Source organism: Trichocoleus sp. DQ-A2 (assembly GCF_039961915.1).
Lineage (GTDB): Bacteria > Cyanobacteriota > Cyanobacteriia > Cyanobacteriales > FACHB-T130 > FACHB-T130.
Genome location: NZ_JAMPKD010000009.1, coordinates 1 through 57044 on the forward strand (window position 1 = coordinate 1; position 57044 = coordinate 57044).

The 57044-nt window shown below is 46.9% G+C and carries 56 protein-coding genes, 1 other RNA gene and 4 pseudogenes (1 of these 61 running past the window's edge); 24 read left to right on the forward strand and 37 right to left on the reverse strand.

The genetic code is table 11. From position 1 onward, the window contains the following. Nucleotides 1–162 (forward strand): annotated as a pseudogene (locus NC997_RS10480) (photosystem II q(b) protein); the annotation flags it as partial. Nucleotides 163–302: 140 nt separating this feature from the next. Further along, complete coding sequence (gene recR / locus NC997_RS10485) at nt 303–914, forward strand: recombination mediator RecR (protein ID WP_190411240.1); 612 nt, start codon at nt 303–305, stop codon at nt 912–914. Between the two features lie 184 nt (nt 915–1098). Here the strand turns inward: recR and NC997_RS10490 are convergent, their stop codons facing one another. The 3 genes and pseudogenes from NC997_RS10490 to NC997_RS10500 form a co-directional block, all read right to left on the reverse strand. Continuing rightward, nucleotides 1099–1671: a response regulator gene (locus NC997_RS10490; RefSeq protein WP_347276040.1), complete on the reverse strand. Its 573-nt coding sequence runs from the start codon at nt 1669–1671 to the stop codon at nt 1099–1101. Between the two features lie 138 nt (nt 1672–1809). Then, nucleotides 1810–2148 (reverse strand): annotated as a pseudogene (locus NC997_RS10495) (response regulator); the annotation flags it as partial. A gap of 146 nt (nt 2149–2294) precedes the next feature. Next, complete coding sequence (locus tag NC997_RS10500) at nt 2295–2912, reverse strand: response regulator (RefSeq protein WP_190411228.1); 618 nt, start codon at nt 2910–2912, stop codon at nt 2295–2297. 789 nt (nt 2913–3701) lie between these two features. Here NC997_RS10500 and lipA point away from each other — a divergent pair. Then, entirely contained in the window at nt 3702–4634 is a 933-nt protein-coding gene (gene lipA / locus NC997_RS10505; RefSeq protein WP_190524466.1) for a lipoyl synthase, read from the forward strand. Nucleotides 4635–4817: 183 nt separating this feature from the next. Beyond that, a complete protein-coding gene (locus NC997_RS10510; protein WP_190411226.1) occupies nt 4818–4961 on the forward strand; it encodes a photosystem I protein PsaX in 144 nt (47 codons plus the stop codon). A 121-nt stretch (nt 4962–5082) separates the two neighbouring features. On the opposite strand, the gene NC997_RS10515 is transcribed toward NC997_RS10510, so the two are convergent. After that, nucleotides 5083–5949, reverse strand: a complete 867-nt coding sequence (locus NC997_RS10515; protein WP_190411225.1) for a branched-chain amino acid ABC transporter permease — start codon at nt 5947–5949, stop codon at nt 5083–5085. A 68-nt stretch (nt 5950–6017) separates the two neighbouring features. On the opposite strand from NC997_RS10515, the gene NC997_RS10520 reads away from it, so the two are divergent. Together NC997_RS10520 and NC997_RS10525 are read left to right on the forward strand one after the other, a co-directional pair. Beyond that, nucleotides 6018–6212 (forward strand): heavy-metal-associated domain-containing protein, encoded by a 195-nt coding sequence (locus NC997_RS10520; protein ID WP_190411224.1) that lies wholly within the window; start codon nt 6018–6020, stop codon nt 6210–6212. A 35-nt stretch (nt 6213–6247) separates the two neighbouring features. After that, nucleotides 6248–6697: a hypothetical protein gene (locus NC997_RS10525; RefSeq protein WP_190411223.1), complete on the forward strand. Its 450-nt coding sequence runs from the start codon at nt 6248–6250 to the stop codon at nt 6695–6697. A 98-nt stretch (nt 6698–6795) separates the two neighbouring features. Here the strand turns inward: NC997_RS10525 and NC997_RS10530 are convergent, their stop codons facing one another. After that, the gene (locus NC997_RS10530; protein ID WP_190524468.1) at nt 6796–7449 is read right to left on the reverse strand and encodes a hypothetical protein; all 654 of its coding nucleotides are present in this window, start codon (nt 7447–7449) and stop codon (nt 6796–6798) included. 173 nt (nt 7450–7622) lie between these two features. Between NC997_RS10530 and NC997_RS10535 the strand changes: the two genes are divergently transcribed. The 3 genes from NC997_RS10535 to NC997_RS10545 are packed head-to-tail and all read left to right on the forward strand — an operon-like array spanning nt 7623 to nt 11370. Continuing rightward, on the forward strand, nt 7623–9875 hold the full coding sequence (locus NC997_RS10535; protein ID WP_190524471.1) for a heavy metal translocating P-type ATPase: 2253 nt from the start codon (nt 7623–7625) through the stop codon (nt 9873–9875). A gap of 21 nt (nt 9876–9896) precedes the next feature. Then, nucleotides 9897–10433: a cupredoxin domain-containing protein gene (locus tag NC997_RS10540; RefSeq protein WP_190524473.1), complete on the forward strand. Its 537-nt coding sequence runs from the start codon at nt 9897–9899 to the stop codon at nt 10431–10433. A gap of 4 nt (nt 10434–10437) precedes the next feature. After that, nucleotides 10438–11370, forward strand: a complete 933-nt coding sequence (locus NC997_RS10545; protein WP_190524476.1) for a hypothetical protein — start codon at nt 10438–10440, stop codon at nt 11368–11370. Between the two features lie 227 nt (nt 11371–11597). On the opposite strand, the gene NC997_RS10550 is transcribed toward NC997_RS10545, so the two are convergent. Further along, a complete protein-coding gene (locus NC997_RS10550) occupies nt 11598–12488 on the reverse strand; it encodes a sugar ABC transporter permease (protein WP_190524479.1) in 891 nt (296 codons plus the stop codon). Between the two features lie 97 nt (nt 12489–12585). Here NC997_RS10550 and NC997_RS10555 point away from each other — a divergent pair, with 97 nt between their 5' ends. Beyond that, nucleotides 12586–13347: a type IV pilin-like G/H family protein gene (locus tag NC997_RS10555; RefSeq protein WP_190524482.1), complete on the forward strand. Its 762-nt coding sequence runs from the start codon at nt 12586–12588 to the stop codon at nt 13345–13347. 73 nt (nt 13348–13420) lie between these two features. Here NC997_RS10555 and NC997_RS10560 read toward each other — a convergent pair whose 3' ends face one another. Further along, complete coding sequence (locus NC997_RS10560) at nt 13421–13888, reverse strand: hypothetical protein (RefSeq protein ID WP_190524484.1); 468 nt, start codon at nt 13886–13888, stop codon at nt 13421–13423. Between NC997_RS10560 and purN the strand changes: the two genes are divergently transcribed. Next, nucleotides 13887–14555 carry a phosphoribosylglycinamide formyltransferase gene (purN, locus tag NC997_RS10565; protein WP_190411215.1) on the forward strand — a complete coding sequence of 223 codons (669 nt, stop codon included), beginning with the start codon at nt 13887–13889 and terminating at the stop codon, nt 14553–14555. The two genes, NC997_RS10560 and purN, sit on opposite strands and share 2 nt — an antisense overlap. A gap of 121 nt (nt 14556–14676) precedes the next feature. Here purN and NC997_RS10570 read toward each other — a convergent pair whose 3' ends face one another. The 18 genes from NC997_RS10570 to NC997_RS10655 form a co-directional block, all read right to left on the reverse strand. Then, a complete protein-coding gene (locus NC997_RS10570; RefSeq protein WP_190524488.1) occupies nt 14677–15264 on the reverse strand; it encodes a CPBP family glutamic-type intramembrane protease in 588 nt (195 codons plus the stop codon). A gap of 46 nt (nt 15265–15310) precedes the next feature. Then, on the reverse strand, nt 15311–16375 hold the full coding sequence (locus NC997_RS10575; RefSeq protein WP_190524491.1) for a DUF3326 domain-containing protein: 1065 nt from the start codon (nt 16373–16375) through the stop codon (nt 15311–15313). Beyond that, nucleotides 16372–16560: a hypothetical protein gene (locus NC997_RS10580; RefSeq protein WP_190439363.1), complete on the reverse strand. Its 189-nt coding sequence runs from the start codon at nt 16558–16560 to the stop codon at nt 16372–16374. Before NC997_RS10580 ends, NC997_RS10575 begins: the two co-directional genes overlap by 4 nt. Before the next feature lie 117 nt (nt 16561–16677). After that, a complete protein-coding gene (locus NC997_RS10585; protein ID WP_190439361.1) occupies nt 16678–17001 on the reverse strand; it encodes a 2Fe-2S iron-sulfur cluster-binding protein in 324 nt (107 codons plus the stop codon). A 164-nt stretch (nt 17002–17165) separates the two neighbouring features. Then, a complete protein-coding gene (locus NC997_RS10590) occupies nt 17166–17402 on the reverse strand; it encodes a hypothetical protein (protein ID WP_190411210.1) in 237 nt (78 codons plus the stop codon). Nucleotides 17403–17456: 54 nt separating this feature from the next. Further along, the gene (locus tag NC997_RS10595) at nt 17457–17627 is read right to left on the reverse strand and encodes a ssl1498 family light-harvesting-like protein (RefSeq protein WP_190411209.1); all 171 of its coding nucleotides are present in this window, start codon (nt 17625–17627) and stop codon (nt 17457–17459) included. 47 nt (nt 17628–17674) lie between these two features. Further along, entirely contained in the window at nt 17675–17845 is a 171-nt protein-coding gene (locus NC997_RS10600; RefSeq protein ID WP_190524494.1) for a ssl1498 family light-harvesting-like protein, read from the reverse strand. Between the two features lie 55 nt (nt 17846–17900). Next, a complete protein-coding gene (locus NC997_RS10605; protein WP_190439358.1) occupies nt 17901–18071 on the reverse strand; it encodes a ssl1498 family light-harvesting-like protein in 171 nt (56 codons plus the stop codon). A gap of 208 nt (nt 18072–18279) precedes the next feature. Further along, nucleotides 18280–19230 carry a F0F1 ATP synthase subunit gamma gene (locus NC997_RS10610; protein ID WP_190411207.1) on the reverse strand — a complete coding sequence of 317 codons (951 nt, stop codon included), beginning with the start codon at nt 19228–19230 and terminating at the stop codon, nt 18280–18282. Between the two features lie 112 nt (nt 19231–19342). Then, complete coding sequence (atpA, locus tag NC997_RS10615) at nt 19343–20860, reverse strand: F0F1 ATP synthase subunit alpha (RefSeq protein ID WP_190426132.1); 1518 nt, start codon at nt 20858–20860, stop codon at nt 19343–19345. A gap of 219 nt (nt 20861–21079) precedes the next feature. Then, nucleotides 21080–21637, reverse strand: coding sequence for an ATP synthase F1 subunit delta (atpH, locus tag NC997_RS10620; RefSeq protein ID WP_190524497.1), 558 nt, complete (start codon nt 21635–21637; stop codon nt 21080–21082). Then, nucleotides 21637–22206: a F0F1 ATP synthase subunit B gene (locus NC997_RS10625; RefSeq protein WP_190524499.1), complete on the reverse strand. Its 570-nt coding sequence runs from the start codon at nt 22204–22206 to the stop codon at nt 21637–21639. Before NC997_RS10625 ends, atpH begins: the two co-directional genes overlap by 1 nt. 97 nt (nt 22207–22303) lie before the next feature. Beyond that, nucleotides 22304–22738, reverse strand: coding sequence for a F0F1 ATP synthase subunit B' (locus tag NC997_RS10630; RefSeq protein WP_190524501.1), 435 nt, complete (start codon nt 22736–22738; stop codon nt 22304–22306). A 174-nt stretch (nt 22739–22912) separates the two neighbouring features. Next, on the reverse strand, nt 22913–23158 hold the full coding sequence (gene atpE / locus NC997_RS10635) for an ATP synthase F0 subunit C (protein WP_015112744.1): 246 nt from the start codon (nt 23156–23158) through the stop codon (nt 22913–22915). Between the two features lie 218 nt (nt 23159–23376). Next, nucleotides 23377–24138, reverse strand: coding sequence for a F0F1 ATP synthase subunit A (gene atpB / locus NC997_RS10640; protein ID WP_190411202.1), 762 nt, complete (start codon nt 24136–24138; stop codon nt 23377–23379). A 53-nt stretch (nt 24139–24191) separates the two neighbouring features. Next, a complete protein-coding gene (locus tag NC997_RS10645; protein WP_190411201.1) occupies nt 24192–24635 on the reverse strand; it encodes an ATP synthase subunit I in 444 nt (147 codons plus the stop codon). Between the two features lie 288 nt (nt 24636–24923). After that, entirely contained in the window at nt 24924–27494 is a 2571-nt protein-coding gene (locus tag NC997_RS10650) for a tetratricopeptide repeat protein (protein WP_190524503.1), read from the reverse strand. Between the two features lie 149 nt (nt 27495–27643). Beyond that, entirely contained in the window at nt 27644–30139 is a 2496-nt protein-coding gene (locus NC997_RS10655; protein WP_190524505.1) for a CHAT domain-containing tetratricopeptide repeat protein, read from the reverse strand. 353 nt (nt 30140–30492) lie between these two features. On the opposite strand from NC997_RS10655, the gene NC997_RS10660 reads away from it, so the two are divergent. Together NC997_RS10660 and NC997_RS10665 are read left to right on the forward strand one after the other, a co-directional pair. Beyond that, nucleotides 30493–30825 (forward strand): hypothetical protein, encoded by a 333-nt coding sequence (locus tag NC997_RS10660; protein WP_190435401.1) that lies wholly within the window; start codon nt 30493–30495, stop codon nt 30823–30825. 472 nt (nt 30826–31297) lie between these two features. Next, complete coding sequence (locus NC997_RS10665) at nt 31298–31849, forward strand: hypothetical protein (protein WP_190524507.1); 552 nt, start codon at nt 31298–31300, stop codon at nt 31847–31849. A 104-nt stretch (nt 31850–31953) separates the two neighbouring features. Here the strand turns inward: NC997_RS10665 and NC997_RS10670 are convergent, their stop codons facing one another. Further along, nucleotides 31954–33150 (reverse strand): class I SAM-dependent methyltransferase, encoded by a 1197-nt coding sequence (locus NC997_RS10670; protein WP_190524510.1) that lies wholly within the window; start codon nt 33148–33150, stop codon nt 31954–31956. 441 nt (nt 33151–33591) lie between these two features. On the opposite strand from NC997_RS10670, the gene NC997_RS10675 reads away from it, so the two are divergent. The 5 genes from NC997_RS10675 to NC997_RS10695 all read left to right on the forward strand — a co-directional run bounded on the left by NC997_RS10675 (nt 33592) and on the right by NC997_RS10695 (nt 39235). Continuing rightward, nucleotides 33592–36993 (forward strand): phycobilisome rod-core linker polypeptide, encoded by a 3402-nt coding sequence (locus tag NC997_RS10675; RefSeq protein WP_190524513.1) that lies wholly within the window; start codon nt 33592–33594, stop codon nt 36991–36993. A 341-nt stretch (nt 36994–37334) separates the two neighbouring features. Continuing rightward, nucleotides 37335–37532 carry a hypothetical protein gene (locus tag NC997_RS10680; RefSeq protein ID WP_190524515.1) on the forward strand — a complete coding sequence of 66 codons (198 nt, stop codon included), beginning with the start codon at nt 37335–37337 and terminating at the stop codon, nt 37530–37532. Nucleotides 37533–37763: 231 nt separating this feature from the next. Continuing rightward, nucleotides 37764–38249: an allophycocyanin subunit alpha gene (gene apcA / locus NC997_RS10685; RefSeq protein ID WP_190411195.1), complete on the forward strand. Its 486-nt coding sequence runs from the start codon at nt 37764–37766 to the stop codon at nt 38247–38249. A gap of 62 nt (nt 38250–38311) precedes the next feature. After that, the gene (gene apcB, locus NC997_RS10690) at nt 38312–38797 is read left to right on the forward strand and encodes an allophycocyanin subunit beta (RefSeq protein WP_190411194.1); all 486 of its coding nucleotides are present in this window, start codon (nt 38312–38314) and stop codon (nt 38795–38797) included. Between the two features lie 234 nt (nt 38798–39031). Further along, complete coding sequence (locus NC997_RS10695) at nt 39032–39235, forward strand: phycobilisome linker polypeptide (protein ID WP_190411193.1); 204 nt, start codon at nt 39032–39034, stop codon at nt 39233–39235. A 301-nt stretch (nt 39236–39536) separates the two neighbouring features. On the opposite strand, the gene NC997_RS10700 is transcribed toward NC997_RS10695, so the two are convergent. Then, a complete protein-coding gene (locus NC997_RS10700; protein WP_190411192.1) occupies nt 39537–39776 on the reverse strand; it encodes a hypothetical protein in 240 nt (79 codons plus the stop codon). A 478-nt stretch (nt 39777–40254) separates the two neighbouring features. Here NC997_RS10700 and NC997_RS10705 point away from each other — a divergent pair, with 478 nt between their 5' ends. Continuing rightward, nucleotides 40255–41466: an FtsW/RodA/SpoVE family cell cycle protein gene (locus NC997_RS10705; protein ID WP_190426709.1), complete on the forward strand. Its 1212-nt coding sequence runs from the start codon at nt 40255–40257 to the stop codon at nt 41464–41466. 128 nt (nt 41467–41594) lie between these two features. On the opposite strand, the gene NC997_RS10710 is transcribed toward NC997_RS10705, so the two are convergent. From NC997_RS10710 to NC997_RS10720, 3 genes and pseudogenes are all read right to left on the reverse strand, one after another. Continuing rightward, nucleotides 41595–43118: a response regulator gene (locus NC997_RS10710; protein WP_190524518.1), complete on the reverse strand. Its 1524-nt coding sequence runs from the start codon at nt 43116–43118 to the stop codon at nt 41595–41597. Then, nucleotides 43115–44587, reverse strand: a pseudogene (locus tag NC997_RS10715) (ATP-binding protein); the annotation flags it as partial. The pseudogene NC997_RS10715 and the gene NC997_RS10710, both read right to left, overlap by 4 nt. A 699-nt stretch (nt 44588–45286) precedes the next feature. Further along, nucleotides 45287–45757: pseudogene (locus NC997_RS10720) on the reverse strand (PAS domain-containing protein); the annotation flags it as partial. 658 nt (nt 45758–46415) lie between these two features. Here NC997_RS10720 and NC997_RS10725 point away from each other — a divergent pair. Both NC997_RS10725 and NC997_RS10730 read left to right on the forward strand, forming a co-directional pair. After that, nucleotides 46416–47150 (forward strand): cytochrome c biogenesis protein CcdA, encoded by a 735-nt coding sequence (locus tag NC997_RS10725; protein ID WP_190411189.1) that lies wholly within the window; start codon nt 46416–46418, stop codon nt 47148–47150. A gap of 52 nt (nt 47151–47202) precedes the next feature. Beyond that, entirely contained in the window at nt 47203–48627 is a 1425-nt protein-coding gene (locus NC997_RS10730; RefSeq protein WP_190524524.1) for a cytochrome c biogenesis protein, read from the forward strand. A gap of 68 nt (nt 48628–48695) precedes the next feature. Here the strand turns inward: NC997_RS10730 and NC997_RS10735 are convergent, their stop codons facing one another. From NC997_RS10735 to NC997_RS10745, 3 genes are all read right to left on the reverse strand, one after another. Continuing rightward, a complete protein-coding gene (locus NC997_RS10735) occupies nt 48696–50357 on the reverse strand; it encodes a glycosyltransferase family 39 protein (protein ID WP_190524526.1) in 1662 nt (553 codons plus the stop codon). Between the two features lie 227 nt (nt 50358–50584). Beyond that, nucleotides 50585–51016, reverse strand: a complete 432-nt coding sequence (queF, locus tag NC997_RS10740) for a preQ(1) synthase (protein ID WP_190435437.1) — start codon at nt 51014–51016, stop codon at nt 50585–50587. A 117-nt stretch (nt 51017–51133) separates the two neighbouring features. Further along, entirely contained in the window at nt 51134–51547 is a 414-nt protein-coding gene (locus NC997_RS10745) for a hypothetical protein (RefSeq protein WP_190430081.1), read from the reverse strand. 89 nt (nt 51548–51636) lie between these two features. On the opposite strand from NC997_RS10745, the gene NC997_RS10750 reads away from it, so the two are divergent. Beyond that, complete coding sequence (locus NC997_RS10750) at nt 51637–51780, forward strand: hypothetical protein (RefSeq protein WP_190411184.1); 144 nt, start codon at nt 51637–51639, stop codon at nt 51778–51780. Here the strand turns inward: NC997_RS10750 and NC997_RS10755 are convergent. The 3 genes from NC997_RS10755 to NC997_RS10765 form a co-directional block, all read right to left on the reverse strand. Further along, nucleotides 51777–52166: a phasin family protein gene (locus NC997_RS10755; RefSeq protein WP_190435443.1), complete on the reverse strand. Its 390-nt coding sequence runs from the start codon at nt 52164–52166 to the stop codon at nt 51777–51779. The genes NC997_RS10750 and NC997_RS10755 overlap by 4 nt on opposite strands. A 110-nt stretch (nt 52167–52276) precedes the next feature. After that, nucleotides 52277–52373: signal recognition particle sRNA small type (gene ffs / locus NC997_RS10760), an RNA gene on the reverse strand. A 62-nt stretch (nt 52374–52435) separates the two neighbouring features. Then, nucleotides 52436–52702, reverse strand: a complete 267-nt coding sequence (locus NC997_RS10765; RefSeq protein ID WP_190524529.1) for a YciI family protein — start codon at nt 52700–52702, stop codon at nt 52436–52438. Between the two features lie 59 nt (nt 52703–52761). Here NC997_RS10765 and NC997_RS10770 point away from each other — a divergent pair, with 59 nt between their 5' ends. Together NC997_RS10770 and NC997_RS10775 are read left to right on the forward strand one after the other, a co-directional pair. Continuing rightward, nucleotides 52762–53325 carry a 2'-5' RNA ligase family protein gene (locus NC997_RS10770; protein WP_190430084.1) on the forward strand — a complete coding sequence of 188 codons (564 nt, stop codon included), beginning with the start codon at nt 52762–52764 and terminating at the stop codon, nt 53323–53325. Nucleotides 53326–53576: 251 nt separating this feature from the next. After that, nucleotides 53577–54374: a WecB/TagA/CpsF family glycosyltransferase gene (locus tag NC997_RS10775; RefSeq protein ID WP_190430085.1), complete on the forward strand. Its 798-nt coding sequence runs from the start codon at nt 53577–53579 to the stop codon at nt 54372–54374. A gap of 363 nt (nt 54375–54737) precedes the next feature. Here the strand turns inward: NC997_RS10775 and NC997_RS10780 are convergent, their stop codons facing one another. Beyond that, a protein-coding gene (locus tag NC997_RS10780) for a hypothetical protein (RefSeq protein WP_190524533.1) crosses the window boundary here: on the reverse strand, nt 54738–57044 show its 3' portion. It continues 12 nt past the right edge of the window; 2307 of the gene's 2319 nt are visible here — the last part of the coding sequence; its start codon lies beyond the right edge, outside the window; the stop codon is at nt 54738–54740.

The window sequence follows — 57044 nt, forward strand, 5'->3', positions numbered from 1 at the left end:
GACAGCCAAGGTCGGGTCATCAACACTTGGGCAGACGTCATCAACCGCGCCAACCTGGGTATGGAAGTGATGCACGAGCGCAACGCTCACAACTTCCCCCTCGACTTGGCAGCCGGTGAGTCCACCCCAGTGGCTCTGATGGCTCCCAGCATCAATGGCTAATCGCTAGAGACAAGATATATCGCGTCTCTACATCAAAAGCGCCTCCCACAAGGGGGCGCTTTTTTATTGGGAACCGCAGATAGAAGCAGATTGTATCAATCCAATCTATCGGGGTTTAGGATAAATATGGAAGCATACAGATTGGAGATAGGACAACGGTTTACACACGTCCCTTAGCTCGTCTCATCGAGCAACTGCAACGGTTGCCAGGAGTTGGCCCGAAAACTGCACAACGTCTGGCACTGCATATTATTAAGCGATCGCCCGAAGAAGTAGAAACACTGGCTCAAGCTTTAGTTGAGGCGAAAAAGCAAGTGGGTTTATGTCAGGTGTGCTTTCACCTCTCGGCTGAACCTGTCTGCGATATTTGCCGTAACTCTAACCGCGACAACAGCACGCTCTGTGTGGTGGAAGATTCCCGTGATGTGATTGCGCTGGAAAAAACTCGCGAATATAGCGGCAAGTATCACGTCTTGGGAGGCATCATTTCACCGATGGATGGAATTGGCCCCGACCAACTAAATATTCAACCGCTGGTGCGGCGAGTCAGCCAGCAAAAAATTAAAGAAGTGATTTTGGCAATTAGTCCCAGCGTAGAGGGTGAGACAACAACCTTGTATGTCGGTCAATTACTAAAGCCGTTTACCAAAGTGACGCGGATTGCTTTTGGTTTACCGATGGGCGGTGATTTAGAGTATGCCGATGAGGTGACACTAGCACGAGCCTTAGAAGGGCGCAGAGAGTTGGATTAAGCAAGTAGAACCCTAGAATTGCTAGATCCCTCTTCTGACAAACTGAGGTAAAAGCTTGATTTCTCATGGGCTGTAATACTGTAAATTCATCGAATTCTCTCAAAATGACACAAGAGGGAGATTAGCAATGAGTCATTAGCAGCCAGTAGATAATCTGGGTATTCTAGTCACTTAAATAGGGCTTCTAACCCAACTTTTGCTTAACGAAAGCCATCATCTGAGCCAATTGTTTTTTCAGTGCCGGAATTTCAGCAACTTGTTCCTTCAATCCCTTAATTTCAGCCTGCATTGCCGCCATTTTTTCATTTAATGCCTTAATTTCAGCCGATGCATCTGTAGAGTCAGCAACGACTGCGGTTGTCTGAGCAGAAGGTGTTCCAGCTTGTGGGCGTGGCAATTTGGCTTTAGCGATCGCTGACTGGATTGCCTGATTTAAGTGCTTCTCATTGAAGGGCTTCTCTAGAAATTCAAAATACTCAAACGGTTCTGAAAGTTTCTCCATCACTTCCGCTTTCCGCCCAGAGATGACTACTAAAGGAATCATCTGGAGTTCGGGCGAAGCTTGAAGTTGCCCAAAAACCTCCCAACCGCTCATGCGAGGCAGAATCCAATCCAAAATAATTACATTCGGATGCTCTTGACGGATGAGATTAAGTCCCTCTTCCCCATCTTTTGCTTCTAAAACTTGAAAGTTGCCCGGAGGCAACATTTCTGGCAATGAAGCCCGAATGACTTTAGCATCATCAACAATTAGGATTTTTTGAGTTGCTCCCGCTTTCTGAACGTCGGGAGCCGTTGGGGTTCCTTTAGCGGCTGGTGCTGTTTGGGCACCAGCCGCAGCCGCTTGCCGACGAGGCAGTTTCGCCTTAGCCATTGCTGATTTCATCGCCTGAATCAGCGTCTTCTGCTCCAACGGCTTGGCAACAAATTCAAAATACTCAAACGGTTCTGGAATTTTGTGTGTAACTTCTTCTTTACGTCCTGATGTCACCACTAAAGGAATCTTTTGGAGTTCCGGAGAGACTTGAATTTGTTGAAAGACTTCCCAGCTACTAGGCTGAGATGACAGGAAATCCAGCACGATTAAATTGGGGCGTTCTTTTCGGATTAAATTCAGTCCTTCTTGAGAGTCTTTTGCTTCGAGAACTTCAAAGTTACTCTGGGGCAATAGCTTTCGGACTAGACTCCGACTGGTGCTGCTGTCATCGATAACCAGGATCTTGTTACTTGGCATAACTAACTCCTAGGAGTGGTGACTGAGGACATTCCATGAAACAAGGAACTCAACCGTAAGAACGCCCCGATTACGAGTCAGATGAGCTGGAAGATTGAATGGGGACAGGATCTAAATGCTGAGGTGTATTCTATAAATGCTAGCGATTACTTCAGCTTTTGTTTAATGAATGTCACAATTTGAGCTAGCTGTTTTTTCAAGCCATCAACCTCACTAGGTATCGCTGCCATTGGAGCCACCTGTTTCTTCAAGGCGTCAATCTCAGCTTGCATCTTGGCAATCTTGGCATTTAACTGCTGAATGTCTGCTGACGCAACCCCTGAATCTGGTGGGACTGTATCCTTAGCGACGGCTGGCTGCGGTGCTGATGGTACTACCACCGGGCGGTTTCTTGCTTTTGCCATCGCTGTCTTGATAGCGGCAATCAGTTGCTTCTGGTCAAAGGGCTTGGGTATGAATTCAAAATATTCAAAAGGTTCTGAGATTTTCTCTGTCACCTCTTCTTTCCGACCAGACATTAAAACGAGAGGAATTGACTGAAGTTCGGGCTTACTTTGAATCTGCTGAAACACCTCCCACCCGCTCATTTTGGGCAAGAGAAAATCTAACATAATCAAGTTCGGGTGTGACTGGTAGATCAGATTCATGCCTTCCAGACCGTCTTTTGCTTCTAAAATTTCAAAGTTACCCGGTGGTAACATATCTCGTACTGTATTTCTGATCACTCGACTGTCATCAATCACCAGAATTTTGTGACCTGCCACGACTGACTCCTTAGGGGTAATTTAAAGAAAAACTAAAGTTGATTTGAGCCGACTGCTGCCTTGCCGCTAATTTCAGCAAGATGAGCGGCTAGCAGAAAACTGCCTCGCGTTCATACCAATCAGGATAATTTGGAATGTGTAGTACAAGTGTGTCTGCGCTACAGAACTATGATTTCTATACCCGATTACGGTAAACCAACGCTAGCGCCGTAATGGGGATTCTCATGAGTGCGTGGTATACAGCAACACAATGGCTTGCCTGATATCCTCACTCTTCGATCGTCTTGACATACAAAAACATAAAGCCAAAAAGCTAGCAGCGTGCCTAATTCTAGATTAATCCGGTCTGACCTGAAAGGGAAAAAAACTAAGGCAGAAGCAGAATCAGAGTTAGAGTCGAATGATTTAAGATTTGTATCATAGGACTCACGCATTGCCCGACAACGTAGGGGCTTTTTTGGGTTGTGCCTGTACTGGCTATCCTGTACTGGCTATATAGACAAAGGCGCAGGAAAGCAGGCGAGATAGTGGTTCTCACTCGATCCGAACCTCACCCCCAGCGCCTCAACCTTCACGGAGAGGGGAGAATATTGAACCAAATCCGCGAACAGAGAGGGGGAATATTCAACCCAAATCCGTGAACAGAGAGGGGCTGAGGTGAGGTTAAACCGTACTGCATCCAATAGAGAGTTGCTATGGAAATTGTTGTAAGCTCTTGAGTTTAGGAGTTTGGCTGTGTAAGTTCTGTATTATACGGATGCTCATTGAGCTGGTAGCCCAGAAAAAAACATGAATTTGCCTACCGAAACGAATGCTCGACAAATTCAGCCTGATGTACAAGCGTGGAGGTCAGAAATTGAGGCGCTACCGCCTTGGTTGCGACGCTCCATCGGGAAAGCAAGCGACATTTCGACGGTGCAGCGAATTATTAAGCAGCGGCAAATTCACACGATTTGCGAAGAGGGGCGCTGTCCGAACCGGGGAGAGTGTTATACCCAAAAGACAGCAACGTTTCTGCTGATGGGGCAAACTTGCACCCGTGCCTGTGCTTTTTGTCAAGTGGAGAAAGGGCACGCACCGATGCCATTAGATCCGGAAGAACCGCAAAAGGTGGCTCAGGCGGTGCAGTTGCTTTCTTTGCGCTACGTGGTGCTGACTTCGGTGGCAAGAGATGATTTGCCGGATGGGGGGGCGAGTTGGTTTGCGGCGACGATGGCAGCGATAAGACAGATGAACTCGGAAACGCTGATTGAGGTGTTGACGCCAGATTTCTGGGGGGGTAAGGATGCGGTGGAGAAACAACGGCAACGAGTCGCAACGGTGGTTGCAGCGTCACCCGTTTGTTATAACCACAATATTGAGACGGTGGAGCGTCTGCAAGGACGGGTGCGACGGGGGGCACAGTATGAGCGATCGCTTGATGTTCTCCGGATTGTGAAAGAACTTGACTCCACAATTGCCACGAAATCTGGCTTGATGCTGGGACATGGGGAAACGGAAGCCGAAGTAATTGAGGCGATGACCGATTTGCGGGATGCTGGATGCGATCGCATTACCATCGGTCAGTATATGCGCCCTTCTCTAGAACATCTGCCAGTCCAAAAATACTGGACGCCAGAAGAATTTGAGCATCTGGGAGCGATCGCGCGGGAAATGGGCTTTGCTCACGTCCGTTCCGGTCCCCTCGTCCGCAGTTCCTACCACGCGGGAGAGAGTGCTTAAAGTCAAGAAGCCAGGGGAGGAAAAAAGAATTTTTCTATTGATCGTGCATCGGGAAAGCGCCTATCAAGGTCTAGGCTGCTTTCAGGAAGACTGCGGTAAATGAAAATATTTCTATCGAGCCGTGCTAATTGTGACAGCTCTTTGGTATTTCTTGATAAAGTCCAAAATTAGGAGCAAATGCTTATGACTGCACAAGCCAAGAAACCAAAAGGTTCTCTTACCCAAACGAGTAAGCCTCCCTATCCTTTCCGCACTATCGTTTCGCTGATCCTCTTAGCTGGTAACTTCCTGGTTGCAGCGATTTATTTCCACATCATCAACCCGTAATCCATCTCTAAGAAAACTGAATCTACAGTTTTGAGGTTAGGGTGAATGACAACGATGAAGGCGGAAGGGAGAAGGATGGATAGCCTGTTGATTCATCCTTCATCCTTCATCCTTCATCCTTTTATAGGGTGCCCTTGAACAAGCCTTGGGGACGGACAAGCAGAATTAAGACCATGATCAAGAGGGCAACACCCTGCTTGTATTCAGACCCCAGGAAGGGGACGCTGAGTTCTTGGGCGATACCAATTACCAACGCACCTGCGATCGCGCCGTAGGGGTTGCCAATCCCGCCGAGAATCACCGACGCAAACATCGGCAAAATCAAAAACCAGCCCATGTTGGGGCGTATGCCGGTAATCAGCCCGTACATGGCTCCTCCCAGGGACGTAAAAACGCCGGTAATTAGCCAAGTCCAAATCACCACGCGCTCAACGTTAATGCCTGAGACGCGAGCGAGATCGATATCATCCGCAACTGCTCTCATTGCCTTCCCGATTTTGGTGTTCTGCAACAGGAAATGCAGCCCCAACATTGCGAGGACGGCTAAAACCATGACAACGATCCGGTAATAAGCCACGTTGACTCCGAAGATGTTGAGGGCGGAGGCAATTGGCAAATTGTAGCGCTGGTTGCCTCCTCCCCAAATGAAAATGATGCCATTGCGGAGAAACAAGGCAAGTCCAATCGAGATGATGATCAGGGTGGTAGGGGAGGCACGGCGTGCCCGCATTGGTTTCCAGAGCAGCTGTTCGCTCAGTAGCATCGCCGCCACCGTTCCCCCCGCGCCTAGAATCATTGACAGCCAAATATTTATCCCACTGATATTCGCTAACCAGGTAAGATACGCGCCCAAGGTCATAAAATCGCCATGAGCAAAGTTGGAAAGGCGCAAAATTCCATAAGTCAGCGTTAGACCAATCGCCGCTAGCGCAATGATGCAACCCACGGCGATGCCATTCACAATTAATTGAGCAGTTTGTACATCCATTCACTTGACTCTCCAGTTGACTGGAGATTTCATAATAGCGATTGAAACAATAATCCTGAATTTACACTATGACACTACAACTGAAAGTTCCCAGCATGGCTTGTTCTGCCTGTGTAGACACGATTTCTAAGGCAGTTGCCACTCTTGACCCCACCGCGAAGGTAGAGGCTGATACCAAAACCAAGCTTGTAAGTGTGGAAACACAACAGCCAGCAGACAAAGTCAGGGAAGCGATCGCGAACGCTGGATATCCTGTCGCCTAGCGATAAGATTATCGCAAAGGTTAGGGGAAATTTGGATGCAGCAGTGGAGCAGAAAATTAACACTCGTCTTCGCCGCTGGCGCTTTGGGAGGACTGGCAAATAGTCTTGCTGTTTGGCTGTTTGGAGTTCTGGGCATCACTGCTGCCTTGGGGGTGAAAATTGCGCCAGCTTTGACCCCAGATTGGCTGTATCCTCGCATCGTTTGGGGCGGTTTATGGGGATTTCTCTTTGTCTTGCCTTTTCTGCGTTACCCCTCTTGGTTGCGAGGGATTGTCTTGCGAGGAATTGTCTATAGTCTTGCGCCGACACTGGCGCAATTACTGATTGTATTTTCGGTGAAAGCGAATCAAGGGCTGCTAGGGTTGAAATTGGGAGTTTTAACTCCACTGTTTGTATTATTTTTTAATGCAATTTGGGGCATCGCTGCGGCTTTTTGGCTTCAGTTTATCGAAGAAAAGCGAATTTCAACAAATAGCTACGAATAAGGCGATTTTCTTTGATTAGTTAGCCAGCCCTTCAAATCCCAAACTTCGAGAGAGAAGTCGGGTATCTCGCCTTCACAAACCATTTAAGAGTGCGATATTCAGCCGTATACAAAATCCGCTTCGGCGCGACAACCCTTACAAATTCCGTAAGCAGTGTCATCAGTACCTTCTAGCCATTCAAACTCTGTGCCTTTGCAGAAGGGACAGTACGCAGTGCTAGGTAAATTGCCAATGATACACTTCCATTTTGGTTCATTAAATGTTAATTCCTGCTCTAGTGAAGTTGCGGAATTAACAGGTAAACGCCATATTTTTTCTAATAAATCATTTACCCTAGCCGCTAGGTCATTGATGTCTTGGATATTTAAGTAGCCACATCGGACAGCGCGACTTATCAAGACATCGGTTTTCTCCTCAATATGAACTAAAGTGCTGTTAGGAGCGATCGCTCTACATTCCCAGCCAGCAGAGATAGGGACTTCTTTTTGGTATGCCAAAATTAAGCGATCGAAAACGTTGAGTTGATTTTCAGTAACAAAAGCAACCCAGCGATCGCCCCCAATTCGTTTGAAAGCTTTACCGAGATGAGCTTTTAACAAAGTATCGAATTCTAAAATATCTTTATCTACTTCTTCGTGACCTAAGTAAAGGTTGCGCCGCTTCGTATCAGCCAAATCAAAAATTGCTAGATAACCAGGTAACAATGGCTCTATGCAAAGCTTTAATTCTGCAATTAGCTGGTCGCGATACATAGGTGCTTTCTTCTAAACGGATGGGGGTGGTGGGGTGGCGAGAAGCGGAATTATCGCTGCATACGCGATCGCTCTTTTCACAACGAATATGGCACACAAAATTTTTTCTCTACCCCCTTGACTCTCCAGTTAACTAGAGAGATTAACCTAAAATCATCGAGTTAGAGAAAGTTATGGAAACACATTCTCTGAAGTTACAAGGAATGAGTTGTGCGGCTTGCGCCGGTGCGATAGAAAAAGCGATTCGCAATGTTCCAGGCGTCAGCGAGTGTAACGTTAACTTCGGCATGGAACAGGCGACTGTTAAGTACGAGCCTCAGCAAACGAGTTTAGAGGAAATTCAGCAGGCTGTCACCGACGCCGGATATACAGCCGCGCCAGTTCGAGAATTCGGAAGCAAAGAAGATGATACCGAAGCAGCCACCCGCCGTCAGGAACGGCAAGATTTGGCGCGGAAAGTGGTATTCGGCGCAGCAATTAGTATTGTGCTGGTGGTGGGATCAATCCCGGCAATGACTGGGTTGCACATCCCTTTAATTCCGGCATGGTTGCATAATTCTTGGGTGCAGCTAGTGTTGACAACGCCGGTTTTATTTTGGTGCGGTCAATCTTTTTTTACAGGTGCGTGGAAAGCTTTGAAGCGTCACGCGGCTGATATGAATACGCTGATTGCGCTGGGTACAGGTGCGGCGTATTTCTACTCGCTGTTTGTGACTGTATTTCCAGGATTCTTGGAGGGAATTACAGATGTCTATTACGAAACAGCGGCGGTTGTAATTACTTTAATTCTGCTAGGACGGTTTTTAGAAACTCGCGCCAAGGGACAAACGTCGGAAGCGATTCGCAAATTGATGGGTTTGCAAGCGAAAACGGCGCGTTTGATCCGCAATGGACAGGAAATCGATGTTCCTGTTGAAGCTGTCCAAGTTGGCGATGTGGTTTTAGTGCGTCCTGGCGAACAAATCCCCGTGGATGGGGAAGTGGTAGAAGGTACGTCTAGTGTCGATGAAGCGATGGTGACGGGTGAAAGCTTGCCCGTGAAGAAACAGGCGGGGGATGAAGTGATTGGGGCGACGATTAATAAAACTGGCAGTTTTCAGTTTCGGGCGACGAGAGTTGGACGAGATACCGTTTTGGCTCAAATTGTCCGACTAGTGCAACAAGCGCAAGGTGCCAAAGCCCCCATTCAGCGATTGGCGGATCGAGTAACGGGGTGGTTTGTGCCAGTGGTCATTGCGATTGCGATCGCTACTTTTATTATCTGGTTCGACGTGATGGGCAATCTCACAATGGCCCTGATGACAATGGTGGGAGTGTTAATTATTGCTTGTCCCTGTGCTTTGGGTTTAGCAACGCCGACTTCTGTGATGGTGGGAACCGGAAAAGGTGCGGAAAATGGCATCTTAATTAAAGGTGCTGACAGTCTGGAAGTGACGCATAAAATTCAGACGATTGTGTTGGATAAAACCGGGACTCTGACTCAGGGAAAACCCACTGTTACCGACTACATCACGATGGTAGGAACTGCCCACAGCAATGAGATAAAGCTATTAAAGTTAGCGGCAGCAGTTGAACGCAATTCAGAACATCCTTTGGCTGAAGCGGTTGTAAGGTATGCCCAATCTCAGGAAGTGCAGTTTCCATTGCCGGAGGCGAAAAATTTTGAAGCGATCGCGGGTAGTGGCGTTCAAGGAATTGTATCCGACCGACTGGTGCAAATCGGTACTCAGCGTTGGATGGATGAATTAGGGATTGAAACGCTACCTTTGCAAGGACAAAAAGTTGCTTGGGAATCTGCCGGAAAAACTGCCGTTTGGATTGCGGTAGATGGCGAAATGCAGGGATTGATTGGCATTGCCGATGCCCTGAAACCCTCTTCCGCAGGCGTTGTGCGATCGCTACGCCGCATGGGTTTAGAAGTGGTGATGCTAACCGGGGATAATCGCAAAACAGCAGACGCGATCGCGCAAGAAGTTGGCATCACGCGAGTGTTTGCGGAAGTCCGTCCCGACCAAAAAGCCGCTAAAGTCCAGGAACTGCAAGCCGAAGGTAAAGTAGTGGCAATGGTGGGCGATGGCATCAACGACGCCCCAGCACTAGCACAAGCAGACGTGGGAATCGCGATTGGCACCGGAACCGATGTCGCGATCGCTGCTAGCGACATCACTCTCATTTCTGGCGACTTGCAAGGTATTGTTACTGCGATTCAATTAAGTCGCGCCACGATGCAGAATATTCGCCAAAATCTCTTCTTTGCTTTTATTTACAACGTCGCTGGAATTCCAATCGCTGCTGGTATTTTATTCCCGATTTTTGGTTGGTTACTGAACCCAATGATTGCGGGGGCAGCGATGGCATTCAGTTCGGCTTCTGTTGTCAGTAACGCTTTGCGCTTGCGGAATTTTCAGCCGCGAGTAAATTTCTAACTACATAGAAAAGGAGGAAATATGGTAACTCAAAAAAAATTGTTGAGTAATCTTCTGGTTTTGTGGATTTTGCTCTCGGTTTTCTCAGGAACACCCGCAAAACCCGCTTCAGCCGAGGCACCAATGCCCACAAACCAATTTCGTCAAATTAAGCAACCTTTTGAGCTAAAACTGGGTCTTACTTTAGGCGGGTTGGCTTTAATTGGGTTAGAACTTTGGTGGTTTCTGGTGAGTAAAACTCAAGCTCAACAAGCGACAGCAAATCAAGGAATTCAGGAACTGACTATCCAAGTAGATGGCGGTTACGATCCAAATCGAGTCATCGTGAAAGCAGGGCAACCTGTGCGGCTCAATTTTTTCAGAAAAGACCCCAGTATTTGTCTGGAAAAAATCATTTTACCGGATTTTAACATTGCTAAAGATTTGGATTTGAATCGGATGACACCTGTGGAATTCACACCAAAAACCCCAGGCGAATATCCCTTTACCTGTGGAATGAATATGGCTAGAGGTGTCTTGGAAGTAAAAGCAGCCGGAACGGCAAATCAAGAGGAGTAAAATAATGAAAAATAAGTCAATGCTTTTGGGTTTGGTTGGTTTAGTGGCAGGAAGCGCGATCGCTACAGGCGCAGTCACTCATACGATGAAAATGAAGGATGGAACGATGCAAGCGACCTCTACAAACACTAGGAATGACTTTCATAAGGGGCATCACACGGCTGGAACCGATCCTCATGAGGGACATCACATGGGGCACGGATCGAAGCACGAATCGGCGCACGAATCGATGCCTGAAACTGAGGCAGCGCAGGCGAAGCTGACGATTCAAGGAACAATTACTCCAAACAAACCCGTTTCTTTAGCGATTGATATTCAAGACAAATCCGGGAAAGCGATCGCTAAGTTTGACACTTTTCAAGAAAAACTGATGCACTTGATTGTTGTCAGTGACGATCTCCAGTTTTTCAGCCATCTTCATCCCACCTACAAGCAGAATGGGCGTTTTGAAGTCGAGGCAAGTTTTCCTCAACCGGGTAATTACACTCTTTTAAGTGACTACAAACCAGCCGGTCAAAAGGAACAAGTCTCGGCAGTAAAAACACAGATTCCTGGTAAAATTTCACCTGCACCAGCAATCGATCTAAATCAGTTTAAAACTTTCGGAAATACAAAAGCAAATCTTGTATTTTCTGAGCCAACCCTCAAAGCAGGTAAAGATGTTACCTTAACGTTTGATCTGCGAGACGGTTCTAACACTCAACCCGTCAAAGACTTGCAACCGTACTTAGGAGAAAAAGGTCATTTAGTCATTCTCCGACAGTCACCAAACTTAACAGCCACAGATTACATTCACGCCCATGCCATGAAAGATACTCCTGAAGGCCAGGTTCTTTTCCATACCAAATTTCCCGAACCAGGAAAATATAAACTCTGGGGTCAGTTTAACCGCAACGGTAAGATTGTTACCACTGATTTCTGGATAGAAGTTCTCTAACACAATGGATTCAACCCCTTGAGCATATCTATAGCAATCCTAATTTCACTCGCAACACCATTCTTTCTCTCTTCTTCTCTTCTCTCTGCGCCCTCTGCGTCCTCTGCGGTTCGTTAAAAACAACAAAGATAAATTTCACATTGGATTGCTATAGCCTTGCTCAACAAACTTAGACAAACTTACCTCATCGGAAATGGCTAACTTGATGTAGACGATAAACACAATTCCTAAGCTTCTTCTCCCCAAGTTTTTAGCTGAAAATACACTAACACTAGCGTTACTGCTAACAGCACAGTTGCCGCCGCTGCGGCATAACCAAAATCAAATTGGGCAAACGCTTGGTCGTAGATGTAGTAAACCAGCAAATTAGTCGAGTTTAATGGCCCGCCGCCGGTAATGACGTAAACTTGCTCGAAACTCCGCAGGGTAAAAATAGCCGTCGTGACGGTGGCAAAGATGAGAGTCGGGCGCAATCCTGGCAGGGTAATGTACCAAAATTGTTGCCAGGAATTGGCACCATCTAGTTCTGCCGCTTCATAGCGACTGGAGGGAATCGCCTGCAACCCTGCCAAAAACACCACCATATTGAAACCCAATTGCTTCCAAATGCTTAACAAAATCAGCACTGGCATCGCCCAAAACGTGCTACCCAGCCAGGAAATCGGTTCAATTCCGATAGCATTTAGAAATGCGTTAACTGGCCCTTCGGTTTGAAACAACCAGCGAAACCCCAAACCAGCTGCCACAAGACTAACGATTGAGGGGATAAAATAGGCAGTTCGCAGGATTCCTCGCAGGGCAAAGGCACGATTTAATAGCACTGCTAAACCCAAAGGAATTACCAAACTGGGAATCACCGTGGCAATGGTGAAATAAGCGGTGTTACCGAGAACTTGCCAAAAGTCAGGACTCAGCATGAGACGCCAGTAGTTTCTCAATCCCGCTAAGCGCACACCCGCAGAGGTAAAGCTACCCGTGGTAAAACTGAGGTAAAACAAATAAGCGATAGGCCATAGGAGAAAAAGCCCTAATAGAATTAAGGCAGGGGTCAGAAAAATCCAGGCAGCGATCGCATCATTATCTAACAGATGCCTCCGAGAAAAGTGCGTATTTTTCATTGAGCGATTGGCTTACCGTTGAATGTTAGCGTCGTAGCGTTATTCTACCTGGCGGCACTGGTAAGATCCTGTTAATCTTTGGTCAGTAACTGATACCGTGAATATAACCGTATTGAAGCAACGCAGCCAACACCCTGGGTTCAGAATGCTTAGCGGATTGCTTGGGTTACTCGCTATCTATGGATGTAATTCAACCAATACACCTTCAGATTCTTCCTCTCCTAGCGCTGCTAATGCCAATTTACGGACAGATCGCTGGGTAGGACAATGGCAAGTCAACAATCCATCATCCAGTCAGGCGGTGAAATTTGTATTGACGCCAGAAGGTAAATTATTCCTCCTCCCGCCGGAAACATCTTCTGAGCCTCCGGTTGCTTATGAAATCCCGGTTCAAAAGCTTTCTGACTCACCCGATTTACCTCCCAATACTAAAATCGTTGATATTAAGGAAGCCTTTAACAATCAAGCAACCAAGGCAAAACAATCTGAAGGGAAAACGTACATCGGTGCGATGAACCGTTCACAACAAGCTTATTACTTGGAAAATAATAAATTCGGTACAACAATCGAGCAGCTAGGGATTGGGATTAAGCCAGAGACAGAGAGTTATAATTACCAAATTGTACCTCAAGGTAATGGTACTCAAAGGGTGATGCATACTGCCAAAGCCAAGCGCCCCGAACTTAATAGCTACACGGGTGCTGTATTTGTTGTCACAAATAATGGTGAAAATATTACAAGAACAGTAATTTGCGAAACAGATAAACCCTCATCCACACCGCCTGCAATGCCAACGCCTCCGAAGAATATATCTGGGCAAATCCAGTGTCCGGCTGGTTCGCATTCACTACAACGCTGAAGAGTTGATGAAAACTAATCCAGCCTTCGTCAAATCTATCCCTAGCTAGGTCGATTTTTTCCCGAATCCTTATTTATAAGTTCCTCTCTCTAAGAAGGCATTTGAAATTGCCCCAAAATTCTGTAACAGACCTTGAAAGAATGTTTATAAAATCGTATTCTTCAAGAAAAGATGTTGTCACTTGGATTCTTCTTCCATCTCCAGCAAAAGAGAAACCCGCATCGAAATTTATAGTAAACTTTAAATAGTTGCCAGATTGGCTAATTATGAAAATTGCCGGTTGACTCATAGAATTGAGTTCCGCTATCTCCCTTATGCCAGATACAATGCCTTGTACATCCGTTATAAATTTATCAAAATCTTCAAATTTAAACCAGATGCGATCGCTGTAATTATATTGAAGTTTAATTGTTGAAGAAATTTTACAGTCAATTTTTGCTGCAAATGAGGGTAAGTAATTAAGCTCTGTTTCTATAGGATATATTTTGATGTAAAAATTATTAGATTCAATTAATAATTCATTGTCTATTTCTAGCTCCATGACTTTCAATCCCTCAACATCTGATTCTAGCCCTAATTATATCCCCAGCCTAATTTCTCCAACGGTTCCTCCCAATCTTTTGAGCGATCGCTCTCCTTTAAAATTAGGTGTGATGGCGTCGGGAAATGGCAGTAATTTCGAGGCAGTCGCAGAAGCGATCGCGCAACAGCAACTTAATGCCGAAATAAAAGTTCTGATCTACAATAATCCCGGTGCAAAAGCCGCTACCCGCGCCGAAGGCTGGGGTGTACCCACTGTTTTGCTGAATCACCGAGACTTTAACAGCCGCGAAGCGTTAGATCAAACAATTGTGGACACCTTGCGGCAGTATGAAGTGGAATGGGTAATTATGGCAGGTTGGATGCGCGTCGTTACACAGGTGTTAGTGGATGCTTTCCCGGATCGAATGATTAACATTCACCCCAGTTTGTTACCGAGTTTTAAGGGAATTCGAGCGGTTGAACAAGCCTTGAATGCAGGTGTAAAAATAACTGGTTGTACGGTTCACCTAGTAAATGTAGAAGTTGATAGCGGCAAAATTCTGCTACAAGCGGCTGTCCCGATTCTTCCTGACGATACGTTAGAAACGCTACACGCCCGAATTCAAGTTCAGGAACACAAGATATTGCCGCAAGCGATCGCTTTGGCAGCCGCGCGATCGCATTAACAAGATAAAAGATATATCGTAATTCTAAACGATTCGTTAAGGCGCGATTCCCGACTTCTCTAAGAAGTCGGGAATCTGAACCACTGACATTTCACAACGTTCTATTCCCGATTCTTAAAATTTATGCCTTTTTGGTATCCAGCTTCCAAAGGCAGCTGGAAATTAAATTCGTCGTAATGTGAGCCACAATTGGCACTAGCAAATTACCCGTCTCCAAGGCGCTATAACCGAGTAGCAATCCGACAGTAGTTGCCCACGCTGCATAAGGCCATTGTTGAGGGCCACTCAGATGTAGGATGCCAAAGCAAAAACTCGATCCTACTAGCCCAACCCAATTTAATCCCACTGCTGGCAGCATTACACCCCGAAACAGTAATTCTTCGCTTAAACCGGGCAAGAGTCCTAACCAGATCAAATCAGGCCAAAATAAGGGTTTTAGCACTAATTCTAGGTAGTAGTCGGCGCTGCGCTGATAACCAGGCCATAGGCGATAGATGACGCTACTGGCACCCGTAATTCCTAGCCCAATTCCGACGCCCAAAAGTGATGCTTCTAGGGTCGGGCGCACGGGCATAACGGAAAACGAGCCGAAATGCAGGGACAGCTTGGCGATGACGAGCAATACAACCGCTGTCACCCCCATCGCAATTAAAATTTGGGTGCGCGTCAGGGATTCGATTTCCGGATCGGTAGGAAGCTGTTTTGCCACTTCGGAAAGATGAAGGATGAAGGGTAAAAGTAGAGGATTGTCCGCCTTACTGAATTCTGACTAGCGAAGACAGGGTTGGACTAATGGCACCTGGACTAATGCCAGCTCGATGGGCCACCAAAACACCGAGTGCTTCTAAATATGAGTTTACCCGCAATGCTTTAATTCCCACTTGTTCTGGAGGAACTTGCATCTGAGTTTTATTTTCTTCGACGGCAATAATCTGCGATCGCGTTTGGCTTAAACTCAGGATTGCACTGCCGCCACAAGCAGTTGCGGGTACGACGACGGCATCGACTCGATCTGCCCACACATCTCCAGGTAAGGTCGTACCACTGTGGGGTTTTCTAATAAACTGGGGGGCGCGACTCAGACCCACTAGAACGCAGGGTAAAAAAGTATAGCCCAATTCCTCGGCAGCTGAGCGGGGAGACAGGTGCGGATCGAGGGGCAGGGGTAACAAAGCTGGGGCGTGGGCACAGGGGATTTGAAAGGTTCGCACGATCAGGTGACTAATTACAGCTTCAGCACCGGCGAGGGGGTCAACTCCCTGCCCGTGTCGGTAACTTTCCAGCGCCTCGGTTTCGATGTCATCGGGGAAACGGGCAACGACTGCGATCGCTTCTGCCCTCGCCTTAGTAATCAGTACCTCTGCTGCCCGTAATAAACTATCAGGATTTCCAATCGTCCCCCAACTAGCTCCCGATGCCGCTGTCCGCAGTTCCACCCCAAGCGGGGCGTCTGTCACCACATAATCTGTGAGATTCAATCCCAGCGTGGCTCTCGTGGCATCCGCTGCCTGGAGATGCCGCAACCGCAGTTCGGGTTCAATTCCTTGGTCGAGGATTAAACCGACCCGGTTCTGATGCACGGGTCGCAGTCCCCAGCACCCAGCCGCAAATTTGTCAAGTCCGTAGCCTTCCACATAGAAAGCGTTGGGCAAATTCCAGTACAACTGGGCACCGTTGAGGACATTGGGGTGGGTAATCAGGATGTCGGAGATTTGCGCGATCGCTCTTGCCACTGGCAGCGCATCCCCCGCATATCCCCCAACTGCTGCCCCAACCCCAGTCGGGACAATTAAGACAACCGTGTAAGGACGCCGATTCACTGAGCTGAGTCGGATGCGACTGTGACGATTGCCTCAACGTGGGCTTTCTGCTGTTCGACATCTACAGAAGCGATCGCCCAGCGCAAGGGTTCTCCCCGTTTTTCCAATTCTGCCTCAATAGCAGAGTGTAACTGCACTGGCGATTCCTGAAGGTCAATTTCTGCGGTAATAAAGTGTGTCGTCATCTTAGTGGTTCTAGTACGGAATATTGAAATACCAGTTTGCCCTGTGCTTAATTAAGGCTAAATGACCGCAGGCTTTGTTTGAAAAGCCGCGAAATTACTTGTCGAGTCTGAGTAGCCCTACTTCTGGAACTGCCCGAATTGTAGCTCGTACAGTTCGTCTTCTTTCCCACTCTCAATTTTCAAATCGGAGCGGGGATAAGCGACGCAGAGTAGTACATAGCCTTGTGCCTGAAGCTCTGGACTGACGCCCATGCCATCCCCCTGTTCTACCTTGCCTTCTAGAACCTTAGCCGCACAGGTAGTACAAACTCCCGCATTGCAAGAGCTGGGTAAGTCTAACCCAGCAGCATAGGCAACCTGAAGGATCGTTTTATCCTCTGGCACTTCAAGGGTCTGAGTATTCCCTTGATCGTAAATTTCAACTTTATGTGTCTTGGACATGAGCAGCAATGGCTAGAGGGAATGCTTCCCTACGGAAACTAAACTTTCTCTATTGTTTCATGAATCAATTAGCTACTCACCCCGGTCAAACCATAATGCCTAGAAATGAGAAACCCCAGCTTTGGAGAAGCTGGGGCTAAGGAAATTTTCACGTTGTCTTTGTCTTAAAACGAGTAGAAAGTAAAGGCTCCAACAATCACTGTGAAGACAACAGCACTCAAGATGTTGTTGAAGAGTCGCCCTACTTCAGGATTATCTCCCAGCGCCGCATCGTTACGACCAGCGGTAAAGAACAACGACCAAGCTTGATTAGCAGTGATGGGCGCAAAGTTGTTGAAATCAGTGTTAAAGACAGTCGGCGCAAACTGATAGCGGGCATCAAAGTCAAAGTCAGTCTTCATAACCGAACTCCTAAGTATTGGAAATAAGTGTCTGAAACTTCTCTTTCTTCAGGTTTAGCTGACACTCAATGCAGTCAGAACCAGCAGGGTGACAAACAAAGTAGCGATCGCGCCTTGAAAAGCGTAGCGACGCTGCTGCTCTGGTGAAGGGGACTCGGCAAAGTACACCGCAGGCTCAGCTGCATAGTTGTTGAGGATGCCTCTTTCGTCGGTGGTGTATTTCATGGTTGTTTGTCCTGGTTGGTTGTATCGCTCTGTAAATCTTGAATAACTTAGCTGACACCCAATGCAGTCAGAACCAGCAGGGTGACAAACAAAGTAGCGATCGCGCCTTGAAAAGCGTAGCGACGCTGCTGCTCTGGTGAAGGGGACTCGGCAAAGTACACCGCAGGCTCGGCTGCATAGTTGTTGAGGATGCCTCTTTCGTCGGTGGTGTATTTCATGGTTGTTTGTCCTGGTTGGTTGTATTTATCTGTAAGTCTGGAAATCTCGAATAACTTAGCTGACACCTAAGGCAGTCAGAACCAGCAGGGTGACAAACAAAATAGCGATCGCGCCTTGAAAAGCGTAGCGACGCTGCTGCTCTGGTGAAGGGGACTCGGCAAAGTACACCGCAGGCTCGGCTGCATAGTTGTTGAGGATGCCTCTTTCGTCGGTGGTGTATCTCATGGTTGTCTTTCCTTTGTTTCTCTATGTTAACTATTGTAACAGTATGTAAACAAATTGCAACAATCTAGAGACTTTTTGTTATAAGCTTTGCTTTGAGCAGTGATAGGCGCTGCTTAAGTGTGTCCTTTTCGACGATGCGAGTGCATGCAACAAAAAAAGCGTCTGAGAATCTCAGACGCTCTGTGTAAATTAAATTGAAAAGCTAAATCTAGCCTTGTAACGCTTCGGCACCGCCGACAACTTCCAGAATTTCCTGGGTGATTGCCGCCTGACGCGCTTTGTTGTACTTCAGGGTAAGAGAACCAATCAGCTCCTTAGCGTTGTCGCTGGCGTTGTTCATCGCCGTCATCCGTGCTGCTAGTTCGCTCGCTGCCGACTCTTGCAAAGCCCGCAGTAACTGGTTATTCAGATACAACGGCAGGAGGGCATCGAGAATCTGCACTGGATCTTGTTCGAAGATCATGTCCCGTGGAAACTCTCGAACTTGGGTAGAGACTTTCTCCCGCGTTACCTCAAAACCGCCACCGCGAGTTGTGAGGCGGAAGATTTCATCATCTCTTGCTTCTAGTCCTTGGGTTGTCAGCGGCAGCAAGGTTTGCACCACTGGGCGAGAGCTGATCAAGGAGACAAACTTGGTGTAAACCAATTCAATCCGGTCTACATTCTCGGACAAGAACAAGGAAAGCAGTTCGTCAGCGATTCTGGATGCTTCTGCTGCTGTAGGAATTTGCTCTAAGCCAGTATAAGTAGCGTCAATCGGCTGGTCGCGACGCTGGAAGTATTGGATAGCTTTGCGCCCTACCAGCACAAATTTATAGTCCCGACCTTCAGCTTGTAGTTCCTTGGCGCGGTTTTCAGCGCGACGGATGACGTTGGTGTTGTAGGCACCGCAGAGACCGCGATCGCCTGTAATAACCAAAATTCCTACAGACCGAACCTCCCGGTTTCTCAACAGAGGCAGATTTGCTTCTTCAAACCGCAGACGGTTTTGCAGACCGTAGAGAACCTGAGCGAGGCGGTCGGCAAAGGGGCGAGTGGCAGTCACCTGTTGTTGGGCGCGGCGCACTTTGGCGGCGGCAACGAGGCGCATTGCCTCGGTGATTTTTTTGGTGTTTTTGACCGACTGAATGCGATCGCGAATAAATTTTAGATTTGCCATAGTTTTGTCCGGTGTCAGTTGTCCTTTGCGAGTGGCTAATTACGAATAGCTAATTGCGAAGCGCTACTTTTTACAATTAGCTATTCGCGCTTAGCTATTCGCTTTGGACAAGTTACGCCATCGCCATGAAGGTCTTCTTCGCTTCACCGATCGCTTCCTTGAGGATGCCTTCTGCATCTTCCGTCAGCTGCTTCTCTTTGCGGAGGATTTCCATGTACTTCGGCTTGCTGGTTTTCAGGTACTCCCGCAGCGATCGCGCAAAAGGAGCCACCTTTTCTACAGGAATATCATCCAAATAGCCATTCAAACCTGCATACACAACTGCCACTTGCTCAGCCACTGATAGCGGCGAGTATTGCGGCTGCTTCAGAAGTTCCCGCAAGCGCTGACCCCGCGCCAACTGGTCTTGGGTTGCCTTATCCAAATCCGAGGCAAACTGAGCAAAAGCTTGCAGGTCGTCAAACTGAGCCAACTCCAGCTTTAGCTTACCAGCCACTTTTTTCATCGCCTTGGTTTGAGCCGCTGAACCCACCCGTGACACGGAAATACCAGGGTTCACTGCGGGACGCAAGCCAGAGTTGAATAGGTCGGAGGTCAAGAAAATCTGACCATCGGTAATCGAAATCACGTTGGTGGGAATGTAAGCGGAAACGTCCCCAGCTTGGGTTTCGATAATTGGCAGCGCGGTCATGCTGCCTTCACCCAGTTCTGTACTCAGCTTTGCCGCACGCTCCAGCAAACGGGAGTGGAGATAGAACACATCCCCAGGATAAGCTTCCCGTCCGGGCGGACGACGCAGCAGCAGGGACATCTGGCGATAAGCTTGGGCTTGCTTGGAGAGGTCATCATAGATGATCAGTGTCGCCTTGCCCTTGTACATGAAGTATTCTGCCAAGCTAGCGCCCGTGTAGGGAGCTAGATATTGCAGGGTTGCTGGGTCGTTAGCGTTTGCTGCTACCACAATGGTGTAGTCCATTGCGCCTCGTTCCTGAAGCACGTTCACCACTTGGGCGACGGTAGAAGCTTTTTGACCGATAGCGACGTAGACGCAAATCACGTCTTCTTCTTTCTGGTTGAGGATGGTGTCAACCGCGATCGAAGTTTTTCCGGTTTGTCTGTCACCAATGATTAGCTCCCGCTGACCCCGACCAATCGGAATCATCGCGTCAATAGCGGTAATGCCGGTTTGCATCGGTTCGTAAACCGAGCGCCGAGCAATAATTCCCGGTGCGCCTGATTCAATGAGGCGGGTTTCTGTGGTGTTAAGGTCTCCCTTTCCATCAATCGGACGAGCGAGAGCATCCACAACACGACCAATCAAGGCTTCGCCCACTGGCACCTGAGCAATCTTGCCGGTGGCGCTCACAGAGCTACCTTCCTGGATGTTGCGACCATCGCTCATTAGCACCACGCCCACGTTGTCTTCTTCTAAGTTCAGGGCGATGCCAACGCTACCGTCTTCAAATTCCACCAGTTCCCCGGACATAACCTTGTCTAGGCCATAAATCCGGGCAATCCCGTCACCTACTTGCAATACGGTACCCACGTTAGAAACACTAACGTCTCGGTCGTATTGTTCAATTTGCTGCCGAATAATGCTGCTAATTTCGTCAGGTCTGATGCTGATCATGGTTACTTGTTAAAGGAGGAAAGGGTTTGTGTTAAAGGTTGAAGGTTTTAAGAAGAATCCCTTCTCGAAGGGTAGCTTAAAGGTTGAAGCTCTCTATTTTGGCGGTGGTAGGTTGAACATTAGAAGTTAAGATTTGCAAATTTCACTTGCTTAACTTGCAAACATCTGAAAAGTTTCCACCGACAAACTGCTTACCTTTCCAACTCTCAACTTTCAACTTTAGGCGGCACTGTTCAGGCGTATGCCAATACGGCGCAGTTGTCCTCGCAAACTGGCATCCAATACCTGAGACCCCACTTTGATGATGACACCACCGATTAAATCTGGATCGAGTTTGGTATCGAGTTCTACTTCCTGGGCACCGCTAATCGCTTTTACTTTTTCACCGATGGCTTGCTGCTGAGACTCCGACAGTTCTACCGCTGAGATAACTTCTGCTAGAACAGTCTGATTCAGCTTCCGCAGAAGTGCCTGGAACTGTTTGCAAATTCCCTCTAGAAAGAGGATACGTCGCCTCTCTACCAGCAACATCAAAAAGTTGAGGATGTAGGGGTGAAGTCCATCGCCAGCAATTTGCTGCAATACCGCTTTTTTATTTTCAGCGCTTACAACTGGATTGCCCAGAAAATGCTGTAGATCCTCAGAACTTTCTAGGACTCCCAACAAAGAGCGTACATCTTCGCCAAACCGCTCTGTCTGGTTCTGCGACTGAGCCAAGGACATTAATGCCTCTGCATACGGCTCTACGATTTCACCGCTAACCATACTACCTTTCATCAGCGACCTCCTACACTAGCGATGCTGCTGTCAATTAATTGTTGTTGAGCAGCATCATCCAATTGGCTTTTGAGTTGCGATTCAACGCGCTGCAACGCCATTGCAGAAACTTGCGCTCTGAGTTCAGCGATCGCTCGCTCCCTTTCAGTGTTCAAATCCTCAACCGCTGTTTTTTGCAAGCGTTCGACATCCTTCGCTGCTTTCGCCAAAATGGATTCTCTCGCTGCCTTAGCACTTTCTTCAGCATCTTTGCGGATTCGTTCTGCCTCCGCTTGAGCCTGAGTTAATTTCTGTTGGGCATCAGAGAGTGCAGATGCTGCCTCTTTCTGGCGTTGCTCTGCTTCTCTAATCGCCGTTTCAATCCTTGAACGACGCTCGCTTAGGATATTGCCTAATAAGTTACGTCCAAAGTAAAACAGTACACCAATAAGAATTGCCAGGTTAATTAGATTGGCTTCAAAAATGTCCGGATTTAAACCGAAACCATGATGCCCCTCTGCCTCTGCTAATTCAGCGCCAGCTGAGTGAGCCACCTCGGCTAATAAGAAAAAAGTCCCCATGATACCCATCCCATTGAAGTATGAAGTTGGTCATTCGTCATCAGTCATTGGCTTTGGTCTAATGACTAATGACTAATGACTAATGACAGCTTTTCCTTCAAGCTCTCTATCTATTGACCAGCTGCTGTCCCAATATTTTTTCCAGAATTTGGCGACTCAGTTCGTCCACCTGGGTTTCTAGAGATTGCAAAGCTTCTTGCTTTTGCTGCCCAATCTCTAAAGACGCCTGTTCTCGTTTTGCAACAGCTTCCTGCTGTGCCTCAGCTACTTGTTGAGCGCCTATTTTCTGGGCATCGGCTTGAGCATTTGCAATCAGCGCTTGAGACTGCCTGCGGGTATCCGCTAGCTGTTGCTCGTATTGCTTTGCTAACTGCTCAGCTTTTGCCAAGCGTTCCCGCGCACCCATTTCATTCGATCTGATGTAATCGTCGCGCTCGTCTAGCACTTTAGTCAGTGGCTTATAGAAAACCACATTTAATACCGCTGCCAATAGCAGAAACTGCACTGCCATCAAGGGCAAGGTAGCGTCGAAATCAAACATTTCTTCCCTCTTTATGCTTGAACAGCAGTTTTAATGGCAAGCAAAATTATCTCACTTGTCATATTCTCTATACCCTCTAGGCAAGGGGTTCAACTTACATCAACAGGACTGGAAACTAAAAACTTTGTTTTAGTAGAGACGTGCTTTACCACGTCTCCACTAAAACAAAAAATGTTAAGCGAAGGGGTTAGCAAACAACAGCACTAGGGCAATCACCAGACCATAAATGGTAAGGGATTCCATGAAAGCCAGGGTTAACAGCAATGTGCCGCGAATTTTACCTTCTGCTTCTGGCTGACGAGCAATACCTTCGACTGCTTGACCAGCAGCATTTCCTTGACCGATACCAGGGCCAATTGCAGCTAAACCAATTGCGAGAGCAGCAGCCAGAACTGAAGCAGCAGAAACCAATGGATCCATGATTATTTCCTTACCTTGAAGTACAGAACAAACAACAGAGAGTTTCGAGTAGAGACACGGCACTGCCGTGCCCTTACAAGTGTTGAGTTTTGAGTCAAGATTTTTAATCTTAAATCTCAAATCTCAAATTCTATCAACTGAGGGCATCCCGAAGGCGATATGGAGAAGGAGGGATGATTTTATTCATTTTATATCCTTCTTCCTTACTCTAAAAAAGGTCAATGCTCCTCATGCCCTTCATCACCATGCCCCTCCATCGCTTCATGAATGTATGCAGCTGCTAAGGTGGCAAACACTAAAGCTTGAATGGCACTGGTAAATAGCCCCAACGCCATAACTGGCAGAGGAATAAACAGGGGAACCAGTAGCACTAATACTGCTACTACCAGTTCATCCGCCAGAATGTTGCCAAATAAACGGAAGCTGAGGGAAAGGGGCTTTGTGAAATCTTCTAAAATGGCAATGGGTAATAGGATCGGTGTCGGCTCAATATACTTTTTAAAGTACCCTAAACCCCGCTTGCTAAAACCTGCGTAAAAATACGCTAAAGAAGTTAGCAATGCCAGTGCCACTGTGGTATTGATGTCATTAGTGGGAGCTGCTAGTTCTCCTTCTGGAAGGTGAATTAGCTTCCAGGGAACTAATGCGCCAGACCAGTTTGAGACAAAGATAAACAGAAACAGCGTGCCAATAAATGGCACCCACGGACGGTATTCTTTCTCGCCAAGCTGGTTTCTAGCCAGATCTCGAATGAATTCTAGAGCATATTCCATGAAGTTTTGGATACCTTTAGGAATTCTCTGAATATTCCGAGTTGCAGCTAACGAGGCAAGCAGAAGAATACCAATAACAACCCAGGAAGTTAGAAAAACTTGCCCGTGAATCTTAAGATTTCCCACTTGCCAATAAAGGTGATGACCAACTTCTAGTTTGGCGAGAGGGAATGAATTAAAGGCGGAAAGAATACTTAGCATTTCCATTCAATGAGGGTTCTCCAGGGATTAAAGAGTGGAGAATTCTAACACTGTCCAACCTATCGAGCGTCCGGGGGAAACAAAGTCCGAAGCATATAGACGATGAGGGAGGCTTTATAAGTCAGAAATCCCAAAAAAACGGGCAGAATCTGTAGCTTATTCACTTGGGTTGCGATTATAATCAACCCAATAAACAGAGCAAACCGAGTCTTACTCAGACGCTGTTTCTCTGCGCCAAGTCGCTCAACGTCTTTAGCCAACATCCTCAAGTAAACCACACATGTGCACGCCCCTATCAAGTAATTCAGGGCAATGTTGAGAGAGTAAAAAATCCAGACGGAGATAAAAATAATCCCGCTCAAAGCAAGTGTAGTCAGCAACAACTCTTGTTGAAGTTGGTAGTACTCTTGCATGGAGCCATCTGGTTCTGATACAGGCGAACCAGTTTGTGGTAACTCCTCGGTGGTCGGCGTGGTTGTTTGAGATTCGTTTGACAAGTTCACAACTGATGTGTTTCAGCTTGTGCTATTTGGTCTGACTACTACAGGTCAGAACCAAACATTTTGAATATACCATGCAGAGGTAACATTACTTAAAAAAGAATTAAGCCGATGTCAGCAAATTAAAAGGTTCTCTCTGGTAGCGATCGCATTCATGCTCATGAGTTCTCATCCAAGAAGCATTTTTCGCATTCATGCTCATGGGTTCTTATTGAAAAAGCATTTTAGGCATCAGCGTGGGTATCGCCCCGCCCCTTGTTGTAGCAGCTTGCGGCGATTTTCCCTAGCTTTTTACTCAGCTTCCCCAATCAACGTGTATGCAGCCCAAGCGCTGGGTTGGTTGGGATATTGTTTCATTGTCGTCAGCATCGCGCTTCGCAAAGCTTGTGCTTTATCGGAGTTTTGTTGCAGATTTTGATAAAATTCGGTCATCAACAAGGCAGAAGGATTATCGGGTATCGCCCACAAAGTGACGATGACACTGGGGACACCCGCAGTAATTAAAGAGCGAGACAATCCAATCACGCCATCGCCAGTCAGCTTACCTCGCCCAGTGTCGCAAGCACTCAAGACAACTAACTCGGCATTGAGCTTGAGATTGAGGATTTCGCTGGCGGTGAGCAACCCGTCCTCTTGACCAGAAGGAGCCAGGGCGATCGCTCCCGGTACTCCGCTACGCTGAAAATCATCCAGCAAGCCGTGAGTCGCCAGATGAATCATCTTGGCTATGGGTAGCTTCTGAACAACTGCGGCTTCAGTAGCTTGTTTCCCAGTGAGGGCTTCTGTGTTTAGGAGACGAGCAATCTCCATCGCTTCCTTCTCGGCACCTGGTAGGGGCGAAAGCGGTTGAGGCTTTTCCCCAATTTTGGGGGCAAGGCTGGGCATCGTGGGATTGCCAACCACTAGGACATCCTTAACTGATACTGGAAGCCGTTGTCGTTGCTGACGGGTTAATGCCAGTACCTGAATTGAGGGAGCCGTGAGGATAGTGTGTTGTTCGATGAGGTATTTATTGCTGGTATCTTGGAGGGCAGCAAAGGGAACCAAGAACAGGGATTCTTGAGGAATAAAGATAACGCGGGCATTGGGGTCAGCAGGCAGGAAGTCGGCAATGGGTTTAATTAGTAGTTGATGGAGTTGCTGTAATCGATTAGTTTGGGTAGTTTCATCCAATCTAGTGATGATGCTCAAGCCGCGACCTCTGACACCCATCGATTCGCGGCTGTTGATAACAAGTTTTTCAAGGCTTGTATTTTGCTGCTGCCACAGGGGTTTAAGGTCAACACGACGAAAAGCTACTTTGCCTGAGGGTGGGATTACCCAAATATAGAGTTCTGATTCGCGAGCTTCTTGTTTACCTTGAATTTTGAACTCGTCATAAATAATCGAATATTCAACCAGGGTGGCATTTTGTTGTTTGGCGATTTGTTGAATTTGCTGGGTGTTGGGTGGATTGGTAGAGATATTCGCCTGAGTAGAGGAAGGGGATGAGAAGCGTGTCGCCAGTAGCTCCACAAATGCCCTGGCACGACCGCTTTCCGCAACTTCTAGAGCCTCTGTGGGTTGATTTTGGGCAATCAGGACTTGTTGCAGCAGACGATAGGTGCGAGCTTGCTGCTCAAAAATTGACACTTTGTAGGCATCATTGCCACCCAATCGTTCCCGTAGAGATTTGTATACCTCAATTCCAGCGCGGAGGGTTTTTTCGGCTTGAGAGAGATTGCCAGATTCCTGAAAAGCCAGTCCCAGATTGGCTAGAGATTGCCCCTCACCCAAACGATCTTTAATTTCCCGTGCAATGGCTAAACGCTGCTGGTGGTAATCAATCGCCTTGGCGTATTCTCCTAGGTTTTTGTAGGCAATTCCCAGATTGTCTAGGGATTGCCCCTCGCCTTGGCGGTCTTTGATTTCTCGTGCGATGGCTAAATGCTGCTGGTGGTAATCAATTGCCTTGGCGTATTCTCCTAAAGAATTGTAAGCCAGTCCCAAATTACCCAGCGCACTTCCCTCCCCCAAACGGTGTTTAATTTCCCGCGCAATAGCTAAATGCTGCTGCTGGTAATCAATCGCTTTGGCGTAATCTCCTAGGGAAGAGTAAGCATTTCCTAGACTGCCTAGAGATGCCCCCTCCCCCAAACGGTTTTTAATTTCCCGTGCGATGGCTAAATGCTGCTGCTGGTAATCAATCGCTTTGGCGTAATCTCCCAGATAAAAGTAAGCATTTCCCAAATTGGCTAAGGATGCCCCCTCCCCCAAACGGTCTTTGATTTCCCGCTTAATTGCCAAACTCTGCTGGTAGTAATCAATCGCCTTGGCGTAATCTCCTAGATTTTTGTAGGTAACTCCCAGATTGCCCAGCGCACCTCCCTCCCCCAAACGGTCTTTAATTTCTCGCGTGATGGCTAAATACTGCTGGTGGTACTCAATCGCCTTAGCGTAATCTCCCAAAGAATCGTAAGCATTTCCCAAATTGCCTAGGGATTTCCCCTCCCCCAAACGGTCTTTAATTTCCCGCATGATCGCTAAACTCTGCTGGTGGTAATCAATCGCTTTGGCGTAATCTCCTAGGTAACGGTAAGCATTTCCCAAATTGCCTAGGGATTGTCCCTCCCCCAAACGGTTTTTAATTTCCCGATAGAGACTGAGTGCTTGTTGCCAAGACTGTAATGCCGCCTCAAATTGACTGGTCTGAGCCTGCTGAATACCTTGCACAAGTAGTTGGTCTGCTTCGGCTTTCCGAGCATCTGGGGTTTGCGCTAACGCCTGTGTTGTGGGAAATAGCGCTGGAAAATTAGGCGGGAACGGCGTTGCAGCAGATGTCAAAAGAGCGATCGCGCTGAGGAGTCTGATTTGGAAACGCACAGTTATTAGGGGAGAAGGTGCAAGGATGCGATCGCTGTTTTAACCTACGACAATTAGGCGCGTCTAGTTATCGGTTGATGCGAGAGCATCATCGCCAGAATCAAGAATGCGATCGCAGCAGCAACAGAGGCTATCTGATTGTTTTCGGGTTATTCAGCTTCCCCAATCAACGTGTATGCAGCCCAAGCACTGGGTTGGTCAGGATATTGTTTCATCGTCGTCAGCATCGCCCTTCGCAAAGCTTGCGCTTTATCCGGGTTTTGTTGCAAATTTCGATAAAATTCACTCATCAACAAGGCAGAAGAATTATCCGGGATTGCCCACAAAGTGACGATAACACTGGGAACACCCGCAGTAATTAAAGAGCGAGACAGTCCAATCACACCATCGCCGGTGAGTATACCTTGCCCAGTGTCGCAAGCACTCAAGACAACTAACTCGGCATTGAGCTTGAGATTGAGGATTTCGCTGGCGGTGAGCAACCCGTCATCTTGACCAGAAGGAGCCAGCGCGATCGCTCCCGGTACTCCGCTACGCTGAAAATCATCCAGCAACCCGTGAGTCGCAAGATGAATCATTTTTGCTTTAGACATTTGCTGGACAACCGCAGATTCATTGGCAGAGTTGCCAATGAGAGCTTTGGTATTAAGTAGAGTAGCGATCGCTAAAGCTTCCCGTTCTGCACCAGGGAGGGTTGACAATTTTTGAGGCGATTCTCCCCGCTTAACAGAAACACTGGGCATATTGGGATTGCCAACGACTAGCGCATTCGGGTTTTGTCGAGAGGCTAAACTTCGCGTCTCTACACGTTGTTTTTGCTGACGGGTTAAATCCAGTACCTGAATCGAGGGTGCAGTCAGGATGGTGTGTTGTTCAATTAAGTATTTGCCAGAACTGTCTTGCAGAGCGGCAAAGGGAACCAAAAATAAAGATGTTTGAGGAATAAAAACGACACGAGCATTTGCCTCTTTTGGCAACAGATCGGTAATTGGTTGAATCAGTAGCTGATGAAGTTGTTGTAATTGTTTGGCTTGGCTTGTTTCATCTACTTTGCTAACAACACTCAACCCGCGCCCTCTGACACCAATCGATGCTCGACTATTGACAACAAGCTTTGCCAGGTCTGTATTCTGTTGCTGCCACAGAGATTTAAGGTTAGAGGAGCGAAAACTCACTTCACCTGTGGGCTTGACAACCCAAATATACAGTTCTGATTCTTCGATTTGTTCTCGATTTTTTCCTTCTACACTATCGACGATAATTGAATACTCAACCAGTGTGGCGTTTTGTTCTTTGGCGATTTGTTGAATTTTCTGAATGTTAGGGGGAGTAATGGTTGTTAGAGCATTGGGTGAAGCGACGCGCGTCATCAATAACTCTACAAATGCCCGCGCTCGACCCCGTTCGGCAATTTCCAACGCTTCATTTATCTTATTTTGGGCGATGAGGACTTGTTGCAGCAGACGGTAAGTTTTGGCTTGCTGTTCAAAAACTGACACCTTGTAAGTATCGTTATTCCCCAATTTTTGCCGAAGCGATTCCCAAATTTGAATTCCTGCGCTTAGGGTTTTTTCAGCTTCTGTAAGCTTGCCCGCTCGGCGAAGCGCCACTCCCAAATTGTTTAGCGCCGTTCCTTCGCCTTCAATGTCGCCAATTTGCCGCGCGATCGCGATCCGCTGCTGCTGATAATCAATTGCCTTGGCATAGTCGCCCAAGGAAGTGTAAGCATTGCCTAAATTTCCCAGTGCTGTTGCTTCCCCTAAGCGATCGCCAATTTCCCGCGCGATCGCGATTCGCTGTTGCAGATACTCAATTGCTTTGGGATAATCCCTCAAATCCATGTAAGCAACGCCTAGATTCCCCAGAACTTGCCCCTCTGCGTGACGCTCACCTAACTCTCGCGCCAGCGGTAAACGCTGTTGATAGTACTCAATGGCTCGTGGATAGTCGCCTAGAGAATCGTAAGCGATGCCCAAATTATTTAGAGATGCACCTTCCCCAGAGCGATCGCCAAGTTCTCGCGCGATCGCTAAACTCTGTCGATGGAAATCAATCGCTTTGACATAATTTCCTAGGGAATAGAAGACAATCCCTATATTTCCCAGAGCGCCTTGTTCTCCGGAGCGATCGCGGATTTCTCGCGCGATCGTTAAACGTTGCTCAAAGTAATCAATTGCTTTGGCATAATCGCCCAAATGATGATGAACAATGCCCAAATTATTTAAAACGTATGACTCTCCTTTGCGATTGCCGAGGGAACGATCCACAGCTAAACTTTGTTGGTAGAACTCAATCGCTCGTGTATACTCACCCAACGATCGATAAGCTTCTCCCAAATTGTTAAGAACCGCCCCCTCTCCCTTCCTATCGGCGATTTCTCGGTAAATCTTCAATGCTTCTTGTCCAGACTGTAAGGCAGCTCTAAATTGACCCTTCTTTTGCTGCTCAATCCCTTGCTCTAGCAACCGATCGGCTTCGGCTTCTCGCTCGGCTGGGGTTTGAGCCAACGCCTGAGAATTTTGGATAGCGCTAGAAGATTTTAGATTTTGGATGAATTGCCAATCTACAGTTGGAAATCCCAAATCGACACTCAGAATAGTAGCCAGGAAGGTGATGAAGGCGCGGAGTCCGATTTGAGAGCGCATAGCAATTTTTCGAGAAGTGTGCAGCGACATCTACTGTCTTAGCCCACACGGAAATAGGGCGTCTATAGCACTCCTATTGGATTCGTCAAAAAACGAGCCGCAGAGGACACGAGAGAAGACTCTAGAAACAGGAGTATCAACGAGCGATCGCCTCGCCATCGGTTTGTGACGCCAGAAGAATTATCAAATGGGTACAGTAGCGCTCTGGGTGTAGTAGCGATCGCTTCGTTTGCTAGTTTTATCTGGCTGAGTTTTAATCTCAGGTGATACGTCGGCAGCTAGAGGTTACAAAAAGCAAACTTGCTTAACTTGAATACTAGGAGACGACACGTAGTTAAGGAAGTATTGGTCAAATGAAATTTAAAACCCAGTGGCTGATTGGCATCCTGGGATTAACTGCCCTCATCAGTTCCCCAGCCGTAGCTCAAAACACACCGTTACAAGACTTTTTCAATGGTCTCCCCCCATATACGGGGGACGACGTTATTGAACCCCGCAACCCGACTGGAAATCGGGAAACCTCTAACGATGATAGCGAGGTTCGGGAATCAACTCAGAATGCGACACCGGCAACCAATCGCAACTTAACAGAACCAGAAAACAACAATCCTAATCAGTCGGAAAGCCAGTTACAAAGAGATGCAAGACCCACGAACCAGCCCTACCAACCAGGTTCACTAAGGTAGTCATGCAAGTTCTAATAACGCCCTCATCTTTTATTTACTCTAGGTAAGGGTTGAGGGCTTATATTTTTATAATTGCATTTTTTACACAACCGATTCCCCTAACTTTCTCTTAATCAAGGAAGTTAGGGGAATTGTTTGTTGCACAGAGGTTTAGATTCACGACTTTTCTAAGCAGCCGCGAATTTCGTCTTTCCAAATTATTTACAACTTCTATATTTCCTATTGTTTTAGAGGTAATCATCTCTATTAGCAATGCCAGCAAAACTTGTTCTTGACGATATCAAAATATTCTTTGATGCTGAAAAAATACTTAAAGGAGTACAATCACGTCTTTCCCGTTGCCGGTTCTATCTGAACTAATTTTTTTGTTCAAGTTTTACAGAAGTCACTAAAGGATATAAACTGGAAACTTCGTTTAATTTTGGTGGTTATATAGACTACAGGTAGCTGTAGTTGAGGAGGTATTGGTTAAATGAAACCTCAAACTCAAGGGTTAATCTGCATCATTGGATTAAGTGCCTTTATCAGTTCACCAGCCGTGGCTCAAACCTATCGGCTTGAAAAATTCTTCAATGGCACTCCCCCCTACGATGGTGACAGCCTTAACAGTGCCCGAAATCCTATAGGAGATATGGAAGCCTTTATCTATCAGGAGGCTAAACCGATTATTACGATTGAGTTTGAAGCAGGAGATGAAGCGCCTTCTGAAACGCCTGCTGAGATTCCAGAAGAACCACAAAATCAAATCCCTGCTGAGACTCCTGCGGAAATCCCAGAACCAACGCCTGCTGAGACTCCGGAAGAACCCCAAAATCAAATCCCCGCTGAGACTCCTGCGGAAATCCCAGAACCAACGCCTGCTGAGACTCCGGAAGAACCCCAAAATCAAATCCCCGCTGAGACTCCTGCGGAAATCCCAGAACCAACGCCTGCTGAGAGTCCAGACGACAACAACGAAGAGCCAAAACGAGAGATCATTTGGGAAGCAGAACCAAGGAACCCCCAGCCAAACCAGGGTAACTAATGTAAGGCAAGCTGAATTGATATATGAAATATTGGCAATGGGAATAGGTAATAGGGAATGAATCGTCATGAATTTCCTATTACCCATTAACAATTACCGATTTGTTAACTCGGTGTCAGCATAATTAGCTGTCGTTCCAAGAGCGGTCGCACAAGATCCAACTCCAACGAAACAGTCGCCAAAATTTCTTTTACGCTTCGACGTTTTTCTGAGTTAACATCACACGCTTGCAAAAATTCAAACTCTCCCTCTGACAAATTGACAATCTGATAATCGTAGTTAAACAGACAGCGGCTAGGCCATCCATCCATGCAGGGGTTTCGGGCTGGAATAGCTGCCAACAGCGCCTCATCCGATGACCAATCTGCTTTGGATAGGGGAGGACGTGCCAGGAAAAATTCGTAGTGAGTGACCGCTTCTGGGTCTAATAATTCGATTAAACGATAACGTTCGCGATCGCTTAATTTTTTTGCCCGTTCGAGCAAGTCTGGATTTTTCCCCAAGAGTCGCTCTAATTCCCAGTTTTTGGGATTAGAAAAACCGACAAAATCCAAACCCGAAGCATCAATGAGTTCAAAAAGAGTGTCGATGTTGTAGTCGATTTCCTGGGGATGAACGTACATATCTGCAAAACACTCATCCCGCTGATTTTCTAAAGACCAGCGCTCTTTTTCTCGCTTGACCAGTCGATTATTTTCTGGCAAAGCGGCAAATATTTGACGCCCCACCTGAACGCCATCGCGGTAGTCGCCTCGCCGTTCGCCTTGAAGCAGTGCGATCGCTTTTTGCATCAGCTGGATTTCCCAGCGCCCCAGCTCAGCATAAACGAAAATATGCATCAAGCCTCCCGGCGCTAACTTCGCCGCCAAGGATTGAATTCCCCGAATCGGATCGGGCAAATGATGCAAAACCCCAACACAGTTGATTAAATCAAACTCACCCGGTAGTTCCTGCGCGTCATACAAGCTCTTGTGATGAAACTCGACGCGATTTGCCCCAGAACGGCGACAACGCTCTCGTGCCACTTCCAAAGCGCCCGAACTCAAATCAATTCCCACCACTTGAGCAGCCGGATTGAGGTGAACCAGGTACTCTGTTCCTACACCCGTGCCACATCCGGCATCTAAAATGCGGACATTCTGCTTTTGGGGTGTTTGATTGGTGCAAAAGTGATAAGCGGCTAGCCAATTCCAGCGCCAGTTGTAGCCGGGAGGCGGACTGTCCAGCAGAGGTTCTGGTGGAAAAGGGTAAGTATCGTAAAGTCGTTGGACGGCGGAACTGATATCCTGCCTGATTTCCATATCACGTTAAAGGGTAAAGTTAGAGATGTCCGGGCAGGTCATCTGTAGCTAGACGGCGTCTTAAGTAACAAAACTTATCGCTCTTCTCAGGGAATCTGCCGCCATTTAGTATTATGACCTTGTGAACACCTAGATAGGGTTCTACATACTTTTTAACAAACCAGTCTGAGAAGCCCGAAAAGTTTTAATCTAAAAACTGAGCTGATTAACCCCAGGCAGTTAAAGGATAAAGGCTCAAAGATGAACGCTGAGATGTTGAAGGCGCAAGAATGAAGTTGATAAGCCATAAGCCGTAGGGAAAAAGCCACTTTCTCCGGGTCAGTCGCTCCCGTGGCGGTTGGTTAACTTTAATCCCTCAACCTTCACAATTCATCATTCATCAGTGGCACTCTGGTCATGTTTAACGCAGTGACGATTTAGATAGGGAGCTTTTGAGATCCAATGAGTGTTAAGGCAAGTGGTGGAAGCTCAGTTGCGCGTCCGCAACTATATCAAACAGTACCAGTTGCAACTATTTCGCAAGCGGAACAACAAGACCGCTTCTTAGGGAGAGGTGAGCTGGATGAACTGAAGAGCTATTTCAGTTCCGGCAGCAAGCGTCTTGAGATTGCTCAAACGCTCACCCAAAATGCAGACCTGATTGTGTCCCGTGCTGCCAACCGCATTTTCGTCGGGGGTTCCCCGATGGCTTTCTTAGAAAAGCCTCGCGAACCCGAATTGGTGACGGCGAATGTTCCGGATGTCAAACAAGGGATGGCGCTGGGAAATGTCACCTATGTGGAAAGCAGCGGTGGCTTTTTGCAGGGGTTGCGATCGCTCTTCAGCGCAGGCGGCGGCGGTCCTACGCCAGCGGGTTTCCGACCGATCAACGTTGCCCGCTACGGTCCGGGCAATATGCAAAAGTCGTTGCGGGACTTATCCTGGTTCTTGCGCTACCTGACCTACGCAATTGTTGCCGGAGACCCCAATATCATCGCGGTTAACACGCGGGGTTTGCGGGAAATCATCGAAAATGCTTGCTCCGGCGAAGCGACAATTGTGGCGTTGCAGGAAATGCGGGCAGCCGCCTTGGGTTATTTCCGTCGCGACGAGGAAGGGACAACGATTGTTAACCAGTACTTTGAAGTGCTGATTAGCGAATTCCGCGCCCCCACACCTTCTGACAAAGTGCGGCAGCGTCCTTCTGGCGATCAGCAAGGTCTGCAACTGCCCCAAATTTACTTTAATTCAGCCGAGCGGCGTCCCAAGTACGCCATGAAGCCCGGTTTGTCATCTTCGGAAAAGCAAGAAATCATCAAAGCCGCCTATCGGCAAGTCTTTGAGCGTGACATTAGCCGCGCTTACAGCCTTGGCATCTCTGACTTAGAATCCAAGGTCAGAAATGGCGACATCTCAATGAAAGAATTTATCCGCCGCTTGGGTAAATCTACTCTTTACCGCAAAAACTTCTACGAGCCATATATCAACAGTCGCGCTCTGGAACTGGCATTCCGTCACTTCCTAGGTCGCGGGCCATCCAGCCGTGAAGAAGTACAAGAATACTTCTCCATCGTTTCCAACAAAGGTCTACCCGGTCTCGTTGATGCCCTGGTGGACTCTAAGGAATATTCTGACTACTTCGGCGAAGAAACCGTGCCCTACATCCGGGGTTTAGGTCAAGAAGCGCAGGAGTGTCGCAACTGGGGACCGCAGCAAGATTTGTTGAACTACAGTGCGCCTTTCCGCAAGGTGCCGCAGTTCCTCACCACATTTGCTGCTTACGAGCGACCGCTGCCCGACCAACATCCGTATGGTTCCGGCAACGACCCCTTGGAAATTCAGTTTGGGGCAATCTTCCCCAAAGAAACCAAGAATCCCAACACCCGTCCTGCTCCGTTTGGTAAAGATACTCGTCGCATCCTGATCCGCCAAGGTCCAGGAATTGACAACCAACTGAGCAACCCAGCAGCTCGTCCCAAAGCTCCGGGTTCCTTGGGTCCGAAAGTGTTTAAACTGGATCAACTCCCCGGTCCAGGTGGGAACGGCGGCACATCCTTCAAACGGTATGTGAAGAATTCCAGCGTTAAATACTCCGAAAGTTCCACCCAAGCGGTGATCAAGGCAGCCTACCTACAAGTGTTTGGGCGGGATGTCTATGAAGGTCAACGCCTCAAGGTGGCGGAAATCAAGCTGGAGAACGGCGAAACCACAGTGCGAGAGTTCATCCGCGCTCTGGCTAAGTCTGACTTGTTCCGCAAGTTGTACTGGACTTCGCTGTACGTTACCAAGTCGATTGAATACATCCACCGCCGTCTGTTGGGTCGTCCCACCTATGGACGTCAGGAAACTAACAAGTATTTTGATATTTGCGCCAAAAAAGGCTTCTACGCCCTGGTTGACGCGATTATCGATAGCCCCGAATACAGCGAGTCATTTGGGGAAGATACGATTCCTTACGAGCGCTATCTGACACCAGCTGGAGTCAGCTTGCGTAGCCTTCGGATTGGCAGCATTGCCGACACAGCTCTGAAAATTGAGAAGCAAGAAACCCCTCGTTTTGTGGAACTCGGTCAAGTCACGCAGCTGCGGACAGAACCCGACATTCAATTCCGCATCAACCAGGGTGTCAGCAAGAAGCGCGAGCAAACCAAGGTCTTTAAGCTGACAGAAACCAACGACAAAGCGTTGGTGCAAAACACAATCCGGGCAGCATACCGGCAAATTTTCGAGCGCGATATTGAACCCTATATCGTGAAGAACCAATTCAGCGACTTTGAAAGCAAGCTGCGGAATGGTGAAATCAACCTCAAGGAATTTATTGAGGCGTTGGGAGGTTCAGACCTCTACATCAAAGAGTTCTATACTCCCTACCCGAACACTAAGGTGATCGAGTTGGGTACGAAGCACTTCTTGGGACGGGCACCCCTAGACCAAGTAGAAATTCGCAAGTATAACCAGATCCTTGCATCTGAAGGGCTTCGGGGCTTTGTGGGCGCAATGGTGAATAGCCCAGAGTATGCCCAGGCGTTCGGAGAAGATACGGTGCCTTACAACCGCTTCCCGACCCTGCCAGCGGCAAACTTCCCGAATACCGAGAAGCTGTATAACCAACTGACCAAGCAGAATGATGACTTGGTAGTTCCCAGCTTCAAGCCGGTGCAGTCGCGCATGGATGTGGCGAAGATGCCGCTGATGGGTAAAGCGATCGCAGATATCGCTGCAAAAGCTCGTCAGCGAGACATGAGTAAGCCGCTGTTTATCGAGTTGGGTCGTTCCTTTACCAACGGTGACGGGCAATCCGTTGAAGTTGGAGTTGGGACATCGCGGCGTAAGCCTGCTCGAATTTACCGGATGAATCCAGGGATGAATCAGGGTGAATCTGCACAGGTGATTAATGCCATCTACTGTCAGGTGATGGATATCTTCAGCGGTCAAGTTCCTGGGGAACTGCGCCGTTCGGATCTCGATAGCAGACTCCGCAACGGTGAAATCTCGGTGCGCGAGTTTGTGAAGAGTCTGGCGAGTTCCGATATCTATCGCCGTCGCTTCTATGCCCCCTATCCCAACACCAAGGTGATTGAGTTCCTATTCCGGCACCTGCTGGGACGCGCACCCGCTACCCAAGGTGAAATCCGGCAGTACAACAAACTGCTGGCGGATAGCGGCTTGAAGGCGGCTGTAGAGGCAATGGTGGATAGTCCTGAGTATGCTCGTTACTTCGGCGAGGATGTGGTGCCTTACAACCGCTTCCCGTCCCTGCCAGCGGGTAATTATCTGGGCAGTGTGAAAGCAGCAGCTGACTTGGTGAAACAATCCTGGTCAGATATGTCGCCTTCCTACATCGGTAATCGCTTGAGCCGATAAATCCGAGAGTCGGGAATGGGGAATGGGTGATTAATATGACCCGTTCCCCATTCCTAATGAATCGGAAGTTTTGCTCTATGATCTCTCTGGATGACGCGGGGAGTTTATCGAAACGCAGAAGCGCTCCAGAAACCAGAGAAACAGACCAGGCGCAACAGAAGAGGCGATCGCTATCTTGTCGATCATCCTCCAATGAGATAGATTCTTCGGGTCAAATTCCCCCAATAACCGCACTGCAAAACCTTGTCCAACTGCATTGTGGTAAAGTGGCTCATCTAGTGTCCACAACTTGAATCCCTTAAAGTTTCTGCTAAAGCTGAATCAGCAGAACAGATTAGGGCATGGAATGGGCGATCGCATTTTTATGGAGCTGCGAAGATGTGGAGGACAAGGGGGAAGAGAAGGTGATTGATGCTCAGGGGTACAAAAATTCAAAAATCCTGACAGCGATCGCTCCCCTCCCAAGCAAGCGATCGATCTTTGATGACCAACTGACCCCACCGAGACCCGCTGCGATCGCCCTCAAAGCCCCAAAATGAGGAGCAATATTAAAAAGTGTTAAGAAGAGACCTGGAATGTGAACAGAATGCCGCAAAATTATTTGCGGAAGGTAGCTGAGTCCCAGGCAGTGTGTACGGATGGTTACACTGAAAAATGCTAAAGATACCGAACAAGTATTCTTGTAGCAGTGACAGGCTTCCACATTCCTTGGCGAATGCCAGTTTCAAACCATCTGGTAAAACTTTTCTTTTGATTGGAGGAATCCACAAATGAGTATCGTCACGAAATCCATCGTGAATGCTGATGCCGAGGCTCGTTATCTTAGCCCAGGCGAACTAGACCGGATCAAGAACTTTGTGACCTCCGGTGAGCGTCGCCTCCGGATTGCCCAAACGTTGACCGACTCTCGCGAGCGCATCGTCAAGCAAGCTGGCGACCAGTTGTTCCAAAAGCGTCCTGATATTGTTTCTCCCGGTGGCAACGCTTACGGTGAAGAAATGACCGCTACCTGCCTGCGGGATATGGACTACTACCTACGCCTGATCACCTACGGAGTCGTTGCTGGTGATGTCACCCCGATTGAAGAAATCGGTTTGGTTGGCGTTCGTGAAATGTACAAGTCTCTGGGTACCCCGGTTGACGCAGTTGCTGAAGGCGTTCGCGCTATGAAGAATGCTGCTTCCTCCATGATGTCTGGCGAAGATGCTTCTGAAGCAGGCGCTTACTTCGACTACGTGATTGGTGCCATGCAGTAGGGTGTTTCCCTTCCCCTGCTAAGGATTAGAACCTGACTACGTAAGATAAGGAAACAAGAAAAATGCAAGACGCAATTACTGCTGTTATCAATTCCTCTGACGTTCAAGGTAAATACCTTGATACTGGTGCTTTGGAAAAGCTCAAGGGCTATTTCAACACTGGCGAACTACGCGTTCGTGCAGCAACCACCATTAGCGCTAATGCTGCCACCATCGTTAAGGAAGCGGTTGCTAAGTCCCTGTTGTACTCTGACATCACCCGTCCCGGTGGCAACATGTACACCACCCGTCGCTATGCTGCTTGCATCCGCGACTTGGACTACTACCTCCGCTATTCCACCTATGCCATGCTGGCTGGCGACCCATCCATCTTGGATGAGCGCGTGCTGAACGGTCTGAAGGAAACCTACAACTCCTTGGGTGTTCCCATCTCCGCTACTGTGCAATCTATCCAAGCCATGAAAGAAGTTACCGCCAGCTTGGTGGGTGCTGATGCTGGTAAGGAAATGGGCGTTTATTTAGACTACATCTGCTCTGGCTTGAGCTAAGCGTAAGCGCTCGTTCATCGCTTAAGTTTTAAGCGACTGCGTTTTGTCTGGTGAAGTCTGGGAAGTCTGGAGTGAATGCTAGCTCGTCAAAGGCTTGTCGAATTAAGTTGATAAGTTTTAGCGGTCTAGTATTGACTCTTGACTCCCAGCCTTCGGTGTCTTAATTAGATACGCCAATCCAAAGATTGATTGAGATCAAAAATTTCCTCACCACCTGACTAGGAGAAATTAACCATGCGGATGTTTAAAATTACTGCCTGTGTTCCCAGCCAGACCCGTATCCGGACTCAGCGGGAATTGCAAAACACTTATTTCACGAAACTCGTTCCCTACGAAAATTGGTTTCGCGAACAGCAGCGGATTATGAAAATGGGTGGAAAAATCGTTAAGGTTGAGCTGGCTACTGGTAAGCCAGGAGTAAATACTGGTCTACTTTAATTTGCGGAAATAGGCTTGTTTACGGAATTTTCAACATTTAGATAAGATTCAAATGCAAAGAGGTCTTAAGGACCTCTTTTTTTGTGGCTCAATAGCCGCTTTCGATAGCAATTCGTTTTATTAGGCTACACTTCGATTCCCGAAGCTCCCTTTTTCAGCAGACGCCTAGAGCGATTTTGTTGCTAGTAATTTGTGAATCGTATAAGAACTAGATTAAAAAGAACGACTAAAGTTTGCTAGTTAAGCATTTATTGACTTCTTGTCAAGGATTTTTCCGGAATTTCTGTTAAGCCAAATTCTTTTAGAACTCAGCGCTGTGTTCGTAATCCAGGCATTCTTCCTCGCTCTCTTCTCTCCAAGTTCTACCGCTTGTCTCACATCGATGCTGCTCGCCTATCCAAGGTATCACCACTGGATGTGTAGATGAGTAGAGTGAAGATGAGCTGACGAGAGCTAATAGGATGGAGGCGATGCCGATAAATCCTGCCAACACCAGGACAGTCAGCACCGTTACATTGAGAGGATGAGTTTTGACCTGCATTTCTAAGTAATCTCGCTCAACTTTATAGGAAATAGGGAATCGTCTCTGTAGTCTTGGGGCCTAATTGAGCTTTTTCAGCTTGTTCAATCCAAACTCTAAGTGGTCTGCGTGATTATACGTAATAGGGGCGATAGATATTACGAAGTAATAAGGTCGCGTTTTTACTTAAACCACTGAAATTTAGAATTTTGATTCGGTAATCATACGGTTAAGTTCAATACAAAGATCGTCAGTGAAGCAATCTTCTTGAAAGCTTTAATTTAGAGGGTAGATTAATAAATTTTTGATTTAGAAAGCGATCGCCTGATGCCCTTAGATGTCAGAAAGATTTATAGAAAAGCAAAGAAAATCGGGAGCGGATGAACCGATATCGGGCAAAGCGCCTTATCATTTTGGTCGGTACCGCTGCTAATGTTGGGGAGCGAGCAGCACTCCGTGCATCTGCCAAAGCGATCGCTTTGTGATTCCCTGCCGCTGAATGTTACCTATACGCCAAGTCGCTGTGAATTTACGCCAGCTAATTCCTGTTTTTAATTCCTCTACCCAGGATTGGGCAATAGATGCCAGATTGTTGCGGTGGCTCACCTTCCTCTGGCTATTTATCGGGTTAGTCGTGCTATTTTCGGCGTCCTATCCCAGCGCAGATGCTGAGTTTGGAGATGGGATGTACTACTTCAAGCGCCAAATCATCTCAGTCATCCTGGGGCTAGTAGCATTTAACCTGGTGGTGAACTTCCCCCTACGTTCTGTTCTAGAAATCGCTGATTGGTTTGTCATACTCCTGTTGGGAGTGATTTTCATCACCCTGATTCCAGGAGTGGGAACCACCACCAATGGCGCAACCCGTTGGATAGCTTTGGGGCCATTTCCGCTGCAACCCTCTGAGTTGATCAAGCCGTTCCTGGTGTTACAAGGCGCTCGGATTTTTGGGCATTGGGACAGACTAACGTGGAAAGTCCGCTTGACCTGGCTGTTTATTTTTTGCTGCGTGCTTTTGGGAATTTTGCTACAGCCCAACTTAAGTACAACCGCACTTTGCGGGATGACTTTGTGGCTAATTGCACTTGCTGCTGGGTTGCCTTATTCCTACTTGGGAGGAACAGCGCTGGGCGGGGTGCTCTTGGCGACAATCAGTATCAGCGTGAAAGAATATCAGCGTCGTCGGATAATGTCTTTTTTGAATCCTTGGGCTGACCCCATGCAAGACGGATACCAGCTGATTCAAAGTTTACTGGCCGTTGGTTCTGGCGGCACCTGGGGGTCTGGTTTTGGGCTATCGCAACAGAAGCTGTTTTATTTGCCGATTCAGTATACCGACTTTATCTTTGCGGTGTACGCAGAAGAATTTGGCTTTGCAGGCAGTTTGCTGCTGCTGTTGCTGCTGATGGCTTATGCGGCGCTGGCGCTAATTGTGGCGATAAAGGCGCAAAATCCCATTCACCGGCTGGTGGCGATTGGAGCCATGATTTTGATGGTGGGGCAGTCACTACTAAATATTGGCGTTGCGACTGGTGTCCTACCTACTACGGGTTTGCCCTTGCCGCTGTTTAGTTATGGTGGCAATTCAATGATTGCGAGTTTGATTGCCGCTGGGCTGCTGATTCGCGTGGCGCGGGAAAGTAGCGAAGCAGAAATTGTGTCTCTGCAAGGACGTCGGTCTGCGGCTAGGCGGCGACGCCGAGAGCAATAAGCTGTCTGTCACACATCTAACATCTAAATTGCACAAATTGAAAGAGAAGTTTTAGGTGAGGGTAATTTCCATTACCCACTACCAAAATGACTGTGCCAGTTAAATGCTTTTCCCTGATGACGTTGACATTACATTGACTCGAACGAAGGCGTTTTCTGAAGATTCTGTCGAATCGGAATCGCTATGATGAATTTCGTACCCTGTCCGGGCGCTGAAATACACTGCATCTGTCCACCATGTTGGTTTACGACGATTTGATAGGTAAGGGACAACCCAACCTTCGTGCTTTTGCCATTCGTTTTCGGCGTAAAGAAGGGGTCAAACAGGTGAGGGCGGACTTCCTCCGCTATACCAGGGCCATTATCTATAATCTGAATCGTCACAAAGCCACGGTCAGTTACTTCGGTACAAATCCGAATGGTACTGCGGGAGAAGTGTATTTCTTCAGGCGATCGCTTATGGTCATACTCCTCCAAAGCATCAATCACACTCGACAGCACATTGATGAATGCCTGGTTCATTTGACCTGCATAACACTCTACAGGAGGCAGCTTGCCATACTCTTTAACAATCTGAATGCCCGGATAGTCAGCCTTGGATTTCAGCCGGTTGTTCAAAATTAGCAGAGTGCTGTCTAGCCCATCGTGAATGTTCACTGGCTTCATCTGAGCCTCATCCACGCGAGAGAAATTCCGCAATGACTGGACAATCTCGCGGATGCGCTCAGCGCCAATCTTCATCGAACCCAGTAGTTTTGGCAGGTCTTCAACCAGAAAATCCAGGTCAATTGCCTGAGCCTCCTCCAGGATAGTTGGCCCCGGATTGGTTAATTCCTTGGTATAAAGATTCAGCAGGTACAGCAGGTCTTGGGTATAGCGCTCTGCGTGAGTAATATTGCCGTAGATAAAGTTGACCGGGTTATTCATTTCATGAGCAACACCGGCGACTAACTGTCCTAAACTAGCCAGTTGTTCGCTTTGGATCAGTTGACCTTGAGTCTGTTGGAGTTGGCGAAAGGCGAGTTCTAGCTGATGCGCTTGTTCTCGATAGCGTGCCTCTGATTGTTGTAATACTGCTTCTGTAGAAATCCGCTCTTGAATCTCTTGTTTCAGCAGAGCATTAGAGTGGGAAAGTTCAAGGGTTCTTTCCTCTACCCGTTCTTCTAGTTCTTCTTTGAGCTGTAAGAGTGCTTTTTCTACCCTTGTACGTTCTTGAATTTCTTGTTCCAAAAGCACATTTTGTTCTTTCAGTTTCTTTGTTAAACTCTGGATACTCAGTTGGACAGTAATGCGAGCTAAAACTTCTTCATGCTGAAGTGGTTTAGTAATATAATCGACGGCTCCCAGGCTTAAACCTCTAACCTTATCTACCGTCTCGGAAAGCGCCGTCATAAAAATTACAGGGATATCTTTCGTTACTTGATTGGCTTTCAGTTGACGGCAAGTTTCAAACCCATCCATCCCCGGCATCAGTACATCTAATAAGATAAGGTCCGGCAGGGCATATTCCCCCTTTTGAATCGCACTTTCGCCATCCCGGGCTACCAAAATCTTGAAGCCGGAATCCGCCAAAAAGTCGAACAAAACCCCTAAGTTTATGGGAGTATCATCAACGATTAAGATTATGCCTTTGTGGGGAATTTCTTCGCTCATTTATTTTCTCTATATTGTTTGATAAAATCCAAGATTTGTTTTTCTTCAAAGCCCTTGGCTAATTGACGTAAATGGTTGGTAAAGGGTATCCAGTCCTGATTCATCTGTTCCAGTTGAGCGGCTCGCTTGGCAATCCCTCTGAGGTCGCCCATCATTGCGAAATCGAAGAGTGCCGCGATTTCTTCTACAGGCGGAGGCACCATCGCTTTTGCGGAAGGCTCGCGGAATTCTTCATTTTTAATTTCTTCATAAATCCATGACAGCCCCAAATAACCGCGTAACTTTTCTAAAAGTTCCTGGTTTTGGATGGGTTTGGGCAGGAAATCGTTACAACCGGCTTGAAAGCTCTGTTGTTGATCGCAATCAAAAACGCTGGCTGAAGTCGCAATCACAACGACCTTTAAGTCGGGTGACTTTCTGATTCGACGAGTGGCTTCTAAGCCATTGAGGGCGGGCATCATTAAGTCCATCAAAATTACATGGGGTTGCCACTCCTGTGCTTTGGTTATACAGTCAAAACCATCAGTGGCTTCCATAATTTCAAACCCTAATGGCTCTAACATTTTTACTAGAATTGAGCGATTTTCCCATTGATCGTCGGCGATGAGGATTTTGCGCTTGTCGCCCAAGTAACCAATAATGGGGCGTTCATCTATTTGGGTGACATCTGCCCACTGGTCAACTAAGGGTAAATCTAAATCAAAGTAGAAAACGCTACCTTTACCTAAGATGCTGTTAACTTTGATTTCGCTGCCCATCATTTGCACTAATTGACGGCTGATTGCCAAGCCTAAGCCGGTGCCTTCGCTTTTGCGATCGCGCTCTCCGACTTGGTGGAAGGGTAAGAAGATTTCTTCTAATTGCTCTGGTGCCATACCGACGCCAGTGTCTTCTACTTGAAACCGAAATGTTCCGTCTTGATAGCTGACTTGGAAGGTGACGCCGCCGGTAGTTGTAAATTTTATCGCGTTGCTAAGTAAGTTGATTAAGACTTGCCGCAACCGTTTTTCATCGCCCTGGACTGCCATTGGAAGCGGGGCGATCGGTTGGTAGGTTAAGTAGATGTCTTTTTGTTGGGCACGAATACGGCACAGTTCGACGATGCCTTCAAGGAATTGGGGAAAATGAAAGTTACTCCGATGGAGTTCCATTTTCCGAGCTTCTATTTTGGAGAGGTCTAAGATGTCATTGATCAGGGTTAATAGATGTTCGCCGCACTGGTGAATGATGCCTAAACCATCTTTTTGCGACTCATTTAAGGTTTTGTCTCGTTTGAAGATTTGGGCATAGCCGAGGATGCCGTTGAGAGGGGTTCTCAGTTCGTGGCTCATGTTAGCGAGAAATTCGCTTTTGGCGCGGTTGGCGGATTGAGCGGATTGTTCGGCTTTTCGGCGATCGCGTATTTCTTGTTGCAGCTTTAGCGTTCGCTTTTGAACTTTCGCTTCCAGCATCCGGTTGTAGTTTTCTAATTGCTCGTGGGAAAGTTTCAGTTGTATTTGCGATCGCTCTAGCGCTTCCTCAGCCCGCTGGCGCTCCAGTTCGGCGCTAACTCGTGCTGCAAAGAGGCTCATAATTGATTTTGCCCGTTGCTCCTGCACGAGGGGCTTATCATCGATAAAGCAAATATGACCAATTGGCTTACTGGATGTTGAATCTAAAAGGGCAACTCCCAGGAAACACTCTCCTCCCAAAGCCGCTAAAGCTTCGCCTTTGGGGAAGAATGACTGGACGTTTTGGGGATAGCAACTGATGCCGTTGTTTTCAACCAGAGTCTCTTGTGTAAAGATGCTTTCGCAAGGAGTATGGACTAAGTCGTACTCAAAGTTGTCACCCAATTTGTCTGAATTCCAAAAGGAAAGCACTTTGGCTCGGACAGGTGTATCGTCCTCCCAGGCGGATGCTTCTGCCACGATAACGTAGCGAACTCCAAGCGCTGCGGCTAGATGCTGTGCAAACATCGGGTAGAAATCTTTGCCCGTAACTGAGGCGGTTCCGGCGATCAGATCCTGTAAGGCTTGTTCTGCTTGCCTGCGCTCGATAATTTGGCTATTTAAATAAGTGAGAGAGTTGGTTAATTTATCTCGCTGTTCTCCCTGGATATCTGCTGAATTGACTTCTATTAAGGCTGAGTCGGAGAGGTTGCCACCTAAAGCTACGTGACTGGACTCCACAACTTTGACAGCTTCGCCTTCAGCATTAAAAATAGGGACTTTAACGATGTCAAATAAATAGACTTGCCCATCGTAACGAGTTACAGGTTCTTGAGAGATGTGGAGCGTCTGCCCGGTATTCACGACATAGGCGTCATCCACGACAGACTGTTGGGTAGCATCCCGGTTATTTAGAGGAATATCTGTCGGATCGCGATCGCAAAGCTGTTCCAGTGTCATGCCGTAAAAGTCGCAAAATGCTTTGTTGGCATAAACTAGGCGCGATTGGGAGTTTTGGCACTTTACTAAATTTGGGATGGCATCTAAGACTTGTGCATACATCTCCGCCCGTTGACGCAGTTCTTTCTCGACCTCCTTGCAATCGGCTAGTGTCTGCTCTAGCTCGGCAATTTGCTGACGCAGTTTCAAGGATTCTTGATTCTGCAATTTGCCGGTACTGGTTTTACTGCGTCTATAACTTGTAACCATCTATTCCTCCTTCTATACCTTTTGGTTTTAGATATATCGAAATTAAGTTAAGCGGCTCAAATTCAACATTCAACACGGACATAGCACTCTCCTCGACCTTCTTGGAGTTTCCAATTAAATAGTCAATGATGCTCGCAGTTCGTTGGCGAAGTCATCCCTCTGCTAAGGAAAGGAGGAATAATATAGGCTCCTAGTGTCCGTATTTAGGATTCCCTAAATTTGGAAAAAAACTCTAATATTGAATGTTCTTTAATGTTAAGAAATAAAAAAAATATATTATTCCTTTATGAAAAAAGTAAAAGTTTTCTTTTTCAGGCTTGACAATCAGTAGGCTGGATTAATGATTTGTAGGATGGGTTGTCGATAGCGTAACCCTCACAGGTGTTGGGTTTCCTGCGTTAATCCAACTAAAAAAATATTCAATTTAATGCATCCGCCGACTGAATTAAGAACATTTGAATAAAAGACTCGCTGCAAGCTTAATGGGGCAATTAATAGAAACGGCGTTAAAAATTTCTTGAGAAACCTGCGTTGATAAAAAACATTGATGGGTGTTATTGTCAAGCAAACAATGCGGACGCTTTCCTTCGCGCCGGTTCTACCCTTCCAAGTAAGCTAAAATTCAAGCAGAATCAGCATTCCGCGAACTAGCCTCCTCATGATTGAAAGTCTGCAAACCCAGCTTTACGAACTCAGTGAATTTGCCAACCGTCTCGTTTTTATCCAGCTGCAACATCTCAGCGTTATCAGTATTGGCATTATCTTTGCAGCCGGATTGCTCACCAGTTTGACCCCCTGTATGCTTTCCATGTTGCCCATCACCCTTGGCTACATCGGGGGCTATGAAACCAAAAGCCGCCTCCAAGCAGCTGCCCAAGCTACCTGGTTTTCCTTGGGATTGGCAACAACGCTGGCAGGGCTTGGTATCTTAGCGGCGTTGCTGGGGAACGTCTACGGTCAAGTGGGATTTGGTTTGCCGATCCTTGTGAGCATTCTTGCGATCGCAATGGGGCTAAATTTACTAGAAGCTTTGCCCCTTCCGTTGCCTGCTTGGGGTGGGATGGAGTGGATTTCTAAAGAATTACCAGCGGGAGTGCGTTCCTATCTGATTGGTCTAACTTTTGGGGTGGTTGCGTCCCCGTGCAGTACTCCCGTGTTGGGAACGTTACTGGGTTGGGTTGCCACGACGCAAGACATGGTATTAGGTGCAGTCTTGCTGCTATCCTACACAGCAGGTTATGTGGCACCGTTGATTTTGGCAGGAACTTTTACAGCCTCTATTAAGAAGTTGCTGGAGTTGCGCCAGTGGTCGAGTTGGATTACACCCGTTAGCGGTGTGCTTTTAGTTGGCTTTGGGGTATTTTCGCTGCTGTCTCGGATTCCGATTGGCTAATGGTAATCAAAAGAATTCGCTATTACCAATACCAATTATCAATTATCAAAAAATGACTGCAAAAAATTCTTTTTTCTCAAACTTGGGGTCAACTTCCTATCGGTTTTGGCGGCAGGAATTGTTGCCATTGCTGGCAGATTTGCGGTTAGCGATCGCGTTGCTATTAGCGATCGCACTTTTCAGCATCTCTGGCACGGTGATTGAGCAGGGTCAGTCGCCCGCTTTTTACCAAGCAAACTATCCAGAGCATCCCGCTTTGTTTGGTTTCCTGACTTGGAAGGTAATCCAGGTAGTCGGATTGGATCGTGTTTATCGCACCTGGTGGTTTTTATCACTCCTAATTTTGTTTGGCAGTAGCTTAACTGCCTGTACCTTCACCCGGCAGTTTCCAGCTTTAAAAGCAGCACAGCACTGGAAGTTTTACGACCAACCCCGCCAATTTCAGAAACTCGCCCTGAGTGCGGAACTCGAAACAGGTTCGCTAAACAAACTGACCGAGTTGTTGCAGCAGCGGCGCTATAAAGTTTTTCAAGAAGAAGATAAACTTTACGCCCGAAAAGGTCTGGTGGGGCGGATTGGTCCGATTGTTGTTCATGCCAGTATGTTAATTATTCTGGGGGGTGCAATTTGGGGGAGTATCACGGGTTTTGTCGCCCAGGAAATGGTTGCCAGCGGCGATACGTTTCAGATAAAAAACATCATCGAAGCGGGTTCTTGGGCGCTGCCACAAGTTCCCAAAGATTGGTCGGTGCGGGTAAATCGCTTTTGGATCGACTATACACCTGAAGGCAGAATCGACCAGTTTTATTCCGATTTGTCGGTTTTGGATAAACAAGGACAAGAAGTTGATCGTCAAACGATTCACGTCAATCAGCCGCTGCGTTATCGAGGTGTGACGCTTTATCAAACAGATTGGGGAATTGCAGGTATCCAGGTGCGGCTGAATAATAGCCCAGTTTTACAGTTGCCGATGGCGTCATTAAATACTGTCAGCAAGGGTCGAATCTGGGGAACTTGGATTCCCACTAAACCGGATTTGAGTGAGGGCGTTGCCTTAATTGCGAAGGATTTGCAGGGAACACTGATGCTTTATAACCCAAAGGGTCAGCTAATCAATACTATTCGCGCCGGGATGTCGGTACCTGTGAATGGAGTCAGGCTGAGCATTGATGAAGTAATCGGCAGCACTGGCTTGCAAATAAAAGCCGATCCGGGTATCCCGTTTGTTTATGCTGGCTTTGGTTTGCTGATGCTGGGTGTGGTTATGAGTTATTTTTCTCATTCGCAAATTTGGGCGCTACAAGAAGGGGTTAGTGCAGCGTCTCAGAAGGAGATTCGCTTCTATGTCGGCGGCAGAACTAACCGCGCACAGGTTGCTTTTGAACGGGAACTGTTGGAAATTTTGGATCGAGTCAGTCATCCGTCTCAGGAGGAAGTGCCAGTTGTTGAGATAGAAGCGATCGCGACCCAGTCCTAAACCATTTTTGATGTGGGTTGGTAGAGGGGCGATTCATCGCGCCTCTACCAACAAATAACGTCTTCCACTCACACCTTTTTTTCTAGTTTCCAAAGCCAAACTTGACCCGTTGGGTATGCAGGCTCTATTTTGTAGTTCTGCTTTTGTAGTGCCTTTCTTAATTCCTTGGAACTCCTGTATAAAAACACATCACTGAACCCATCTGGAATCTGAGGCACATTTGGTTTAACGACTAATTGAAGCCGCACTTTCGGTTCCAGTGCATAGGTTAAAGGAAGAAAAAAGTTTAGTTTCTCATTGCTGATCAAAAGCGGATGAGCTGTTTTGTTGATGATTTGGGCTACTTTTGGATTGTATTCAGTTTGAGAGAGAGCTTTATTCCACCAGATTTCTTGTTGAGAACTGATGGCACAGGATATAACACCACTCGAAACTACTGCAACAAGCACAAATTGCCATAGTTTTTGTACCTTTGCACTTCTCGAAGGCAAACTAATTTTAGTAGCCAGTAAGTAAGCAATTGCTAGCTGAATCCCCAAATAAACAGCAACTAGATGTCGAGTTGAACCTGACAATCCTCCTCCGGAGATTAGATCTCTGGAAATAAAGGGAAGGGCAGTTACTCCAAGCAAAGTTAAAACAAATAACCAAACTTGCTTGCTAGTGTTACGACACAGAAAATAAATTGCATATCCTGACAGGAATAAAATCATTCCTACCAGTGTCAGTCGGATAAATTCTGTCCATTGATTGTTAAATCCAAACTCAATCACTCCTCCTGCTGGATCTGTATCAAGAAATGTCCGAGTGATATTGCGAGTCCAAGCTTTCACCCAAGAAAACAGGCTTTCTTTCTGGCGAGACCAATCTGTTGTCTTTTCAACGGTAGATGAATTAGCAATTAGAATTAGAAGCCAAGGCACAAATGTGAGCAAACCAGCCAAAGATGCCAGCAAATAGGCAAAGACTGTTTTAGTGAATCGGAATTTCTCGATTGTCAATAGATAAATTCCATGTCCAATCGCAACCAGCGCAAAAAATAACTGCGTATACATCCCCAGCGTTAGCGTTGCTGCATACACTCCCCAAGTAGAAATAAGGGTTTTGGTGTCTCTATTTCCCAGCCGCATCGCTCGCAGCAGTGCCGCACTCGATAGTAAGATCGCCACAATCCACAAACTATAAGGTCGTGCTTCCTGGGCGTAGAGAACTTGAAACGGGGAGACGGCGATGAGTGCGATCGCTATCCATCCTGCTAAGGAAGATCCAAATAATTCTTGGCATAGCCAATAGATGCAAGGAAAAGCTAGCAAGCTAATTAATGCAGACAAGCTTCTGATTATCCCTGGCGAATAACCAAACCATTGCACCCAATATCTTGCCATTAAAAAATAGAGGGGCGGATGCTGGGGAGTATCGACCACTATCGAGTTGATGGTTCCGCTTGCACCTTTTTCCGAATTGGGTTGTTGAAACTTCTGTAATTCTTCGACCCCCATCACCTGTCCATCAAAGACTTCTTGGGCGAATTCTGCCTTGCTGTAACCCGCAATCCGTAATGAAGTGAAAGTCTCATCGCCCCAGTAAACTTTGCGATCCAGGTTGACGAATCGAAAAAATACTCCCAGTACCAGCACGACAATGATAAAAAATTGTAACCAGCTTGGAGGAAGTAGCTTTGTTTGAGTTAACCTATTCTTAACATGGTTAAGGCTTTGTGCAACTGCCATGAAACCTCCATTTCGTAATCTAAAAAGCCGGGAAGCTTTGCGAAATGTTAGGCGTGCCAATGGAAGTTATCATTCACCCTGAGACTGATATTGTGTCTATTTTTTGAGCCGATAAGATAGACTTTTGATGACACAAAGCAGAAAGCCCGTTGGACGGGCTTTCTGAAAAAGATAATTTTTAAACCAGGTGGAAGTAGCCAGATGCAAGTGAATTTTTTTGCTGCTATCTAGGCGTCAGAGGACTTTTGATGACGCACTTCAATGACTGTGTGAACATTACCGCGGGGCGCGAAATCCCCTTTGATAGTGGCTTCTAAAGGATCGCAAGCTGCCACAAAGTCATCCAAAATTTGATTGATGGATTCTTCGTGGGAGATGTAGCGATCGCGGTAACTATTGATATAAAGCTTGATCGCCTTCAGTTCCACCACCCTTTGGTCGGGAACATAGGTAATATGGATGGTCGCAAAGTCAGGATAGCCAGAAAACGGACACTTACAGGTAAACTCTGGTAGAGTAATGTGAATGTCGTAGTGGCGTCCGACTCGCGGATTGGGGAAGGTAATTAATTGTCCTTCAGAAATATTTCGCTCACCGTATTTCATTTCCGAAAGCGGCGTTTCAGATGATAATTGTTGTTGTGTTGGCGACTGACTCATCAGTAGTGGTAGCAAACGTGGGTCGTTAGTTATTAGTCATTTATAACAAATAAAGGACTAATAACCCTTGAATATGAATGCAGGTCAAGCTTTTTCAGCCTTCTTCACCTGCTTTGTTCAGAAAATATCTCTAGAATTGAACGGATCTGTACTACCCTCCCAATCCGGACAATTTTTATCATCCCAGCCATAGGGATGCATGGCGCAGACTAACAGGTTTCCACCATAAGCTTGTCCGTGGTAATGGTGACAACCCATACATGCAGGATTTTTTTGTGGGGTGGGTTCAACAGTATCCACCATATAGGAAAAAGGCTGCTCACCTTCACCCACAATTTCTTCAAATTCTAAATAAATTTCAGCGATCGGTTCAAATAATTCCTGCAAACACTGATTGAGATCGGTTGCAATTGTAGTTTGCACGCTTTCGGCAACAGCGTCTACTACTTCTGTGATGCCAACGAAGAATTGCTCTACTTCATCAGCGACTGCTTCCATCATCTCGAAAAAATCTTTTTGCCACTCTTCCATTTTGGATACTCAGCACAAAAGGCTTAGTTTTTACCGGCGACGCGATGACGCCAATTAATCTGCAATTCTATTCTAAATAGTGCGAATCCATGATGCGATCGCAATGCTATAGATTAGCACCCGTTGCCTTGCGCGATCGCAAGGCGTGTGATGCTCTTCGCAGCGACTCGCTCTTGCCTATGCAGCTAACGATTCGGCTGTTCGCAGTTCATCGTTCATTACTGCAAAGCTAATCGCGCTTTAGCCGACGCAGTTCGTCCTGTAGTGCTTGCACCTGTTGGCGCATCGCGTCCACATCATTATTTGGAGCCGCATTTGGAGCTGCTGCCGACTTTGGCTCTTCATCTTCTGAGAGAATTTCAATCCGCCGCGGCTCACCGGGTTGGGTGCTGCTAGTAGATGGCTCAACGGGTGCCTGCTGGGCTTGTTTCATCATATCATCGACAAACCGGCGAGCTTCGTCTGTTGTCATCTCGCCTTTTGCTACCATTTCATCGGCTAGCTTTTGAGCTTGCGATCGCAACTCAGTTAACTTTCCCCCAGCTCTCTCACCCGCAGAGGCAGCTAAGCCAACCCCTAAGTAAAACGCTTTTTGAACAATATCTCCAAAACCAGCCATCGCAATAAGTCGCTCCTTTAATCTGCAAGTATCTACTGATTCCAGCATAAGCGTGAAATCGAGAAACTGCCCACCAATTACAAGGCAAACGAGGGCGAGGCGGCGATTCGGGTGATCCGGATACCACGCCTATCACAAGCATCCCGTGTTGCTGCTACCTTCCGGTTCTGACAAGGTTTAGGCGTTGCGATCGCATGGGTCCAGATCATCTAAAGCATAACATCATTCACTGAAAATTGAAACCTCTGGCGGCAATCAAGGATTCGCTTTTATTCGGCAACCACTCGCCACTCATAAAGTTCATACTTGACGCAGCCGTTTTGCACCAGCGGATCGAGTGAGACAATTGCGCGCGCCTCCTCCAGTGAAGACGCCTCAAATAGCATCATGCCGCCTCGCCGTTCCAGCCAGTAGCCGCTACGCGCCTTATATCCTTTGGTAATCAAATCCTGGACATAAGCTTTGTGCGCCGGTACAGATTTATCAAAGATCGGTTTATCAACGATGCCTTCTTCAATCTTTACAAACCAGGGCATTCACTTTCTTCCCTTATCTGGCTATATCTATTTAACAAGTAAACTACCGCTGGAAGTTCTTGGACAATACAAAACGCCGCTTCTTTATTGCTCTCTTGCCGCCGCAAGAGATTCAAGACTACGCCAAAGAGATTCAGCAGCACTTCGCCCAAACCTATGCTAGCAAAGGTGCCCAGAAATCTCCCCCGCATATCACGCTGCAACCGCCGTTTGAATGGCAGGTAGAGGCAGTGCCAGTGCTGGAAGAATGCTTGAGAACGTTTGCTTCCCATCGTTCACCTGTCTTCATTACCCTGAAAGGGTTTGGAGCTTTTCCACCCCGTGTTATTTACATCAATGTTCTTAAGACGCCGGAACTGCTAGCGTTACAAGCCGATTTAATGACCGATATGGAGACAAACTTGGGAATTGTCGATGCGGTTTCCAAGCAGCGTCCCTTTGCTCCTCACATGACTGTTGCCTTTAGAGACTTGACACGGCAAAACTTTCATGCAGCATGGGCTGAATTTCAGGGCCGATCGTTAGAGTTTGAGTTCACTGCTGCTCAGCTAACCCTACTGATTCATACAGGGGAACGATGGGAAGTGAGCGCCGAATTCCCTTGTTTAGCGCGCCGGAGGTAAACAGGGCAAGCCTTTCAGCCAAGGTTGCGGCTGGTTGTGGCGCGATCGCAACCTTTTTTCTTTCGCTCAGAAAAACCCTCACTCTAATAGCGAATCTTGTTCACTCAATTTTCCAATCTATCCTAGGGAATAAACGTTGATAAAGATTTGTCCTCTCTCATGGTAGAGGTAGTGCAAGCTTGACTCTCACTATTGTGTTGTTATTAGTGTGCTGTCCCCACACGAGTAGATTGCTAAAGTGAGAGGAGTCAATGAAAAAAGTTAATGTACTTAATGTATCCATTGACAACTTGTCAAGAGCAGAGCTATTAACCAAACTCGATCGGGAAGGTGGTATCGTATTTACGCCAAACGTAGACCACCTGATGAAGCTGCAAACCGATGGAGATTTCTACAAAGCTTACAATATCGCTACTTATAAAGTGTGTGACAGTCAGATAGTATTGTACGCTTCTAAATTTTTAGGAACGCCGATTAAAGAAAAACTGTCGGGTTCAGATTTATTTCCCGCTTTCTATATGCACCACAAGGACAATGAAAGCGTTAAGATTTTCTTGCTGGGTGCCGCTGAAGGAGTGGCTCGTAAAGCTCAAGAGCGAATCAATAACCAAGTAGGCAGAAATATTATAGTTGCTTCTCATTCGCCGTCTTTCGGATTTGAAAAGAGCGAAAAAGAATGCCTAGAAATTATTGACAGGATTAATAAGTCAGGCGCTACAGTCTTAGCCATTGGCGTCGGTGCCCCTAAACAAGAAAAGTGGATATTGAAGTATAAAAATAAATTACCCAATATCAAAGTATTCTTGTCTGTTGGCGCATCTCTTGACTTTGAAGCAGGACATAAACCAAGGTCTCCACAGTGGATGAGCGACGCAGGAATAGAGTGGTTACATAGACTCTTATCCGAGCCACAAAGGTTATGGAAAAGATATTTAATAGACGATATGCCTTTCTTCTGGTTAATTTTGAAACAAAAGCTTAACCTTTATAAAAAGCCTTTTCAGGCAGAGAAGAAATCCGTAAAATTAGAACGAGTTAAGTGGGAATAAAAAAATTCTTATTTGAAGGGACGTTTGTAAAGTACCTAATGTTATAATTCTGTAGCTTGCTTGTCGTAGGGTAAGTAGCCTTAGCAGCTATAGGATTTCTGTTAAAATTTATGGTTGCATGATGGATGTTCCACGGAACGTCTATTTTTGTGATGACATATCTTGGCAGGCGATTAGACTATTTGAATTAGACTACTTGAGAAATTTCTCCCACCTTTTCTCAAGCTCTTTCTTTCCGATAAACGGGCAAGGCTGGGGTTCTAAATAGATTGTAAGGGTCTATCGCATACCGAACCCCTTCGCTACAACTGCGTCACCAGATGTATTTGCTTGCCGCCTTAGGAGGATGTTCCTACTGGATTACTAATTGCCATAATAAATTCCTCTGCCATTTGTACCAATAAAAACTAAACCGAACTTCTGCAAGCTTGCTTCCATCACATTCGGGCTATTGCCAATCGGATTTTTCGGATTACCAATCCTTTTCCATGTCTTCCCTCTGTCGAGAGAACGGAAGATTCCTTTGCCCATATTATTAATTTCTCCGTACACATACAGTGCTGGAATCGTGCTTCCCTGCTGTGGTTTTCCTAAAGAAAACAAATAGGATCTCTTAACTGCATTCATCTTAGAGAAGGTCTTGCCACCGTCTGTCGAATGGTAAAGTTGTTTCTTATCGAGACTCAGCCAAATTTCACCTTTAACTCCAGATACGGTTCTTAGTGAGTGCCAACTTTCATCGGGAAGTGATGAATTCACGACTTTAAAAGACAAACCTCCATCGGTACTTTGATAGAATTTGCCATTCTTATAGTAATAAAACGTGTTACCATCCACTTTGTCTGCTGCCAGCGGCAAAGACCAATTCCAAGGTCCCTTGGAACCCTTGGGTAAGCCAGTAACTTCTTTCCACGAAGCGCCTCCATCATCTGTGCGGAGAGCTTTATCTCCACTAACAGTGACAACAAATAACTTTGGATTAGTTGCTGACATCGCTATACGCATCGGCATCGTGTCTTTTGGAAATGAAGCAAATTCTTTCCAAGTTAAGCCGCCGTCTGTCGAAGTTGCTCCCGAATAAGTATTGTTCCAGCGATTACCGCCAACGCGCACCATTTGCAGGGGAGCTTTTTCATAGTAGGCAATGCTGTAGGTATCCTGGAACGAAGGGCCACTAGCACTAAAGGTTTTAGATGGATAATTGTCTAATCCCTTGTTGTGGTAAAACCCGTCTACATCTGCCACCCCACTCAACAACAACGCGCCACTCGGAGGCGCAGTTAAGGTGAAGGTGACAAGCTCTTCGTGTCCTTTTTGATAGTTCGTCCAGGCAGAGGGTTGTTTGTTAATATTGTCTGTCCGCCATATTCCGTACCAATCAGTAAACCAAACTCTTCCAGAAACGTGGGGGTCAAACTCAATCGCAGAGACAGAAGGATTGGAGAGCATATAGCTAGACCACCAAGGAACGGTATTGTTAAGCGATCGCTTCTGCTCTTTCCATGTAGTTCCGCTATCGAATGAGCGGTAAATTTTAGTATTTTTTCTCTCTTTTGTAGCAACAAGAATATCTTTAGGATTAGCAGGGTTAATGCTCAACCCATTAAAATCCTCTTTGGAGCCTTGTGGAGTAATGTTTTTCCAATCTCCATCTGTATACTTTCTAACTCCAGGACTTCCATTAATTGTTGTGTAGAGAGTGTTATTGCGACTTGTCACTAGCCGCATCGCTTTTTTTGGGCTTCCGTCAATCTTGCTCCAGGTAATGCCTGTGTTAGTAGATTTATAAATTCCATCACCATAGGCATTGGCATAGACTAAGCCAGGCTTATCTTTGTCAAAGACAATTGCTGTGATGCCGATATCTTTTTCCGGCTTTCCGGGAAAAGAAGTCACTTTAGTCCAGTTCGCGCCAGCATCTGAAGATTTCCAAAGCCCATCGCGCCGCGAACCAAATAAAATCATTTTGGAATTAAACGGATTGATGACGAGTCTCTCTCCTACCTCCCGCCTATCTTGGTTGCCGCCCATTGGCAAGTCCAAATCCAGCTTTTTCCAGGTTGTACCTCGATCGTTAGACTTAAAGATAGTTCCAGGCTCATCCCAGACGTATTTGCCTGCGGCAATATAAACAATATTTGGATCTTTTGGATCGAGGGCTAGGGCTTCTCCGCCGTAGTAATTGCTCTTCTCTAGTGGAAAGTGGTCAGTTAGCGGTACCCAACTTTTATTTACTGAATTCCAACGATAGAAGCCACCCACATCAGTTTTGATGTAGACGAGATCCTTCTGTAGCGGATGCAGAAAAATACCCGTAACATAGCCCCCTCCGCCTATTGCAACATTCGTCTCCCCCAAAGACACATTGGTTCGGTAATTGCGGGAAGTGACAACTTCTGCCTGTCCTGATGCACCGTTAAGGATGTTGCTAGCAAGCCAGATGTGCTGAAGTGCGACTGTGGCAAACAGAGCAATGACAGCAAGGCGAACCGTTCGAGCTAACGAAAGGCTTGGTTGGGCGCTAAATTTAGTAATCAGCTTGAAGGCGATATGGGCGAGGCAAATCCCGATGGCGAAGACTAATAAGCTAGTCAGAACTGGTTGGACGCTTGCCAGCCCTGCAAATGTAACATTAGCGATCGCTTCAATGGTTGACCAATGATTAATAGC

Bases quoted from the DNA above. Each gene is read 5' to 3' on its own strand.
- lipA (WP_190524466.1), top strand. From the start codon at position 3,702: ATGAATTTGCCTACCGAAACGAATGCTCGACAAATTCAGCCTGATGTA.
- NC997_RS10510 (WP_190411226.1), top strand. From the start codon at position 4,818: ATGACTGCACAAGCCAAGAAACCAAAAGGTTCTCTTACCCAAACGAGT.
- NC997_RS10515 (WP_190411225.1), bottom strand. From the start codon at position 5,949: ATGGATGTACAAACTGCTCAATTAATTGTGAATGGCATCGCCGTGGGT.
- NC997_RS10520 (WP_190411224.1), top strand. From the start codon at position 6,018: ATGACACTACAACTGAAAGTTCCCAGCATGGCTTGTTCTGCCTGTGTA.
- NC997_RS10525 (WP_190411223.1), top strand. From the start codon at position 6,248: ATGCAGCAGTGGAGCAGAAAATTAACACTCGTCTTCGCCGCTGGCGCT.
- NC997_RS10530 (WP_190524468.1), bottom strand. From the start codon at position 7,449: ATGTATCGCGACCAGCTAATTGCAGAATTAAAGCTTTGCATAGAGCCA.
- NC997_RS10535 (WP_190524471.1), top strand. From the start codon at position 7,623: ATGGAAACACATTCTCTGAAGTTACAAGGAATGAGTTGTGCGGCTTGC.
- NC997_RS10540 (WP_190524473.1), top strand. From the start codon at position 9,897: ATGGTAACTCAAAAAAAATTGTTGAGTAATCTTCTGGTTTTGTGGATT.
- NC997_RS10545 (WP_190524476.1), top strand. From the start codon at position 10,438: ATGAAAAATAAGTCAATGCTTTTGGGTTTGGTTGGTTTAGTGGCAGGA.
- NC997_RS10550 (WP_190524479.1), bottom strand. From the start codon at position 12,488: ATGAAAAATACGCACTTTTCTCGGAGGCATCTGTTAGATAATGATGCG.
- purN (WP_190411215.1), top strand. From the start codon at position 13,887: ATGACTTTCAATCCCTCAACATCTGATTCTAGCCCTAATTATATCCCC.
- NC997_RS10560 (WP_190524484.1), bottom strand. From the start codon at position 13,888: ATGGAGCTAGAAATAGACAATGAATTATTAATTGAATCTAATAATTTT.
- NC997_RS10580 (WP_190439363.1), bottom strand. From the start codon at position 16,560: ATGACGACACACTTTATTACCGCAGAAATTGACCTTCAGGAATCGCCA.
- NC997_RS10585 (WP_190439361.1), bottom strand. From the start codon at position 17,001: ATGTCCAAGACACATAAAGTTGAAATTTACGATCAAGGGAATACTCAG.
- NC997_RS10590 (WP_190411210.1), bottom strand. From the start codon at position 17,402: ATGAAGACTGACTTTGACTTTGATGCCCGCTATCAGTTTGCGCCGACT.
- NC997_RS10595 (WP_190411209.1), bottom strand. From the start codon at position 17,627: ATGAAATACACCACCGACGAAAGAGGCATCCTCAACAACTATGCAGCT.
- NC997_RS10600 (WP_190524494.1), bottom strand. From the start codon at position 17,845: ATGAAATACACCACCGACGAAAGAGGCATCCTCAACAACTATGCAGCC.
- NC997_RS10605 (WP_190439358.1), bottom strand. From the start codon at position 18,071: ATGAGATACACCACCGACGAAAGAGGCATCCTCAACAACTATGCAGCC.
- NC997_RS10610 (WP_190411207.1), bottom strand. From the start codon at position 19,230: ATGGCAAATCTAAAATTTATTCGCGATCGCATTCAGTCGGTCAAAAAC.
- atpA (WP_190426132.1), bottom strand. From the start codon at position 20,860: ATGATCAGCATCAGACCTGACGAAATTAGCAGCATTATTCGGCAGCAA.
- atpH (WP_190524497.1), bottom strand. From the start codon at position 21,637: ATGAAAGGTAGTATGGTTAGCGGTGAAATCGTAGAGCCGTATGCAGAG.
- NC997_RS10625 (WP_190524499.1), bottom strand. From the start codon at position 22,206: ATGGGTATCATGGGGACTTTTTTCTTATTAGCCGAGGTGGCTCACTCA.
- NC997_RS10630 (WP_190524501.1), bottom strand. From the start codon at position 22,738: ATGTTTGATTTCGACGCTACCTTGCCCTTGATGGCAGTGCAGTTTCTG.
- atpE (WP_015112744.1), bottom strand. From the start codon at position 23,158: ATGGATCCATTGGTTTCTGCTGCTTCAGTTCTGGCTGCTGCTCTCGCA.
- atpB (WP_190411202.1), bottom strand. From the start codon at position 24,138: ATGGAAATGCTAAGTATTCTTTCCGCCTTTAATTCATTCCCTCTCGCC.
- NC997_RS10655 (WP_190524505.1), bottom strand. From the start codon at position 30,139: ATGCGCTCTCAAATCGGACTCCGCGCCTTCATCACCTTCCTGGCTACT.
- NC997_RS10660 (WP_190435401.1), top strand. From the start codon at position 30,493: ATGAAATTTAAAACCCAGTGGCTGATTGGCATCCTGGGATTAACTGCC.
- NC997_RS10665 (WP_190524507.1), top strand. From the start codon at position 31,298: ATGAAACCTCAAACTCAAGGGTTAATCTGCATCATTGGATTAAGTGCC.
- NC997_RS10670 (WP_190524510.1), bottom strand. From the start codon at position 33,150: ATGGAAATCAGGCAGGATATCAGTTCCGCCGTCCAACGACTTTACGAT.
- NC997_RS10675 (WP_190524513.1), top strand. From the start codon at position 33,592: ATGAGTGTTAAGGCAAGTGGTGGAAGCTCAGTTGCGCGTCCGCAACTA.
- NC997_RS10680 (WP_190524515.1), top strand. From the start codon at position 37,335: ATGGAATGGGCGATCGCATTTTTATGGAGCTGCGAAGATGTGGAGGAC.
- apcA (WP_190411195.1), top strand. From the start codon at position 37,764: ATGAGTATCGTCACGAAATCCATCGTGAATGCTGATGCCGAGGCTCGT.
- apcB (WP_190411194.1), top strand. From the start codon at position 38,312: ATGCAAGACGCAATTACTGCTGTTATCAATTCCTCTGACGTTCAAGGT.
- NC997_RS10695 (WP_190411193.1), top strand. From the start codon at position 39,032: ATGCGGATGTTTAAAATTACTGCCTGTGTTCCCAGCCAGACCCGTATC.
- NC997_RS10700 (WP_190411192.1), bottom strand. From the start codon at position 39,776: ATGCAGGTCAAAACTCATCCTCTCAATGTAACGGTGCTGACTGTCCTG.
- NC997_RS10705 (WP_190426709.1), top strand. From the start codon at position 40,255: ATGTTACCTATACGCCAAGTCGCTGTGAATTTACGCCAGCTAATTCCT.
- NC997_RS10710 (WP_190524518.1), bottom strand. From the start codon at position 43,118: ATGAGCGAAGAAATTCCCCACAAAGGCATAATCTTAATCGTTGATGAT.
- NC997_RS10725 (WP_190411189.1), top strand. From the start codon at position 46,416: ATGATTGAAAGTCTGCAAACCCAGCTTTACGAACTCAGTGAATTTGCC.
- NC997_RS10730 (WP_190524524.1), top strand. From the start codon at position 47,203: ATGACTGCAAAAAATTCTTTTTTCTCAAACTTGGGGTCAACTTCCTAT.
- NC997_RS10735 (WP_190524526.1), bottom strand. From the start codon at position 50,357: ATGGCAGTTGCACAAAGCCTTAACCATGTTAAGAATAGGTTAACTCAA.
- queF (WP_190435437.1), bottom strand. From the start codon at position 51,016: ATGAGTCAGTCGCCAACACAACAACAATTATCATCTGAAACGCCGCTT.
- NC997_RS10745 (WP_190430081.1), bottom strand. From the start codon at position 51,547: ATGGAAGAGTGGCAAAAAGATTTTTTCGAGATGATGGAAGCAGTCGCT.
- NC997_RS10750 (WP_190411184.1), top strand. From the start codon at position 51,637: ATGATGCGATCGCAATGCTATAGATTAGCACCCGTTGCCTTGCGCGAT.
- NC997_RS10755 (WP_190435443.1), bottom strand. From the start codon at position 52,166: ATGGCTGGTTTTGGAGATATTGTTCAAAAAGCGTTTTACTTAGGGGTT.
- NC997_RS10765 (WP_190524529.1), bottom strand. From the start codon at position 52,702: ATGCCCTGGTTTGTAAAGATTGAAGAAGGCATCGTTGATAAACCGATC.
- NC997_RS10775 (WP_190430085.1), top strand. From the start codon at position 53,577: ATGAAAAAAGTTAATGTACTTAATGTATCCATTGACAACTTGTCAAGA.